Origin of the sequence: Streptomyces sp. NPDC004610, from assembly GCF_040609715.1 — a bacterium.
Taxonomy (GTDB): Bacteria; Actinomycetota; Actinomycetes; order Streptomycetales; family Streptomycetaceae; genus Streptomyces.
The window spans coordinates 168,994-216,891 of record NZ_JBEXLA010000003.1 but is presented as its reverse complement, the minus strand read 5'-3'; the positions used below and the strand labels follow the sequence as shown (position 1 = coordinate 216,891).

Here is a 47,898-nt window from a genome sequence, read left to right as displayed (position 1 = left end):
CCGGCTCGGCGGTCGCGACCGCCGTCGCCGGGTACCCACAGGCTCGTCGGCTCAGATCCCACCGGCCTCACCGACTTCACCGGGCTCACCGGGGTCACCAGCCACCCGGGCCCCCCTTCCCCCCAGGCCCCCATCCCCCCCTCCCCCACACCCCCTCTGACCGGCCCGTCCCGCCCGGCAGGGCCTAAGCTGGAACAGCCGTTCCCTCCGGGCGCCCCGTGGGACCGGCGCTTCGTCACCCGTCGAGGGAGAGGGAGGCCGCGATGGCCGGTACAGGGACCGGACCGGCGCCGGACGGTACGGCCGGTACGCCCCGCGCGGCGGCCGGGGACGGCACGGCCGGGACGCCCCCGCCCGGGGCGGACAACCGCTACGTACCGATCTCCGAGCACGGCCTGATCGGAGATCTCCGCAGTGTCGCCCTGGTCGGCACCGACGGCACCATCGACTGGTACTGCTGCCCCGCCTTCGACGCGCCCAGCGTCTTCGCCGCGATCCTGGACCGGGACCGGGGCGGCTGCTTCGAGCTGGCGGCGCTCGGCGCGACCCGTACCAAGCAGTTCTACTTCCCCGACACCAATGTCCTGATCACCCGCTTCTTCAGCGAGGACGGCGTGGGCGAGGTGCAGGACTTCATGCCGGTCGGCGGGGAACCGGCGGAGGCCGACCGGCACCGGCTGCTGCGGCGGGTGATCTGTGTACGGGGCACGGTCGCCTTCCGCACCCTGGTCGCCCCGCGCTTCGACTACGGGGCCCGCCCGCACACCCTGCGGATCGAGGACGGCACCGCGGTCTTCGCGTGCGAGCCCCTCTCCCTGGCGCTCACCTCCACCGTGCCGCTGGAGGAGGACGGCGTCGACGTACGCGCCGAGTTCAAGCTCGCCGAGGGCGAGTCGGCGGTGTTCGCGCTGGACCAGCTCGGCGCCGGGCTGCCGCCGAGGCACTGCGCGAGCAGCGAGGCCGAGGCGCAGTTCGAGACGACGGTGGCGTACTGGCGGCGCTGGCTGTCGGCGTCGAAGTACCGGGGCCGCTGGCGGGAGATGGTGCACCGCTCGGCGCTCACCCTGAAGCTGCTCACCTACGCCCCGACCGGCGCCATCGTGGCCGCCCCGACCACCAGCCTGCCCGAGCAGATCGGCGGCGAGCGCAACTGGGACTACCGCTATGTGTGGGTGCGGGACGCGGCGTTCTGCGTCTACGCGCTGCTGCGGCTGGGCTTCGCGGAGGAGGCGGGGGCGTTCATGGAGTTCGTCACCCGGCACATCTCCCCCGGTGACGGCCGCACCTCCGGCCCGCTCCAGATCCTGTACGGCATCGACGGCCGCACCGATCTCCCCGAGCGCGAACTCGGCCATCTGGAGGGCCATCGCGGCTCGGCGCCGGTCCGGATCGGCAACGCGGCGGCCGACCAGCTCCAGCTGGACATCTACGGGGCGCTCATCGACTCGATCTACCTCTACGACAAGTGGGCCACCCCGATCTCCAGCGACCAGTGGGACGATGTGTGCGCGCTGGTGGACTGGGTGTGCGCGCACTGGGACCAGCCCGACGAGGGCATCTGGGAGACCCGGGGTGGCCGCAAGAACTTCCTCTACTCCCGGCTGATGTGCTGGGTGGCGATCGAGCGGGCGATCCGGATGGCCACCAAGCGCGGGCTGCCCGCCGATCACGCCCGCTGGCAGGAGGTCCGGGACACCATCTACCGCCGGATCATGGAGCGCGGCTGGTCGGAGCGGCGGCAGGCGTTCGTGCAGCACGAGGGCGGGGAGGTGCTGGACGCGTCCGTGCTGATGATGCCGCTGGCCAAATTCATCGCCCCCACCGACCCCAAGTGGCTCTCCACCCTGGACGCCCTCACCCAGGACCTGGTCTCCGACTCCCTGGTCTACCGCTACGACCCGGTGGCCAGCCCCGACGGCATGCGCGGCGACGAGGGCACGTTCTCCATCTGCTCGTTCTGGTACGTGGAGGCGCTGGTGAAGGCCGGGCGGGTGGACGAGGCCCAGCTCGCCTTCGAGAAGATGCTGACCTACGCCAACCATCTCGGCCTGTACGCGGAGGAGATCAGCCACACCGGGGAGCAGCAGGGCAACTTCCCGCAGGCGTTCACCCACTTCGCCCTGATCAGTGCCGCGTTCAACCTCGACCGTGCCCTCGGCTGACCCGTCCCCGTACCGCTCACTCCCCCTGGAGCCTTCGTTGACGCGTTCCCTGACCCTCACCCATGTCCGGCTGGGCCCCGGCGGACCGCTCGGCGGACTGCGTGTCGAGGACGGCCGGATCACCGCGCTCGGCCCGGACGTCACCGGCGGGGGCGGCCCCGTACGGGATCTGGACGGGCGGACCGTGCTGCCGGGGCTGTGGGACGCGCATGTGCATCTGGGGCAGTGGGCGAGCGTGCGGCACCGGCTGGATCTGGCCGGGGCGGCGTCCGCGCGGGAGGTCGCCGACGCGGTGCGGACGTACGCGGCGACGGGAGCGGACCCGGTCGTCGGGTACGGGTTCCGGGACGGGCTGTGGCCCGACATCCCGGACAAGGCGCTGCTGGACGGGGTGTGCCCGGACCGGGCGGTGGTGCTGGTCAGCGGGGATCTGCATGCCGCGTGGTTCAACTCGGCGGGGCTGGCACTCGTCGGCCGGGCGGGGCATCCGACGGGGCTGCTGCGGGAGGGGGACGCGTTCGGGGCGGTGTCGGCGCTGCCCGACGCGCCCCCGGAGGTGCTGGACCGGTGGGTCGCCGACGCCTGCGAGGCCGCCGCCGCGCGCGGGGTGTGCGGGGTGGTGGACTTCCACATCGCCGACAACGTGGGCGACTGGACCCGGCGCGCGGCGCGGGGCCGCCCGGCGGTGCGGGTGGACACCGCCGTCTACCCGCCGTACCTGGACGAGGTCCTGGCGCGCGGGCTGCGCACCGGGGACGCCCTGCCCGGCACCGGGGGCCTGGTCCGGATCGGCCCGCTGAAACTGTTCACGGACGGTTCCCTGAACACCCGTACCGCCCTGTGCCGCGACCCCTACCCGGGGCTGGAGGGCACCCCGGAGGCGTACGGGGTGGAGGAGACGCCGTACGAGGAACTCGTGCGGCTGATGCGGCGGGCGGCGGAGAACGGGATCACGCCCGCCGTGCACGCGATCGGCGACCGGGCCAACACCCGGGCGCTGGACGCCTTCGCGGAGGTGGGCCGCGCGGGCCGGATCGAGCACGCGCAACTGCTGTCGGCGGACGATGTGGCGCGGTTCGCGGCGCTGGGGGTGACGGCCGGGGTGCAGCCGGCGCACGCCATGGACGACCGGGACGTGGCGGACCGGCACTGGGCGGGCCGCACCGGACGGGCCTTCGCCTACGGCGATCTGCTCGCGGCGGGCGCCCGGCTGGAGTTCGGCTCGGACGCGCCGGTGTCGCCGCTGGACCCGTGGATCGGGATCGCGGCGGCGGTGCACCGCACGGCCGACGGGCGCCCGGCCTGGCATCCGGAGCAGCGGGTGGCGGTGCGGGACGCGCTGACGGCGTCGGCCCGGGGGCGGTCGGCGCTCGCGGTGGGGGACGCGGCGGATCTGGTGGTGGTGGACGTGGACCCGCTGAAGGCGGACGCGGCGACCCTGCGGGCGATGCCGGTGCACGCGACGATGACGGACGGCCGGTTCACCCACGGCCCGAGGTGAACCGGCGCGGCCCCGACCGGGAGGCGGCCTCCCCCCGACCCCTCCCATACGGCTAAGGTAAGCCTTACCTTGGAATGTCGCACCGGCGTTCGCCGCGCCGGAGGGGAGAACACGTCATGCGTGTCGCCATGTTCGGGTACCAGACCTGGGGTCACCGCACCCTCCAGGCCCTGCTGGACTCCGACCACGAGACCGTCCTCGTCGTCACCCACCCCAAGAGCGAGCACGCCTACGAGAAGATCTGGGACGACTCGGTCGCCGAACTCGCCGAGAAGCACGGCATACCGGTGCTGCTGCGCAACCGCCCCGACGACCCCGAGCTGCTGGACGCGCTGCGCGCGGCCCGCCCGGACATCATCGTCGCCAACAACTGGCGCACCTATCTGCCCGAGGAGATCTTCGCCCTGCCGCCGCACGGCACCCTGAACGTCCATGACTCGCTGCTGCCGTCCTACGCCGGGTTCTCCCCGCTGATCTGGGCGCTGATCAACGGGGACGACCGGGTCGGGGTGACCGCGCACCGGATGAACGGCGAACTCGACGCCGGGGACATCCTGGTGCAGCGGTCGGTGCCGGTCGGACCGGCGGACACCGCCACCGATCTGTTCCACCGGACCGTCGATCTGATCGGCCCGCTGGTGCGCGAGTCCCTCGATCTGATCGCCTCCGGCCGGGACGCCGGGCACTGGGTGCCGCAGGACCGCAGCAAGGCCAGCTTCTTCCACAAGCGGTCCGCCGAGGACAGCCGGATCGACTGGACCTGGCCCGCCGAGCGGCTGGAGCGGCTGGTCCGCGCCCAGTCCGACCCCTACCCGAACGCCTACGCCTTCCACCGGGGCCAGCGGCTGCGGATCGTCTCGGCGGCGGTCTCCGAGGGCCGCTACGGCGGCACCCCGGGCCGGATCTTCATCCGGGAGGGCGACGGCGTGGTGATCGTCGCGGGCGCCGAGGCGTACTCCGGCCGACTGCCGGGCCTGCTGGTACGACGGGTGCGCACCGACGACGGCACGGAGTACGCGGCCGGCGACTACTTCCGCACGATGGGCGGGTACCTCACCTCCCGCCCCTGAAGCAGCACGGCGGACGCCGGACGCCGGGGCGCGGCGCGGATCCGGTCGGCGGGCGCGCGGGGCGCGGGCAGGGGCGGGGGCGGCCCGCGGGAGCCCCCCGGGACGCCGCCCGTCCGCGCCCCGCAGCCGTACGGCGGTCCGGGCGACCTGCTCCCGGACGGGCCGGTGGGTGTCGAAGGCGGCCCGCGCGTCCTGGAAGACGTACTGGACGGCGGCCAGTTGCGCCCGGTCGCGGTGGCGGAGGCCAGAGGGGAAGAGAGGGAAGGGAAGGCAGCCCGGAAAGCTACAGGCGTAGTACTCTGCCTGTAGTGATATAGAGCCGCCTGGTGGTCGCCGAACCGGTACCCGCTCGTCCGCGCCGGGGACCGCACGACTTCCGGAGTGCCCCTTGGTGCGCAGCAATCCCCAGCGACGCGCGGCTCTTGTCGATGCCGCGATCGAAGTACTGGCCCGCGAGGGGGCCCGGGGGCTGACCTTCCGGTCGGTGGACGCCGAGGCGGGCGTACCACCGGGCACCGCCTCCAACTACTTCGCCAATCGGGACGAGTTGCTCACCCAGGCCGGTGCCCGGGTCTACGAGCGGCTGGTGCCGGACGAGGAGACGATCGCCGAGCAGCGCGCCGCGGGCCGGGACCGGGAGACCTACGCCCGGCTGATGCGGGATCTGGTGGGCCGGGTCAGCGGGTTCCGCAGCGGCTATCTCGCGCTGCTGGAACTGCGCCTGGAGTCCACCCGGCGTCCGGCCCTGCGCAAGATCCTCACCGAGCGGGTGCGTGCCGACCTCGACGCCAATATCAGCTACCACCTGGAGTCCGGGCTGCCCGGCGACGCCACCTCCGTGGAACTGCTCTATCTCGCCCTGAACTGGCTGATCGTCGAACAGCTCACCCTGCCGGACGTCCTGTCCCCGGCGGAGCGCGAACGGCTGGTGACGGCGGCGGTGGAGCGGATCGTGCGGGAGTGAGCGGGACGGGTGCCGTCAGGCACTGTCACAGCGGGCGTTCATGGCCTCGCCGGTCCCGCCGGGGCGGCTGTACGCGGGGGCGCCCAGCAGGGCCACGGCGGCGGCCAGCAGCAGGGTGCCGGGCAGGGACCACTCCGCCGTCGCCCCGGCGACCGCCGCGCCCAGGGCGAAGCCGGTGAGCTTCAGGCTGGCGCCCGTGGTGAAGACCTGGCCGCGCAGCCGCTCCGGCGCCTCCCTGTACCGGATCGCGAACAGCGCCGTCAGCTGCGGCCCTTCGCCGACGCCGATCAGCAGGGCGGCGGTGATCAGCAGGGCCGGGTGACCGGTCGCGGCGAGGGCCAGCGCGAGGGCCTGGACCAGGGCGGCGGCCCGCACGAGGGTGTCGGGCGCGAGGGCGAGGGGCGCGCGGGCGAGGACGGCGTTGGCGGCGAGCGCGGACAGCGCGGTGCAGGCCAGCAGGAACGCCCCCTGCCCGGCCCCGCCGAACGCCCGCTCCCCGAGCAGGGGAACGCAGGCCGTCAGCATGCCCTGCGCGGCACAGCAGACGACGGAGGCGACCGTGGCACGGGCGAGCGCCGGGGTGCGCAGCACACAGCGGGCGCCCGCGACGAGGTCGGCGGCCAGCTGCGCACGGGCCGGGGGGCGGGAGCCCGGCCTCGCGGGCCGCGACCGCCAAAGCGGCGGACCCCCGGTCACCCCGGGCGCCTGCCCCCGATCCCGACCCTGACCCCAGCCCTGACCCCGACCCCGACCCTGACCCCGACCCCAGCCCTGACCCCGACCCGAACCCCGGCCCCGACCCCAGCCCCAGCCCCGGCCCCCCTCCGCCCCGCCCCTCACCCCGGACAGCCACCCCGCCCCGCCGCCCGCCGCAGGCAACCCCCACGCCACCGGTGCCGCCAGCGCGATCAGGGTCGCCGACACCACCACCGCCGTCGGCGCGTTCAGCGCTTCCGCCGTCAGACCGGCGAGGGCGGGGCCCGCGAGCGCCGCCGTGCCGAAGGTCATCGCGTCCAGGGCGTTGGCCCGGGGCAGGGCGGTGCCCGGGGCCACCCGGGGGAGTTGGGCGGTCCAGCCGCCGGAGAGAGCCGGGCCCAGCAGCCCGGCGGCGACGGCGATCAGTACGACGGCGGGCAGGGGCAGCCGGCCCAGCCCGGCCAGGACGAGCAGCAGCCCGGTGCCGTACAGGGCGAGCGCGCAGCCCAGCAGTCGGCCGGGGCGGGCGGCGCGGTCGAGGAGGGCGCCCAGGACGGGGCCTCCGACGGCGGCGGCGACGGTACTGCCCGCGAGCAGCAGCGACGCCTGCGACGAGGAGCCCGTGACGGCGAACGCGGCGAGCAGCAGTGCCGGGCCGGACATCTCGTCACCGGTCCTCGCGGTCACCGCGCCCGCGAGATAGCCCCCGAGGGCGTAACGCGATCTCATGCGCGAGACGTTACGGAGGTAACGGAAAACCTCGCAATATGCGTTACATTCGAGGGGTGCCCTCCCCCGCCGAGAACGTCCGTGACGCCGACTGGTCCACCCGGCACTCCGTACTGGCCATGGCCCGCCGCAGTGCCGCCCTGCTCAATGTCCTCGGCGTGCCCGCCGCCGAGCCGCCCGCCCCGGACGCGGTGGCCGCCGTGCTGCGCGGTCATGGCGAGGAAGAGACCCTCGCGCTGACGGCCGCCGATGTCGAGGGGATGCGGTCGGCCGCCGGGCTACTGCGGGAGGTGTTCGCGGCGCGGGACGTGGACGAGGGGGCGGCCGTGCTGAACCGGCTGCTGCGGGAGCACACCGGCCCGCTGCGGCTCACCTCGCACGGCGGGGACACGCCCTGGCATCCGCATCTCGACCGGGACGACGACGGGCCCTTCGGGGCCTGGCTGCTGGCCTCGTCCTGTCTGGCGCTGACCGTGCTGCTCTGGGACCACCAGCGGCTGCCCGGCCGGGTCTGCGCCTCGGCGGCCTGCACCGATGTCTTCATCACCCACGGCAGCGGCCCGGAACGCCGCTACTGCTCCCGCCGCTGCGCCACCCGCGAACGCGTCGCCGCCCACCGGCGGGCCCAGGCGGCCTCACCGTAGCGGGTCGTCACCCGCCTGGCAGCGTGCCTCCTGCGCCGCCATGACCGCGTCCCCGTGCTCGAACGCCCACTCCCCCACCGCCCCGATGGGGGCCAGCAGGGTCCGTCCGAGGTCGGTGAGGCGGTACTCGACGCGCGGCGGTGCCCCGCCCAGGGCGTGCCGGGTCACCAGGCCGTTGAACTCCAGGCGCCGCAGGGTCTCGGTGAGGACCTTGGGGCTGATGCCCCCGATCCGGGCGCGTAGCTCGACCGGGCGCCGCGGACCGTCCCGGAGCGCCCACAGCACCACGGCGTTCCAGGTGTTCGCGAGCAGGTCGAAGGCGAGCCGGGCACGGCAGTCGGCGAGAGGGGCGTCGCTCGTCACGCACCACATGGTGCCCGACGGCCCGCCTAGCGTCTCCTTCCGGAGCGTTGGATCGAGCGCGTACGGAGAGGTGTTCCACGATGAGGATCGGTGTTCTGGGCACGGGCGGTATGGCGCACGCCCTCGCCGCCCACTGGGTCCGGGCGGGTCATGAGGTGGTCGTCGGCGGCCGGGATCCGGACCGGGCGCAGCGGCTGGCGGCCCGGCTCGGGGGCGGTGCGCGGCCTGCGGGGCTGCGGGCGGCGGCCGGGTCCGGTGAGGTGGTGCTGGCGGCGCTGCCGTTCGGCGCGGGGGCCGGTGTCGTGGGGGAGCTGCGGGCGGAGCTGGCGGGGAGGGTGGTGGTGGACTGCTCGGAATCCGGTCGGGCCGGGGTTCCGGCTGCTGACGGGGGCGGGGCCGTCGGCGGCGGAGCGGCTGGCGTCGGCGGCGCCGGGGGCGCGGGTGGTGAAGGCGTTCAACCTCTGCCACGAGGGGGTGTGGCGGATGCGGCCACCGGTCTTCGACGGGCGCCCGCTGGCCGTTCCGGTCTGCGGGGACGACCCCGAGGCCCTGGGGCTGGTCGGGGAACTGGTGCGGGACACGGGGTGTGTGCCCGTCTCGGCGGGCGGGCTGGAGCGGGCGGGACTGCTGGAGGCGACCGCCGCGCTGTTCATCGGCCTGTGGGTCGGCGAGGGGGTGGACGTCCAGGCGATAGCGCCTCCGCATGCCTGTGCGAGCGGTCGGACATCCAGGCCGTAGCGCCCCGCGCCCCAACGGGCCGACGCCCAGGCCGGACCCCGACGGCGTCGGGTCACAGTGCCCGGCGGATCGCCTCGCCCAGGTCGGTGGCGGTCGTCAGGGTGATCCGGGGGCGGTCCACGAGCGCGGTGTCGATCACATCGGCCAGCCGGCGCGGCAGGGACGGCAGCCGCTCGCGGACCGGCACGGGCGGCCGGCGCAGCACGATGTCGACCGGGTCGGCGCCGGGCGGGAAGTCGCGCGGCGCGGACCCCGTGAGCATCCAGTACAGACAGGCCGTCACCGCCCACAGATCGGCGTCCGGGTGGGCGTACTTGAAGTCGATGGCCTGGCCGCGCGGCATGAACGCCAGGCTGCCGCCGAGCGCCCCGGTCAGGGTGTGGCCGGAGAGCCCGGCGGTGTCGAACGCCTTGGCGAGACCGAAGTCCGCGATCTTCACCCGCATCCGCGCCCGGTCCCCGGTGAGGAGCAGGTTCTGCGGTTTGATGTCCCGGTGCACCAGCCCCCGCCCGGTGGTGAGGGTGCCGTCGGCGAGCCGTACCGGCACGGGCGCGGTGTGGGCGTGGGCGAGGGCGCGCAGGGTGTGCAGGGTGATCCCCACCGCGTGCTCGACCGGGAGCCGGCCGCCGGAGCGGACGGTCCAGTCGGCGACGCTGCCCCAGCGGCAGTACTCGCAGGCGAAGTAGAAGGTGCTGCCGTGCGCGCCGCCCCCGTGGACACGCAGTACGTTCCGGTGGCGCAGGGCGCGGGTCACGGCGAACTCGCGCAGGAACTCGTCCCGGGCCGCCGCCCCGACCGGGCCGGGGACCTCCAGTGTCTTCAGCGCGACGAGTTCGCCGGTCCCCTCGCGGCGGGCGAGATGGACGACGCCCTGTCCGCCCCGGCCCAGTTCCTGGAGCAGTTCGTAGCCTCGGATCGCGGTGAGGTCGGTGTGGCCCGCCTCGGCGGCGGCCAGCAGGGTGTGCGCGGCGCCTACGGGGTCCTGACGGGTGTCGGCCCAGGTGGAGGCTTCGACGCCGGGGGCCGGGTCGGTGACCGAGATCCGCAGGACGGTGTCCCCGACGCGGATCTCGTCGCCGTCGGCGGGCTCTCCGGCGCTGTCGGCCAGCGGACGGCCGTTGAGGCGGGTGCCGTTGCGGCTGCCCAGGTCCCGGACGCGGAGGTTAGGCGGGTCGATGTCGAGGACGCAGTGGTGGCGGGAGACCTTCTTCTCGGCGCGGGCGACCCGGATGCCGCACTCCGCCGCGCGCCCGACCAGACAGGTCGTGCGGCGGGTGAAGGTGTGGACCTCGGGGGAGGTGCCGCCGGTGTGGACGGTGAGGGTCACGGACGGGGAGGACTGGGGTGGAGGGGGCACGCTAGCGGGGGCCTTCGACGGTGGTGGGGAGGTCGAAGTCCCAGCTGAGTTCCCAGCAGCGGACCAGGCCCGTGGGGTCGGCGGTGAGGAGCCGGTGGCCGTCGTCGCTGAGGGCCACGCGGTGGACGAGGGCGCGGTGTCCGGTCAGGGTGCGCGGGGTGCGGCCGGTGTCCAGGTCCCAGAGGCGGACCCGGTGGCCCGAGTCGCCGGTCACGGCGAACCGGCCGTCGGTGGTGAGGGTGAGCGCGGTGACCGTCCCGGCGTCCGGGATCGAGCGCAGGACGCGGCCGGTGGCGAGGTCGAAGACGATCAGGGTGTCATGGCCGGGGGTCACCCCGTGGCGGCCGTCGGCGGTGACCGCGAGCAGCCGGTCGTGGTTGACGCTCTCCAGGGTGTAGAGCGGTGCGCCGGTGCGGGTGTCGAAGGCGGTCAGGCCGAGCATGCCGTGGCTGAGCAGGGTGGTGCCGTCGGGGCTGAACGTCAGACGGCAGCCGTGGGGCCGGTCGGCGCGCTTCCACAGCAGCTCGCCCTCCACCACGTCCCACACGCACAGTTCGTCCGGGTGGTGGAAGCGCTCGGCCGGGTTCCCGCTGGTGGAGGCGCGGGACGCGGCGAACGCGCCGTCGAGGCTGAGCGCGACCTCGTCCACGGCCCGGTCATGGGCCCTGGCGGTGCCCCAGGAGGCGTCCACCCGCTGTTCCTCCCGGTGGAGCGAGACATCGCACCAGCGGACCTCGCCGCTGTCCTCGCCGGTGAGGACCCGGTCCCCGGACGGCGAGACGGCCACCGCGCCGACCCGGCCGCTGCTCGGCAGCGGGTAGGAGCGGTCGGAGACGAGGTCGAGGAGATGGGCGCTGCCGTGGTGGTCGTCGTGGAGGACGGCCGCCCCGCCGTCGGCGGTGAGCAGGAGGCTGCTCGCCGTGCCCATGGCCCCGTCGAACGCGCCGAGTTGGCGGCCGTCGGTGGCGTCCCAGGCCATGACGGTCCCGCCGAGGCGGACCGCGGCGAAGTAGCCGCCGTCGCGGCTGAGCGCCAGGGTGGGCGGGGTCGGGAAGGTGCGCGACCCGTCGAGTTCGAGTTGGCGCCAGGCCCCGCGCAGCCCCGTCCGGCGGCCCCTGCGGCCCACGAACCGCCAGAGGTCGCGCAGTTCGGGATGGCGCTCGAAGCCGGGGACGGCCTCGGCGTCCCGCATCAGCGCGGCGCTGCGCGCGAGGCTCCCCCGGCAGGCGAGGTCCAGGGCCTGTTCCAGCAGGGCGCGGAACCGCTCGCCGTGGCCGGTCAGTTCACCAGCGTCCCGGGGGCGGGCGTACACCCAGGGGGCTCGGTAGCCGGTCGAGGGCATCGGCTGCACCCGGACCGCCTGGTAGAGACCGAGCACCGCGGTACGGCCGTCCGCGCTCACGGCGGCGGACCGGGCGCCGTTGGTGTCGTCCGTGCGGTCGGGGTCCCGGGAGGCGAGGGTGTGCAGACAGCGCCCGGTGAGCGGCTCCACGACCCGGACGCCGCCGCTGACCCCGACGAGGGCGAGGGCACCGCCGGGGGCGAGGGCGCTCAGGGAGACATGCCGCAGGCCGTGCCGCACCTGGGCGAGGACCCGGCCGGTTGCCGCGTCCCACAGGACCATGGGGCCCTCGGTCCAGATCTGGAGGGCGTACCGGGCGTCGGGCGCGGGCGCGGTGCCGAAGTGGGACGGGCTCCAGCTTCCGTCGGCGGGCGGGACCAGTTCGGTATGGCTCCGGCAGCGGGGGACGTCCCAGGCGCGGGCGGTGAGGTCCCGGGCCAGCTCCGCCGAGCCGGACAGCGCCCGGGTTCCGTCGGCGCCGAGCGCCAGGGAGTCGACGGACGAGGTGTGCCCCTGCCCCTGGCAGAGGACCGCGCCGGTGGCGAGGTCCCAGAAGCGCAGGGTGCCCTCCGCGTGCCCGGTGGCGCCGATCCTGCCGTCACCGCTCAGCGCTACGGCGGTGGCCGGGGGTGCCGCGAGGGGCTCGGGCAGCGGCAGGCGCTCGCCGCCGGTCAGGTCCCAGCGTTCCAGGGGGCCGTCCCGCCGGGCCACCAGAGCGGTGCGGGCCCCGGCGTCGACGGCCACCGCGGCGACCGGGGCGCCCTCGGCGGTCAGTTCGCGCAGCAGCCGTTCGCCGTCCACCGCCCACATCCGCAGGCGTCCGTCGTAGTCGCCGGAGAGCACCCGGCTCCCGTCGGCGGAGACGGCCACGGCGGTGACGCTGCTGCCGTGCCCGGTGAGGATCACCGGGCGGGTGTCCGGGCGGCTCTCGGCCTCGGCCAGGGCCTCGGCGGTCTCCGCCGACCCGGGGTCCGCGCGGGCCGCCTCGCGCAGCAGGGCGACGGCCTGGGCGCGGTCGTCGCGCTCCAGGTGGACCAGTCCGAGGAACCGGTCGATCCGCCGGGGGTCGCCGCCCGCGCTCCGGGCCGCCTCCAGATCGGCGATCAGCTCCAGGTCGCCGCGGTGGCCCCGGCGCCACTCGAACAGGCCGCGGTTGTAGACCACGACCGGATGGTTGGGGTCGGCCGCCGCCGCCCGCCGCCACAGTTCCTCGGCCTCCTCGACCCGCTCCAGGTCGAGCAGCGACAGCGCGTGGTTGGACAGCCCCTCGGCCAGCAGCTCCACCGCCCGCGGCGCCCGGCGCGGATACGGGGCGCCCGTGAGGGAGGCGTACACCTCGGTGAGGACGGTGGCGGCCTCGCCCGGCGCCGGGCGCCCGGCCGGGTCGGGGGTGAAGCAGCGCCGCAGCAGGGCCACGACCGGCGGGGGCGGGGCGGGCACCCGGCGGGGGGCGGCTCCGGCGGGTCCCGTCGGAGCGGCCGGTCCATCGGTGAGGAGGACGTCCAGCGCCTCGGCGGCGGCCTGGCCGTGGGGGGTGGGGCGGGCGCCGTTGAAGAGTTCCAGGACGGTCAGCCCCCAGGACCACATGTCGGTGGCGGGTGTCATCCGGATCTCCCGCCGCCCGGCCGCCGCGAGGGCCTGCTCCGGGGAGCAGTAGGGGCGGGTCAGCCCGCCGAAGGTGACCCCGGGGGCCGGGTCCCGCCCGGTCTCACCGGGGGCGGTGGCGCGGGTACCGGCGAGACCGAAGTCGGTGACCTTGGCGGTCCCGTCGGGCTCCAGCATCACATTGGCCGGTTTGACGTCTTGGTGGACCAGCCCGGCGGCATGCGCGTGCTCCAGGCCCCACGCCATCTGCACGGCGATGTCCAGGATCCGGCGCAGGGCCGCGTCCGGGCCGTCCGTGTAGAGCGTGCCGCCCTTGACGGCGTCGGCGAGGCTGCCCCCGTCGACCCACTCGGCGAAGACCCGGGGCAGTCCGCCGATGGTGCGGACATAGGAGCAGTTGACGGTGTGGGGATGCAGGCCCAGGTTCACCCAGGTGCCCGCCTCCGCCTCGAACCGGCGTCTGCCCTCGGCGGAGGCGACGCGTTCGGGGCGGGGGGTCTTCACCGCGAGGTCGATGTTCCAGCCGAGGTGCCGGACCCGGTGGACGACCCCCATCCCACCGCTGTGCACCGCGTCCACGACCTCGTACAGACCGAGGATCACCTCACCGGGCCGCCAGGCCGTCACCGTCATGGGTCCCCCACCCCTGAAATCGTCAGCGCGTCGATCCGTCCGTACGTCGGTTGTCCGGTTCGTCAGTCGGTCAGTCGGTCAGTCCGTCAGGGCCACATAGAGCGGGCTGCCCAGCAGGACCCGCATGTGGGGGTGGGGGTCGGCCTCCGGGTAGGGGCTCGCCCCCTCGACCAGTCGCCGGGCGACGAACTCCACGGACTGCGCCGGGCCGCGCAGCACCCGCCCGGCGGAGTGCACCCAGGCCAGCGCCGAGGGGTCGGTGGGCGCCTCGACACCGTCGGCGGCGAAGGTGGCGGCGAGGCCGTCGATCAGCGCCGGGGTGGAGGAGGGCGCGAACACGGTCTCCTGCGGGGCGCTCCCGCCGATCACATGGGCACCCGCGCCGCCGAGCCCGACGATCGTGCGCGGGGTGCGCCCGCCGAAGTACACGGAACCCGCGCCGTTCCCCCCGCGCAGGGGTCCCCATTGCATCGGCAGCGAGTCGCTGAAGTACGGGCCGGGTTGGTCGGCCGTGCCCATCGGCTCGTGCTCGCGCAGATGGGCGAGCACCCGCTCCAGCCGGGCCACCCGGTCGGGCACGGCGGCCTCGACACTGCGTCTGAAGCTCAGGAACTTCACACTCATGCCCGCTTCGGTGGTCCGCCGTCCGCCGAAGGCGGGGTCGATCTGCGCGAGCAGCATGTCGACCTTGGCATCACTGATGTAGAGGTAGTAGCGCACTGACACACGGTCAGGCTAACGCGGCCCTCTGACAGTCGGGCGATCCGCGCGCACTTCCGCACGCTCTCTCCTCTCACACCGCTCCCCCTCATGTGCCGCATACGACGACGATCGTGCCGTCCGCGCCCGTGCGCCCGCCGTTCCCGCTCCCCCTCACGCGCCGAGCACGACGACGATCGTGCCGTCCGCGCCCGTGCGGTCCAGGGTCTGGAGGGCGCCCCGGAGTCCCTGGGCGGTGTGCGGGAGGGTGAGGTCGGCGACCGCGGCGGCGGTCCGCACCCCGGTGCCCGGCCGTGCCACCACGGCGAGCCGGGTGTCCGAACCCGCGCGCAGATAGCGCCCCACGCCCGCCGCCACGGCGCCGTCGCGCATCACGATCCACGCCGCCGGTGTCTGGGCCAGGATCTCCGCGCCGAGCCCGTAGGGGCCGGACCAGTCCAGCGCGTCGGGGAGCCGGTGGCGGTGGTCCAGGAAGTGGCCGCCCGCCCGCTCGGCCAGTTCCTTCGCCGACTCCCGCGCCCCGAAGGCCGCCCCGGGCGTACGGCAGTGCCCGCCGCGCCGCTCGATCGCCCGCACCTCGGCCGGGTCGGCCGGGGCCCGGAGGACGGCGGTGCAGTCGAGGCCGAGCAGCCGGGCGAAGTACGCCTGCGCGACCGCCATCCCGCCGTCGGCCGCGTCGAAGAGCGGGGTGTCCCGGTCGATCCGGCCCTCGCGCAGGGCGTCCAGCAGCAGATCGCGGGCGGAGCCGTGCGCGGCGCTGCCGCTGGGGCGGCGGGACTCGTCCTTCAGCCGGATCCGTACGTCCGGCCGCCCCCGCAGGGGGCCGTGGTCCGGTCCCCGCAGGGGGACGTGGTCCGGTCCCCGCAGGGGGACGTGGTCCGGTCCCCGCAGGGGGACGTGGTCCGGTCCCCGCAGGGGGACGTGGTCCAGGGGTGTGGGTGGTTCGCAGGCCCGGTCGGCCAGCAGCAGGTCGATCGCCCGGCGTGCCCAGGCGCCCGTTGACTTCTCACCGTGTTCATGTCCCATTCCCGATCCCTTCATCCGGCTCCCGATGCTAAAGGGAGGAAAGGGGGTAATCGCCGGGATTCACTGGGAAGTTGGGCGTTCAAGGATGAACTGACGCACAGATATCCGGAGGGTCGTCGGCCCGGAGGCGCTCCGGCGGCGGGCTCAGAGCAGCGGCACCCTCGCGAACCGGGCCGCGATGTGCAGGTCCGACTCGATGGCGGTGGCCGTCTCGCGGAGTGCGGGGAGGAGGTCGGTGACGCACTGGGCGGGGGTGCGGCGGCTGCTGTGGGTGGTGATGCCGATCGCGGCGAGGGCGGTGCCGTGCCGGTCGCGCAGAGGGACCGCCAGGGAGCGCAGGCCCTCCTCCAGTTCCTCGTCGACCAGGGCGAATCCCCCGGCGCGGGTGCGGTCGAGGACGGCGGCGAGATCGTCCGCGCGGGTGATCGTGCGGGCGGTGAGGGGGTCGTGGGCGGCCGGGCCGAGCCGGGCGGCGCGTTCGCCGGGCGGCAGGGCGGCGAGCAGGACCCGGCCGGTGGCGGTGGCGTGGGCGGGCAGCCGGGAGCCGACCGCGATGTCGACGTCCATGATCCGTCCGGTGGTGACCCAGGCGGTGTACTGGACCTCGTCGCCGGTGAGCACGGCGAGGGCGGTGGAGTCCTGGACGCTGCGGGCGAGCGCGGCGAGATGGGGGCGGGCGACCCGGGTGACGGTGGTCTTCGACAGGGGCGGGAAGCCCAGGGCGAGGACACGCGGGGTGAGGCGGAAGCCTCGGCCGTGCGCGGTGATGTAGCCGAGGTGGTCCAGGGTGATCAGGGCGCGGCGGGCGGTGGCGCGGGCCAGGCCGGTGGCCTCGGCGACGGCGGTGAGGGTGAGTTCGGGGCGGCCCTCGCCGAAGGCGGTGACGACGGTGAGGCCGCGGGCCAGCGATTCCACGAACTCCCGGCCGAGTTCCTGCTTGGAGGCGCTGGTCCACCCGGCGAGCCCGGACGGGCGGTCGGCGGGCTCGGCGGGCGGGGCGGTGGCGAGGGTCCGCTCCATCGCGGCGACGGCGGTGCGCAACCGGGGCAGCAGGGCGGTGCGCAGGGAGTCGGCGCTGTGCCGGCTGGTGTGGCTGACGACGCTGGCCACACAGGCGATCCGCCCGTCCGCGCCGCGCACGGGCACCGACAGGGCGACCAGGCCGGGCTCGATGAGCTGGTCGTCCAGCGCCCATCCGTCGGTGCGGGCCCGCTCGACGGCGGCCTCGAAGTCGGCGCCGGGCAGGGCGCCCGAGCGGGGCGGTACGGCGGGGAAGGCCCGGTCGGCGGGGTCGGCGGCGCGGCGCCGGTGCCAGCGCTCCCAGTCCCCGGCGCTCCAGTCGGTGGCGAGCAGCGGGCCGGGCGCGGTGCGTTCGGCGGGGAGCAGATCGCCGATGCGGAAGCTGAGGGAGAGGGCGCGGCGCCGGGTGGCCTGGTGGAGGAAGCGGATGCCGTCGCCGTCGGCCACCGCCAGGGACACCGATTCGTCGAGGGTGTCGGCGAGGGCGTCGGCGTGTCCGGCGAGCAGGGCGGGCAGGCGCAGGGCGGCGAGATAGGCGTTGCCGAGTTCCATCAGCCGCGGGGCGAGCACCACGTCGCGGCCGTCCAGCCGTACGTATCCCATCCGGGCGAGGGTGGCGACGACGCGGTCGACGGTGGAGCGGGCGAGGCCGGTGGCGCGTTCCAGGTCGCCGAGGGCCGCCGTGCCGTCGGTGTCGGTGAGGCGGCGCAGGACGGCGATGCCCCGGACGAGGGGGGTGACGGCCTCCGGCGGGGGCGCGGTGTCCGGCGCGGGCGCCGGGGGCGGGGGGAGGGGGCGGCTGGTCGTCATGGGCTTCGGGGCTCTTTCGTGGGGGATGTCCGGGCCGCCGCGGTCGGCGGATCCGGGTGCGGTGGGCTCAGGGACCGTTGACAGAGCCGGAGGCCGGGCGCACACTCGTTCCGAAATATTGTGAACTAATTTTCACCAGACGAACATACTAGCTGACCGGGACAGATCGCCGGACGAGCAGAGAGGGCGGCGGGGCCGCGCGCCCGGGGCGACGGCGGCGGCCCGGCCCGCTGTTCGACGACGAGGAGACGCTCATGCACACCACCGTCGGGATCATCGGCGGCGGCCCCTCGGGGCTGCTGCTCGCCCGTCTGCTGCACAACGCCGGTATCGACAGCGTGGTCCTGGAGCGCCGCGACCGGGCCTATGTCGAGCAACGGCAGCGGGCCGGCATCCTGGAGCAGGCCACGGCGGACGTACTGATCTCGGCCGGGGCCGGGGCCCGGCTCCAGCGGGAGGGCATACCGCACGACGGCATCGAACTGCGCTTCGGCCGACGCGCCCACCGCCTCGACTTCCCCGCCCTCACCGGCGGCCGGCGGGTCTGGGTGTACGCGCAGACCGAGGTGGTCAAGGACCTCGTCGCCCTGCATCTGACCGAGGGCGGACCGCTGCTGTTCGAGGCCGAGGTGCACGCGGTGGAGGGCGCCGACACCGAGCGCCCGCTGATCCGCTACACCCACGAGGGCCGGGAGCAGACCCTGACCTGCGACTACGTCATCGGCTGCGACGGCTACCACGGAGTGGCCCGCACCGCCCTGCCCGAGCGGGTCCGCACCACGTACGAGCGGGTCTACCCCTACTCCTGGCTGGGCATCCTCGCCGAGGCCGCGCCGGTCTACGACGAGCTGATCTACGCCCACTCCGAGCGCGGCTTCGCGCTGGCCAGCATGCGCTCCCCCACGGTCAGCCGGCTCTACCTCCAGGTGCCCAACGGCACCGACCCGGCCGACTGGCCCGACGAGCGGATCTGGGACGAGCTGGACACCCGGTTCGCGATCGACGCGGAGCCGGGCTGGCGGCTGAAGCGGGGGCCGGTCACCGGCAAGTCGGTGCTGCCGATGCGCAGTTCGGTGACCGAGCCGATGTGCCACGGACGGCTGTTCCTGGCCGGGGACGCGGCGCACATAGTGCCGCCGACCGGCGCCAAGGGGCTGAACCTGGCCGCGACCGATGTGATCGTGCTGGCCCGCGCCTTCGCCCACCTCAAGGAGACGGGCTCGACGGCACTGCTGGAGGCGTACTCCGACACCTGTCTGCGGCGGGTGTGGCGGGCCGAGCACTTCTCCTGGTTCATGACGACGACCCTGCACACCGACCCTGGGCAGAGCCCGTTCGAGACCCGGCTCCAGCTGTCCCAGCTCGACCGGGTGGCGTCGTCACCGCACGCCGCCGCGGAACTCGCCGAGAACTACACGGGGTTGCCGCTGGACCCCGCCCCGGCGTCCGCGTAGCCGTCCCCTCGCCATCCGCCCGGTGCCGGGCCCGGCACCGGGCGCCTGAGAGGATGGCCGCCGACCGCTCCCGGGGGCCCGACCGCGCCCCCGGCCAGAAGGGGGAACCCCATGGTGATACTCGTCCTGTCCGTGCTCGTCGTCCTCGCCGTCGCCGGGTGCGCGTGCGTCGTCTGGGCCTCGCGCGGCGGCCCGCGCTGGGTACGCGGCGTGGCCTCGGCGACGCTGGGCGCGGGCGAGCTGGTACGCAAGTCGAACCGCGGCCGGAACCAGTCGGGGAACTCGGGGAACTCCGGGAGCGCGGACGGCGGATGACCGTTGGACGACCCGGTGGAGGGGATGACCCGGCGGAGGCGCCGGAGGGGAGGCGCCGGGTGCCGCACTCCCCTCTCACCTCAGGTCAGGGTCCCCGGGTCGCAGCAGCCCTCCCGTCGCATCAGGTCGCTGACCTCCAGCCAGTCCGTGGCGGCCCGTGCTCCCGCGTCGCCGTCCCGGCTGAACTCCGCCACCAGATCGTCCTGTTCGAAGACCGTCCCGCCGCGCAGCACGGCGACCGTCCGGACCAGGGTGGTGAAGTCGGTGAACGGGTCGCCGTCGACGATCGTCAGATCCGCGAGCTTGCCCTCCTCCAGGCTGCCCAGGTCGGCGTCGGCGCCGAAGACCCGGGCGGGCAGCAGGGTCGCGGTGCGCAGCGCCTCGGCCGGGGACAGCCCCGCCCGGTGCAGGGCGCGCAGCCCCAGATGGAGGCTGAGGCCCACCGCGACGAGCGGCTGGTCCGTGCCGAGGGCGACCAGGCCGCCCGCGTCGAGGACCCGCCGGTAGACCCCCGTCTCGCGGCTCAGCGTGGCGAGCTGGTCCGGCGTCGGCGGGGCCCCGGCCTGCTGCCGGACCAGGGCGATGTCCCACGGCGGCATCAGCGCGGTGACGCGCGGATCGTCCGCGAGCGCCGGGTCGGCGCCGAGCAGCGGCGCGGCGGCGAACGGGGTGGCGACCAGGTGGAAGGCCGTACCGGAGTAGATCTCGGTGACGTCCTGGTAGGCGTGGCCGCCCGCCGAGGTGGCATGGCCGAACTCCAGCCGCTGGGTGGCCTGGAGATGGGTCGTCAGATCCTGGCCCAGCTGGACGCCGGGGCTGCACAGATGGCTGCCGCTGCGTACCCCGAGCTTCTCGTGCCCGAAGGCGGCGGCCTCCCGCATCAGCCAGCCGGGGGCCCGTACATAGGTCTTGACGAAGTCCCAGTCCAGGGCCTGGGCGCGGGTCAGGGTGCGCTGGAGGCCCTCGCGGGTGCGGTGGGCGCGGCCCATGCTGTAGGCGACGCGGGACCCGTCGAGGAGTTCGCCGGTGGTGAGGAGCCGGGGTCCGGTGAGGGCACCGGCGGCGACCGCCTCGCGCAGCCGGGCCTGTTCATAGGCGAAGCCGCCCAGGGAGACGGCGGTGGTGATGCCGTACGCGATCTGGAGGGCGGTCTGACGGCCGCCGTAGGTGGACTGCCAGGGGTGGGTGTGGGCGTCCCACAGTCCCGGGATCACGGTCCGGGCGCTCGCGTCGACCCGGTGGTCGGCGGCGCGGTCGGCCCGGTGCGGGGCGATCTCGGCGATCCGGCCGCCCCGGATCACCACATCGACGTCCTCGCGGACCTCGTCCCCGGTGCCGTCCCAGAAGCGGCCCGCGTGGACGACGGTGTCGGCGGGGCGGGGGCGGCGGTAGTCGAGCGGGACCCGGACGGTACGGGCCTTGCCGGTGCCGAGGTCGAGCAGGCGCAGCCGGGCCGCGGAGAGATAGAGCAGGCTGCGGCCGTCGGCGGACCAGGAGGGGTGGTCGGCGGCCTCGGAGGTGAGGCGGCGCGGCTCGCCGTCCGGGGTGCCGTCGGCGCGGACCGGGAGCAGCCACAGCGCGGACTCGGCGATCACGGCCATCCAGCGGCCGTCCGGCGACCACACCGGCCCGGAGTCGTAGCGGTCGGAGAGGGAGGTGTGCGGGGCGAGGGCGTGCAGGGTGGCGGTGCCGTCGGTGGTGTCGACGACCCGGATGAGGTTGTAGCCCTCGCGGAAGCGCCGGTTGAGCCGGTTGCGGTCGCAGAGGGCCACGTACCGGCCGTCCGGGGACCAGCTCGGCCGCCCGGGGAGACCGCCGGTGCCGAGCGGGCCGGCGAGGACGCGTTCGGCGCCGTCGGGCAGCTCGCGGACGACCAGGTTGCCGGCCATGTCGAGGCAGGCCAGCCGGGTGCCGTCCGGCGCGAGGGCGGGAAAGACCCGGCCGCCCGCGGCCAGTACGGTCTCGTCGCCGGTGGCGAGATCGCGGCGGCGTACGGCGAACAGTCCGTCGCGGTCGTCGGCGAAGACCAGCCCCTTGCCGTCGGGCGTCCAGACCGGCGCCAGCACATAGCGGGTGGCGGGAACCTGAAGGACCTTGCGGACCTTGTTGCTGCTACTGACGCCCTGGGATGCCCGGCCGCCCTCGGTCCCGGTGGTCCACAGCGCGTTGAGCGCGGCGAACGCGACCGACCGGCCGTCCGGCGAGAGCGCGGGCAGATGCAGCGCCCGCACCGGGCGGACGCCGGTGCCCTCGAAGTCGTACCTCTTGGTCCGGTAGCGGGGCCTCTCGACCGGGAGCGGGGCGGTGAACGCGATGTCCTCCGGCCGGTCGCCGGGCGTGTCCGGGTCGATCAGGCGGAACCGGCCGTCGACGGTGAGCAGCAGCCGCTCGCCGTCGCTCCAGCGGGGCGGGGCGGGCAGTACGTCGCCGTCGACGGCGACCGGGCGGCCGTCCACCACCAGGGCGCAGGACGCGGTGGGCGCGGCGGTGGTCCGCAGATAGGCCAGGCGTCCGGCGGGTGAGACGGCGGGGGTCATCAGCTGGGCGCCGGAGCCGTCGAGGTGCTCGGCGGTGACCGGTCCGGAGCCGTCGGCGGCCACGGCGGCGACGGTGTCGGCGCGCAGGGCGCCGGTCGCGGTGACGGCGGCGCGGACGAACAGCACGCGGGAGCCGTCGGGCGACCAGGTGGGGTCGTAGTCCTCCCACTCGCCGCCCTGCGCCGGGCCGTCCTGACCGGGCCGCCCGGTGAGCCGGGTCAGCACCCCGGTGCGCACATCGACGGTCCAGACGCGGTACGGGGAGCCGGTGACCGGGTCGCCGCCGCGCTCGGAGGCGAACGCGATACGGGTGCCGTCCGGCGACCAGGCGGGCCCGCGGTCGTCGTGGGGGCCGTCGGTGAGCCGGCGCAGCTCAGAGCCGTCGGGGCGCAGGGTCCACAGGTGGTATCCGCCGCCGTGGTAGGCGCAGACGACGAGGGTCTCGCCGTCGGGCGCGAACTGCGGGCGGGTCGGTTCGAGCCCGGCCGGGGTGAGCGGTACGGCGGTGCCGCCCGCGCGGGGCACCGACCACAGCACGCTCTGGATCTCGGCGATCAGCCGGTCCCCGGCGGGCGCGAGGGTGGCGGAGCCACCGGTGGCGCGGGTGAAGGTGAGGGTGGTGGGGGCGGTTGGTTCGGCGGCCGACGCCGGGGTGCCGAGGGCGACGGGGCCGCCCGCGCCGGCCAGTGCGGTGGCGGCGGCGGTGACCTGGAGGAATCTACGGCGGGAGAGGGACCACGGGACGAGCGGATGGGCGAGCGAATGGGCGAGTGGGTGGGCCACCGGTTGGGCGAGCGGGTGGGCCGCCGGTTGGGCGAGCGGGTCGGGGCCGGTGGACGGGCTGATGTCCGAGCGGGCTGCGAAGTCCAAGAGTGCTCCTGATGCACGGGGTCGAGGTGCCGGAGAAGAGCCACTGGGGGAAACGTACGGGGGTGGGGGCGGTCACGGGTGGAGGGGTGGTGGTTCTCGGCCGATGTTCGGGGGCCTGCGGGGGTTCCGGGGGGCCTGCGCGGGCTTCGGGGGCCTTGGGGTCGGGCGAGCCGCAGGGCGGGCGGCAGCAGGGGGTGGAGGGACGTCGTTCCACGGCCATTCACGGCCGCATCACCTCGGGGCGGTTGCACCCGCCCACGACCGAAATACGGTCAGGGGGTCCCCCTGACTTCGCCGCTCCCCGATTGAGGTGCCGATGTCCGCACGACGAGTCCTGACCGGTCTGGCCCTGGCGCCGGTGTTCCTGATGTCCGCCCTGCCCACCACCGCGCAGGCGGCGGACAACCGGAACGGCGACCGCGGCCACCACGCCGGAGTGCCGCCCCGCAAGACCCCCTTCGACCTCCAGGCGCACCGCGGCGGCCTGGGCCTGACGACGGAGTCGACCCTCGCGGGTTTCGCCAAGGCGCTGCGGCTCGGGGTCTCCACCCTGGAACTCGACACCCAGGTCACCAAGGACCAGAAGGTCGTCGTCACGCACGACCGCCAGGTCAGCGCCACGAAGTGCCGGGACACCGGCCCGGTGACGGCGGGCGACCCGCAGTACCCGTACGTCGGCAAGTACATCAAGGATCTGACGCTGGCCCAGATCAGGACGATGGACTGCGGCTACCGGCAGTTGCCGGGCCACCCGGACCAGGAGGTCGTCGGCGGTGCCCGGATGGCCGAGCTGAAGGACGTACTGAACCTGGTCAAGAGCTACCGGGCGCACCAGGTCACGCTGAACATCGAGACGAAGGTCGAGGCGGGCGCCCCCGAACAGACCGCGCCGCGCGCGCTGTTCGTGCGCCGGGTGTACGAGGAGATCCGCAGGTCCGGCGTCCAGGACCAGGTCACGATCCAGTCCTTCGACTGGGGCGCGCTGAAGGCGATGCACGAGCTGGCCCCGAAGTGGCCGCTGGTCGCCCTCACCAATTACGACTTCCTCCAGGTCGGCAAGCCCGGCGCCTCCCCGTGGCTGGGCGGGACAGACGCCGACGACCACGACGGCGACTTCGTGAAGGCGGCCTCCACCATCAAGGGCGTCAAGGCCCTCTCCCCCAACTACGGCTTCCCGCAGAACGGCAGGATCGGCGACCCGGGCTTCCGGTTCTACCCGGACGAACGGATGATCGCCGACGCCCACGCCAAGGGCCTGAAGGTCATCCCGTGGACCTGCGACGACCCGGCGACCATCGAGGCGCTGATGGACCTGGGCGTCGACGGCATCATCACCGACTACCCGGACCGGGTCCGCGAGATCATGGCCGAGCGCGGGATGCGACTGCCGAAGTCCTACGGACCGCGCCGGGCGTGACCGACCGGTCCGTCCTCGCCGGATGACCGATTCGTTCAAGACCGGGCCGGTGAGCGGCGGCTAGCGTCCCCTTCATGGCACCGGCACAGACACCCTGGCAGTCCCCCGAGAACCCGCACAGTGTGCACCTCAGCACCCGGATCGACCGCTCCGCGGCGGACGTCTACGCCTTCGCCTCGGCCCCGTCCAACGTGCCTGCCTGGGCCGCGGGACTGGGCCGTGCGATGGAGCACGCCGACGGCCGCTGGATCGCCGACTCCCCCATGGGCCGCGTCGAGGTCGCCTTCGTCCCGGTGAACGACTACGGCGTCCTCGACCATGACGTCATCCTGCCGTCCGGCGAGGTGGTCCACAACCCGGTCCGGGTGATCCCGGACGGCCCCGGCGCGTCCGAGGTGATCTTCACACTGCGCCGCCGCGACGGCATGACGGAGGAGCAGTTCCGTCAGGACGCGGCGGCGGTACGGCGCGATCTGGCGACGCTGAAGGGGGTGATGGAGGGGGAGGTCGGGTGAGGGCGGGAGGACGGGGGGAGGGTGCGGATCTACCGACTCTGCGGGTCTACCGACGTCGCGGGTCTACCGACTCTGCGTGCCTACCGACGTTGTGGGTCTACCGGCGCTGCGGATCCTCCCTGATCCTGCCGCACCGGCGCGCTGCTGCGCCCTCGCCGACGGCCGCTCAGTTCGGCGTCCAGCGTCTCCTGGGCCACGCGCATGCCCTCGGCGTAGACGGGCTCCTGGAGCCGCTGCCACATCTCGTCCTCGGTGAGTTCCCGGACCGGCGCGCTGACCCACCAGATGCTGCCGAACGGGTCCTTGATCCGGCCCCCGCGCCACCCGAAGGCATCGTCCGCGACCTCGGTGACGACCCGCCCACCGGCGGCGAGGGCCCGCTCGACGACCGCGTCGGCGTCCGGGACGTACACATTGAGCAGACTGGGCAGCTCGGGCCAGTCGGCGCGGCGGTCGAAGGCGAGCACCACCGTGTCGCCGATCCGGATCTCGGCATGGCCGATCATGCCGTCCTCGGTGGCGACCCGCCCCAGTTCCACTCCCTCGAACACCCGGGTGACGAAGTCGAGGAAGGCGCCGGTGTCGTCGGTGACGACCCAGGGGGAGACGGTGGTGCGGTCGGGCGGGGTCGCGGGGGCGGTCTGCTCGGTCATGGCTCGTCCTTCGGGTGGGCCGGTGTCGGCGACGGGCACGGACGAGGAGGACGGTAGGGGGGATGTAGGTCGGATACCGACCTAGCAGAGGCCGCCGCCGTCGAGCCGGTGGCTCGGAGCGCCACGGGGCCCTGGACGCGGGCACCGCGCAGGTCGGCCGTTCGGCGGCCACCTGTCGGGCCTTGCGGGGTCAGTCGCTCCTTGCGGGGTCAGTCGCTCCTTGCGGGGTCAGGGTCGGGATGCCGGGACAGGAAGTGCTGGCGGCTGTCGGCCCCGGGCTCGGGCGGGGCGCCGTGCACATACGCCACGCCCGCGTCCCGCAGCGTCGTGTGCGCTTCGCGGCTCAGTTCCTTGGCGGCCTCCAGCCGGGCCTCGACGTCACCGGCGAACCGGCCGCCGTCGACCGGCCCGAGTTCGATCTCGCTCAGCTCGATCGCGGACCAGGAGACATCCCGGGCCGCGTGGGTGAGGCCGGGGTCGTTGGTGAGGAGGACCAGGGCGTCCCGGGCGTTGGTCAGCTCCGAGCGGGCGCGGTACAGGGCCGCTCGCTCGCTGCTCGTCCCGGGCTCGCCCTCGCGCAGGGCGGCGATGCGGAGCCAGAAGTGCTCCCGGTAGGCGATGGCGGCGGCGAGCAACTCCCGGACGGCGGCGACGACGTCCTGACGGTGCTGTCGGCGGTGCTCCTCGACACGGTCCCGACGGGCCGTGAAGTGCTGTATGCCACCGCCCAGCGCGGCACCGGCGAGTGCGCCCAGTACGGCGACGATGGTGGGCCACATGCGGTCTCCGTCCCGTCAGCGCGCGGTGCGGGCGGGGAGCGCCCGTCCGTCGGCACAGGCCCTGCCGGGCGCGGCGGCCATGACCATGGTGGCGCTGCCGGTGCCGTCCGAAGCGGGCGCGGCCTCCATCACCATCGAGGCGCTGTCGTCGTCTCCGGCGTACTCGGCCGGGTCATGGAGGCCGCCGGGGGCCTCCGTGACCGCTCGGTTGTACGGGGCGTGCGGCATCATCAGCCTGGACATCGGATTCCCCCTGCGTCGGTGTCTGCTGGGAGCGAGCGTACGGCGTGGCTCTGACAGCCGGTCAGCGGCGCCCTCGCGCCGGGAGGGTGGCCTCGAACGACCTCCGCCCGGCTACGCGGGTCTCCGCGTCGCCCGCGGGTGGCGCACGACGGGTGGTGCACCGCGGGTGGTGCACGGCAGGCCAGGGCGTCGCCCGGTGGCCGCTCAGAGCGCGGCGGGCGCCCGGGTGCGTGCCGGTGTCCCGTCGAAGGGGACTTCGCAGCTCAGTCGCCAGGGCTTGTGGCCGGACGCCTCGCAGGTCGCCCACAGCCGCAGGGGGCTGCCCGCGTACTCGGCCCGCCAGCGCCGTTCGCCGTCGGCGCCCTCGTACCATTCGGGCCTCATGCTGGGGTCGATCGCCAACCGGATCCGGTCGTCGGCGTCGAAGGTGACCGGACCGGCATCCCGGCCGTGCCGGAACTGGAACGGACCCCAGATCACCCTGTCCCGGGCCTCGCGCGTATGACCCACCGCCAGGACCGGATCCTGGGAGCGGTCGAGGTCGTCGCGGACTCTCAGTCGCACCTGGAGGGGGCCCAGTTCGGCGGGGCCGAGGAACCGGGTGTGGAGGATCTGGTTGTCCGGGTCGACCCGGAACTCCAGCCGGGGGGTCAACTCCCGGCGCCAGCGGTCCCGTTCGATCTGCGCGACGGAGTCCGCGGTCCGGTTGGCGTGCCGCGCGGAGCGCCAGGACGCGACGGCCGCGGCGCCGCTGAGGGCCGCCGCGACGGCCGCTATGGAGGTGTCTGCGATGCCCATACCGGACTGTAGCGGGGCGGGCGGGCCCGGCGGGGCCCGGCGGGCTCGATGGCGGGCGGGCGGGGCGCCGGGGTGCCGATGACGGCGCGGCGGAGGAGGTGTTGTTCGGCGGGGAGAGCCGCGCGGGTGAAGCCCCTGGACCGGGGGGGTGAGCCTGTCGGGCCCGCAGGGGAGGGCAGGGCAGCGCGCGCCGGTGGATCGTCCGGGTCCTCCGGCCGGGTGTGCCGGGGGCGGGTCCGTCCGCTCACGCCTTGGGCCTCCCCTTCCGGGACAGCGCGCGGCGGGTCCCCGGGCCGCCCCGGGTGATGTGCCAGACCCTCGGGTCGTCCGGACACCGGTAGACCTTGCCCTCGATGGCGGGCAGACCCCGCCGGTACAGGTTCTTGATCTGGAGGTTCGTACGGACGACCTTGGCCCAACTGTCGGTCGGATAACCGCCCTTCGGACAGTGGCAGCGCTTCTCGACCCGCCGCTGCTGAGCGCCCGGCGGCAGCATCCGGTGCGCGAGGAAGTACTCCACGTGGCCGGGCGAGGCGAGCCGCCACCTGGGTACGCCCTTGGCTCCGGGCTCCAGCACATAGGCGTGGAGCGCCTTCCTGTCGACGCGCGCGGTCACCATGACGGCGGCACGCGAGGGATGGAACGCTTCCACACGGGCCTGCGCGGCGTCGCCGGTGAAGCGGAGTCTCCACCCCGCGCGATCCACGAGGGACTGATATGGGACCAGCCGCTCGCGCGGGGTGAGCACGGGCCCCTCAGAGGGCTGCGGACACGGCACCGCACGGGCTGCGGCGACGACCTCCGCCTTCGCCGCCTCCTCCTCCGCGTTGAGGCGCGCGTCCCGGGCTATCGCGCGCCAGGGACCAGGAGGCTGCGGCTTGGGCACGTTCATCGGCGTGTTCCTCACTCCCGGCAGTGCGCGTACTGTCCGGCCAGGCCCGCCCACGATCGGCTCCATGGCCGACGGGTTCTCGCTGACCACCACCCTCACCAACGCCCTCAGTGACGCCTTCACCAGCGCCCTCCCCGACGCCCTCGCCAACACCCTCGCCAACGCCCTCACCAGCGGCGCGGTCCTCCCGTGCCGGAGCGGCTCGCGAACGGACGGGGCAGGATGACGCGGCGCAGGTGTCTCGCAGGGTGCCCCCTGACCCCGCTCAACCCACCCCGTACACCCCCTACACCCCGCTCAGCCCGCCCCGTCCACCAGCACCCCGCGAGCGATCAGCCGGGTGAGCGCCTCGACCGCGGCGTCCTCGTCGGCGCCGATGTCACCCCGCCCACCGGGACGCGCCTCCGCAACCGAACCCGCACCACCCGGCGCCACCCCACCCGCGTCCCCACCACCCCGCACCACCGGCACCGCGATCTGGCAGAAGCGCTCCACCATCGCGACGATCGCCAGCGCGGTAAGTTCCGTCTCCCGGTCGGGCGCCGGGAGGCGGCGCGCCTCGGCGACATGGGCCGTCCAGATCTCCACCTGCCGGTCGCGCACCCGCTCCCAGTACCCGGCGAACTCCGCGCTGACCAGCGACGCCTCGAAGATGCCGGTCATCTCGGCGTGATGGTCGCGGCACAGTTCCCAGTAGACCCGGACATGGCGGCGGATGTCGTCGACGCCGTCGAGGGTGTGGGCGTGCCCGGAGGTCTCGGCGATCCGTTCGCGCAGGGTCGTGGTGAAGTCGTCGGCGACCGAGCGGAGCAGATCCTCCTTGTCGGTGAAGTAGCGGTAGAAGACGCCCGCGGACTTGCCCGCCTCGGTGGTGATGTCGGCGACCTTGGCCGCGAGATAGCCCTGCCGGGCGATCACCCGCAGGGCCGCGGCCTTCAGTTCGGCGGCGGACCGCTGGCCCTTGGTCGTCACGGCGTCGGACACGGGCCCGCTCCCTCCCTCACGGCGGAAAAGTGAAGAGCGCTTCACTTTCCTGGGCGCTTTATTTTCTTGACGCGGGCCATCGACGTCAAACCCCCATGCCCACCACCGGACCGACAGCGCCCCTCCCCGGCCCTTGACACCCGCCCCCGGTGCTTGACACCCCCTCCCCCATAAGTGAAGCTGAATTCATCTTCACTTACTGACCTTGGCGGCATCGTCGCAGCACCGACCACCGACACCGACCGGGAGGCACCCATGCCCTCGCAGCCCCAGCAGTCCCTCCGCTCGGCGGGCGGCACCGCGCACACGGCCGCGTACACGGCCCCCGGCCGGTCCAGCCCGGAACTGGTGGACCTGTTCACCACCTACACCGCCGCCCCCGACAGCATCGGCGCCCGGCTGACCGCCGTAGCGGCACGGGAGCGGGCGGACGATCCGCTGATCGTGGCCACCGCGCGGGACTTCGCCCTCTACCCGGGCGGCGGCCGGCCGCCCATGGTCGAGGGCTTCCGCCTCACCACCCGCGGCTTCAAGGAGATCGCCGGGATCTCCCATCTGGGCCCCGCCCTGGCCACCCTCGTCGAGCTCGCCGAGAAGTACGGCGACAGCGCCTGGCGCCCGGCCGCCGAACGGCTGCTCGCCCAGGTCGAGGCCGCCCGCGCCGCCAACGGCGTCGAACTGTGGCGGGACGTCATCGCCGTGGAGGCGTTCGAGGGCCGGGAAGCGGCCATCGCCGCGATGACGGACTACTCCTGCGCCGTGACCGCCCGCTATCTGCGCACCGCGCTCGCCGACCCGGCCTACCTCAGCGGCCACACCCTGCGCGGCGACTATCTGGAGGGCGGCGGCACCGCACCCCTGCCGGTGCCGGTCAACCGGATGATGATCGCCACGTTCTTCCTGGCCGGACTGGACATCGCCCACCGTGTCCTGCGCTGGTTCGGCGAGCAGCGGATCGACTGGTCCCGCGCCATGGTCCTGGTCGCCGGCCAGCAGGGCCGCCCCACCGCCGGAGTCACCTGGAACACCTCCAGCGTGGCCGCGATGCTGCTCGGCGCCTCCCGCTACGAACTCCCCCTGGAACGCCTCTACATGGCACCCCACGCCCCCACCTTCGCCACCCCCACCGACGGCGACCTCACGGAGGTGGCGGCGCTGGAGGAACCACTGCGCCGCGTCTGGAGCAACACCCGGGCCACGGTGGAGCTGGGCGAGCTGATGTTCACCGGCCACCCCCGCTTCTCCCCCGGCGGCGCCGCGAGCGCCCCCGACCTGACCGCCGCCACCGGTCTCACCGAGGTGGGCGAGATGCCCGCCATCCACGGCCCGGACGACTGGCGGTCCCTGGTGACCCGGCTGCGCGTGGTCCTGGAGGACCCGCGCCAGTTGCTGTCCGGCTGCGTCACCGACTACGCCGTCGGGCAGCTCGTGGCCGCGGGCAACCACACCGCCAAGGTCGTCGTCCCCGGCCTGGACGGCGTGCACTACCCCACCGGTCTCTAGCCGAACCGCCCCCGCCCCGACCCACCTCTACGGACTCCCACCCCGAGCCACCTCTACGGACTCCCGCCCCGGCCCCCGTACGGACTCCCGCCCCACCACCCCGTCCGGCAGACTCCCCCCCATGGACACCACCCGCTTCCTCACCACCCTCGACGACGAAGGCGAGAGCCTGGCCGTGGCGGCCGAACGGGCCGGGACCGACGCCCCGGTTCCGACCTGCCCGGACTGGCGAGTGCGGGATCTGCTGCTGCACGCCGGCACGGTCCACCGCTGGGCGGCCCGGTTCGTCGCCGAGGGCATCCGCGAGCCGCGCCGACCCTCCGCCCCTCCCGAGCTGGACGGTACGGACCTGGTGGCCTGGTTCCGGGACGGCCACCGCACACTGGTCGGGACGCTGACCCGGGCCGCGCCGGACACCGACTGCTGGGCGTTTCTGCCCGCGCCCTCGCCGCTGGCGTTCTGGCGACGGCGTCAGGCGCACGAGACGACCGTGCACCGGTTCGACGCCGAGTCGGCGCTGGGCGCCACGCCCTCCCCCATCGACACGGACTTCGCGGTCGACGGCATCGACGAGCTGCTGCGCGGTTTCCACGCCCGCAAGCGCAGCCGGGTACGTACGCCCGAACCCCGGGTGCTGCGCATCCGCGCCACGGACGCCGACGCCGTCTGGACCGTACGGCTGTCGCAGGAACCGCCGGTGGCGACGCGGGGCGAGGGGGCCGGGGGGAGCGCGGAGAGCGCCGGGAGCGGCAGAGCGGCGGAGTGCGAGTTGTCGGGGCCCGCGGCCCGGCTGTATCTGGCGCTGTGGAACCGGGTGCCGGTACCGGCGATCTCCGGTGACACCGCACTGGCGCGGCTGTGGCGGGAGACATCCGGGATCTGACCGAGCGGGAGGCCAAGGGGCAAGGGGAACACGGCGGCCACAGAAAGGCCCCGGGAGGAAGAGGAAGGGGAGCGAGGGGAACACGGGGAGCACGGAGAAGGAACGGACAGCCAGGTCCCCGGCCGGAACCCTCACCCCCCGTTCAGCATCCGCGCCAGCACCCCCCGCTGCACCGGCAGCACCGCCGCGTGCAGATCGCGGCCCTTGTCCGTGAGGACGACCCGGACGCCCCGCCGGTCCTCGGGGCACATCGCGCGCTCCACCAGGCCGTCCCGTTCCAGACGGGCGATCAGCCGGGACAGGGCGCTCTGGCTGAGGTGGACGCGATCCGAGATCTCCTGGACGCGGAAGGAGCACTCGACGTCCGGGGTGGCCGCGTCGGCGAGGACATCGAGCACCTCGAAGTCGCTGGCGCCCAGGCCGTGGGTGTGCAGGACGCGGTCCAGTTCGCACTGGGTGCGCGCGTGCAGGGCGAGCAGGTCGCGCCACCGCCCGACGAGGATCCGCTCGTCCACGGCCGTCCCGGGACCGCTACCGGCACCGGGACCGCCACCGCCACCGCCACCGGCACCGGCACCGGCACCGGCACCGATATCGGCACCCGCACCCCCACCCGGATGGTTCCCCGTCTCGCCCCGCACCCCGTCGCTCGTCACCGGCATGGGCGGCACCGTAGCAGAGAAACGGGTTTTGTTGCACCTGAATTAAATGAGCTTGCAATCAATGCATGCGCATGTAGTGTCTCTGCCCATGACCTCTCCGCTCGCCAGTTCCGCGTCCCAGGGACGCTGGACTCCCCGCCTGTGGGGCACCCTGCTGGTGCTCTGCGCCGCGATGTTCCTCGACGCGCTGGATGTGTCGATGGTCGGCGTCGCCCTGCCGTCCATCGGCGCCGACCTCGGCCTGTCCACCTCGACCCTGCAATGGATCGTCAGCGGTTACATCCTCGGCTACGGCGGTCTCCTGCTGCTCGGCGGACGCGCCGCCGACCTGCTCGGCCGCCGTCAGGTCTTCCTGATCGCGCTCGGCGTCTTCGCCGTCGCCTCGCTGCTCGGCGGGCTGGTCGACTCCGGTCCGCTGCTGATCGCCAGCCGCTTCATCAAGGGCCTGAGCGCCGCGTTCACCGCGCCCGCCGGACTGTCGATCATCACGACCACCTTCCCCGAGGGCCCGCTGCGCAACCGGGCCCTGTCCATCTACACCACCTGCGCCGCCACCGGCTTCTCCATGGGCCTGGTGCTGTCCGGACTGCTCACCGAGGCCAGTTGGCGGCTGACCATGCTGCTCCCCGCCCCCATCGCCCTGATCGCGCTGATCGCGGGCCTGAAACTGCTCCCGCGCAGCCCCCGTGAACGCGACCACCAGGGCTACGACATCCCCGGCGCCGTCCTCGGCACCGCGTCGATGCTGCTGCTGGTCTTCACCGTCGTCCAGGCCCCCGAGGCCGGCTGGGCGTCGGCCCGCACCCTGCTGTCCTTCGCCGCCGTCGCCGTCCTGCTGACCGCGTTCATCACCGTCGAACGCCGCTCGCCCAGCCCCCTGATCCGGCTGGGGGTGCTGCGCTCCGGCCACCAACTGCGCGCCCAGTTCGGGGCGATGACGCTGTTCGGCTCCTACATCGGGTTCCAGTTCCTCGTCACGCTCTATATGCAGGACCTGCTCGGCTGGTCGGCCCTGCACACCGCGCTGGCGTTCCTGCCGTCCGGCGCCGTCGTGGCGCTCTCGGCGACCAAGGTGGGGTCGATCGTCGACCGGTTCGGCACCGCGCGGCTGCTCGTGGTCGGCTTCGCGCTGATGGCCACCGGCTACGCCCTGTTCCTCGGTATCGACCTCGATCCCGTCTACGCCGCCGCGATCCTGCCCAGCATGCTGCTGATCGGTTCCGCCTTCGCCCTGGCCTTCCCCTCCCTGAACATCCAGGCCACCAACGGTGTCGACGACCACGAACAGGGCATGGTCTCCGGCCTGCTCAACACCTCCGTCCAGGTCGGCGGCGCGATCTTCCTCGCCGTGGTGACCGCGGTGGTGACCGCCGGTGCCCCCGACAACCCCGAGAACGCCACCCCGCAGGCCATCCTCGACAGCTACCGCCCGGGGCTGTACGTCGTCACCGGCATCGCGCTCGCCGGACTCCTGCTGTCCCTGCCCGGCCTGAGGACCCGCCGCCGCGGCGAGTCCCTCGTGGTCGCCAAGTCCACCACCCAGGAGGCGGAAGCGGAGCGCATCGCGGTCCGCGACTGAGGACGGGGGACCGCCTCCAGGTGTGCCCGGCGGGATCGCTTCTCCCGCCGGGCACACACCTGTGCTCCCCCCTGTGCGAAACTGCCGCAATGAGCGGGCACGGGGACGGACACCACTCACTGAGCGACCGGGACGCGATCACCGTAGAGATCGGATACGCGCTGGTCAGCGCGGTGTTCGTGGCGGCGCTGCTGTTCGGCGCGGTGGCCGGTCCGACGCTGCTGTTCGACCTCCCCGGCCCACTGGAACGACTGCTGCGGCTCACGGGGACGGTCCTGGCGCCGGTGGTGTTCCTGGTGCGGGTGGCGAGTGTGCTGTACGGCTTCCGGCGGAGCAGGGGCGGCCCGGCGTCCTGACCCGGACACCCGGAGCCCGATACCCAGAACCCGATACCCGGAACCCGATATCCGGGGCGCCCGGAACCCGGAACCCAGTACCCGGCGCCCAGTACCCGCGCCCGGCGCCCGGCATTCAGCAGTACCCCGTCCGATGCCCGGCCCGGCGTTCGGTCCTCCGCTCTCCGCTCTCAGCCCTCCGCTCACCCCAGCCAGCCCGGCCGGACCAGCCCCGACTCGTACGCCAGCACCACCAGTTGCGCCCGGTCCCGGACGCCGAGCTTGACCATCGTGCGGCTGACGTGCGTCTTCGCGGTGAGCGGGCTGACGACCAGCCGGCGGGCGATCTCGTCGTTGGACAGTCCGATGCCGACCAGCGCCATCACCTCCCGCTCCCGCTCGGTCAGCTCCCCGAGGCCACCGGCCGCCGCCGGTTCCTTGGAGCGGGCGGCGAACTCGGCGATCAGCCGCCGGGTCACCCCGGGCGACAGCAGCGCGTCACCGGCCACCACCGCCCGGACCGCGCGCACCAGTTCCTCCGGTTCGGTGTCCTTCACCAGGAAGCCCGAGGCGCCGGAACGGATCGCCTCGAAGACGTACTCGTCGAGTTCGAAGGTGGTCAGCATGACCACCCGCACCTCCCCCAGTTCCTCGTCCCCGGTGATCCGGCGGGTCGCGGCGAGCCCGTCGAGGACCGGCATACGGATGTCCATCAGGACCACGTCCGGGCGCAGTTCGCGCACCGCGCGCACCGCCTCCTCGCCGTTGGACGCCTCCGCCGCCACCTCGATGTCCGGCTGCGCGTCCAGCAGGGCGCGGAACCCGGCCCGTACCAGCGACTGGTCGTCGGCGAGCAGTACCCGGATCACCGGTCCGCCTCCCTCTCGTTCGGTCCGTCCGGCCCGGGGGCCGTCAGGGGCAGTTCGGCCAGGACCCGGAAGCCGCCGTCGGGGCGTGGGCCCGCCTCGATGGTGCCACCGAGCGCGGCGGCCCGCTCCCGCATCCCGGCGAGCCCGTTGCCGCTGCCTCCGGCGTCGGCGCCGGTCGCGGGCCCGTCGTCGTCGATCCGCAGCCGCAGCGTGGACCCGCCGTGCGCGAGCCGCACCCGCGCGTACCGGGAACCCGAGTGCCGTACGACGTTGGTGAGCGCCTCCTGCACGATCCGGAACGCCGCGAGATCGGTACCGGGCGGCAGCCGGGGCGGGTCTCCCTCGACCTGGACGGTGAGCCCGGCGGAGGCCGCCTGCTCCACCAGCTCGGGGAGCCGGTCGAGGCCGGGCGCGGGGGCGCGGGGCGCGTCACCGGGGGTGCGCAGGGTGTCGAGGACCTGGCGGACCTCGCCGAGCGCCTCCTTGCTGGCCGACTTGATGGTGGTCAGCGCGGCACGGGCCTGCTCGGGGTCGGAGTCCAGCAGGGCGAGTCCCACCCCGGCCTGGACATTGATCACGGAGATGCTGTGGGCGAGGACGTCGTGCAGTTCCTGGGCGATGCGCAGCCGCTCCCGGTCGGCGCGGCGCCGGGCGGCCTGGGCGCGCTCGGCCCGTTCCTTGTCCCACTGCTCGCGCCGCACCCGGGTCAGTTCGGCCACCGCGACGATCGCCGCCACCCAGGCCGCGATGACCAGTTCCTGACCCCAGGGCGCCGATGCGTCCCCGGACGGCGGCAGCCAGCGGTACAGCCAGTGCGCGACCAGGACATGCCCGCCCCACAGCAGCAGTACGGCCGCCCAGGCCGCCCGGCGCCGGCCGACGGCCAGCGCGCTGAAGAACCCCAGCGCGACGACGAGGAACACCGGTCCGTACGGGTACCCGGCGCCCAGATAGACCATCGCGGCCAGCGCCGTACCGAAGGCGACCAGGACCGGGTGGCGCCTGCGCAGGAGCAGCAGGGCGCAGCCGGTGAGCAGCAGGGCACGGGCGAAGGGGTCCAGCGGGGCGCGCTCGCCCTCCTGCGCCTGCGCGGCGAAGGTCGAGCCGACCATCACGACGACGGTCACCAGGAGGGTGGAGCGCCACGGCCAGCGGCGGGTGTCGGCCGCCTCGTCCCAGCGGTCCCACCAGGACGGCCCGTGCCGCCACCAGGTCGGGGGGCCCGCCCGGCGCGCGCGCTGTCCGTCCCTGCCCGGCACGTCCCTGCCCACCACGTCCATGTCCGCCACGCTAGACGCGGTCGGCCACCCGTGCCGTCAGCCGGACGGGGTGATCGCTCGTACTCCCCGGGAAGTACGGGGCGGGGGTGGCTCGGCGGTGAGGCGGGGCCGGGTGGCGGAGCCGGGGACTGGCATGGCGGGGGCGGGGACTGGCGTGGCGGGTCCGGAGACTGGCGTGGCGGAGGCGGCGTGGCGGGTCCGGGGACTGGAGTGGCGGGTCCGGCATGGCGGGGCGGCATGGCGGGGCCGGGGACTGGCATGCCGGAGGCCGCGTGATGAGGCGAGGCCAGCGTGATGAGGCGAGGTCGGCGTGATGAGGCCGCACGAGCACTGTTCGGGCAGACTGCTGTTGAGTTCGTTTGATCGCTTTTGAGTGTGTTGTGCGCATGAACAGCCCGAGGAGTCATCATGTCCCCGCATGTGCAGCAGCCCGGCTGGTTCACCGTCCATGTCCTCAACCGGGCCGTCGCCTGGCTGACCGCGCGCGGGGTGAGTGTCTGGGGTTCGCGGGTGCTGGCGGTGCGGGGCCGCACGAGCGGCGAGTGGCGCACCACGCCGGTGAATCTGCTGACCCTCGACGGGCGTTTCTACCTGGTCGCCCCGCGCGGTCATGTGCAGTGGACGCGGAACATGCGGGCGGCGGGCGGCGGCGAGCTGCGGCTCGGCCGGAACACGGACCGGTTCACCGCGACCGAGGTCCCCGACGACGACAAGCCGCCGGTGCTGCGGGCGTATCTCAGGCGCTGGAAGTCGGAGGTAGGGGCGTTCTTCCATGGCGTCGGCCCCGAGTCATCGGACTTCGAGCTGCGCCGGATCGCTCCTGATCATCCGGTCTTCCGGATCACTTTTGTGCGGTGACGTACGTGATCCCTGGGATCCCGTCAGGGCTGATCCAGCAGCGTCCGGCGCCGGACCAGCCCTGCGCGCAGGCAGAACCCGGACATCAGCCGCCCGGCTGCTCCTCCGCCGCTCCCGGATCGGCGTCCGGCTTCGTGCCCGGCTTCGGATCCGTCTCCTTCGCCTCCGCCTTCTCCCTCTCCGGCTCCGACTTCGGCTCAGGCTCCGACTTCGGCTCCGGCGGCATCCGGCGGTCCAGCATGGCCAGCGCGCGCTGGGCGATCGGGCGGCTGCGGACCAGTTCCCCCAGCGAGGTCGCGCCCCGGGTGATGTCCATGAACGCCTTCCAGGCCGGGCGGACGCCCGTCAGCGCCGCGTGGAACAGCCCCGGACGCCGCTCGAAGATCCGCAGCATCCGCTTGCCGACGGCCATCTCCACGCCCAGCCCGGCCTTGATCGCGAAGGCGTAGTTGAGGGCCTGGCGGCGGGTGTCCACCGCGTCGTGCGCCTCCGCGATCCGGACAGCCCACTCGCCCGCGAGGCGCCCGGAGCGCAGGGCGAAGGAGATGCCCTCGCGCGTCCACGGCTCCAGCAGACCGGCCGCGTCGCCGCAGACCAGCACCCGCCCGCGCGAGAGCGGCGAGTCGTCGGCGCGGCAGCGGGTCAAGTGCCCGGAGGAGATGCTCGGTTCGAACCCGGCGAGGCCGAGCCGCCCGACGAAGTCCTCCAAGTAGCGCTTGGTGGCGGCGCCTTCGCCGCGCGCGGAGATCACCCCGACCGTGAGCGTGTCGCCCTTGGGGAAGACCCAGCCGTAACTGCCGGGCATCGGGCCCCAGTCGATGAGAACCCGGCCCTTCCAGTCCTCCGCCACGGTCTCGGGGACCGGGATCTCCGCTTCCAGCCCCAGGTCCACCTGGTCCAGCTTGACGCCGACGTGGGCTCCTATGCGGCTCGCGCTGCCGTCCGCGCCGACCACCGCGCGCGCGAGCAGGGTCTCGCCGCCCTGGAGGACGACGGCGACCGTCCGCCGGTCCGGGACGGCGGAGCCGTGCTGCTCGACCCGCGACACCGTGGCCCCGGTCCGCAGCTCTGCACCCGCCTTCTGGGCGTGCTCGACCAGTTGCTGATCGAAATCCGGTCGATTGATCAGACCGAACAGCATCTGCTTGGACCGGCGCGTCCGCGTGTAGCGCCCGTTGTGGGAGAAGGTGACCGCGTGCACCCGGTCGCGCAGCGGCAGTTCGAAGCCGGGTGGCAGCGCGTCGCGCGAGGGGCCGATGATGCCTCCTCCGCACGTCTTGTACCGGGGCAGATCGGCTTTCTCCAGCACCAGCACGCGGCGCCCGGCGACCGCCGCCGCATACGCGGCCGAGGCGCCCGCCGGCCCCGCGCCCACCACGACGACGTCCCACACCTGCCGCACGTCGTCCGCCGAAGAGTTCTCGCTGCTCACGATGGTCTACTGCTCCCGATCCGCCGCCTGCCGACTGTCTCCCGCATCCTAGGCCGTGCCGCCGCAGGCCACTGTGGGAGGATCTGCTGCGTATGCGCCCCGTACAAAGGCGCGCCTACACTCGCGCGGTCACCGGTCGCCCAGGAGCGCCGCCTGTCCGCGCGCGCGAGCGTGCAGAACCAGCAGCCAGTGCTTCCGGGCGTCCGCCGACCGCGCAGACCCGTTCACCGAAGTACAACGTCGCACCTACGAGGAGCGTGCCCATGTCGTCGAATCCGGTCGCCGAGACCGTCGCCTCGCTGATGCCCAGGGCGAAGGCGGAGCTCACCGAGCTGGTGGCCTTCAAGTCGGTGGCGGACTTCGACCAGTTCCCGAGGAGCGAGAGCGAGGGCGCCGCCCGCTGGGTCGCCGACGCGCTGACCGCCGAGGGCTTCGAGAACGTCGCCCTGCTCGACACGCCGGACGGCACCCAGTCGGTCTACGGCCATCTGCCCGGCCCCGAGGGCGCCCGCACCGTGCTGCTGTACGCGCACTACGACGTACAGCCGCCGCTGGACGAGGCCGCCTGGACCACCCCGCCGTTCGAGCTGACCGAGCGCGACGGACGCTGGTACGGGCGCGGTGCCGCCGACTGCAAGGGCGGTGTGATCATGCACCTGCTGGCGCTGCGGGCGCTCAAGGCGAACGGCGGCGTCCCGGTGCACATCAAGGTGATCGCCGAGGGCTCGGAGGAGATGGGCACGGGCGGCCTGGAGCGGTACGCCGAGGCGCACCCCGGACTGCTCACCGCCGACACGATCGTCATCGGCGACGCCGGGAACTTCCGGGTCGGCCTGCCGACGGTCACCACCACCCTGCGCGGTATGACCATGGTCCGGGTCTCGGTGGACACCCTCGAAGGCAATCTGCACTCCGGCCAGTTCGGCGGCGCCGCCCCGGACGCGCTGGCCGCGCTGATCCGCGTCCTCGACTCGCTGCGCGCCGAGGACGGCTCGACCACGGTCGACGGCCTGCCCACCGGCCCCGGCTGGGAGGGCCTCCAGTACGACGAGTCCCAGTTCCGTACGGACGCCAAGGTGCTGGACGGCGTGGAGCTGATCGGCTCGGGCACGGTCGCCGACCGGATCTGGGCGCGCCCGGCGGTGACCGTCCTCGGCATCGACTGCCCGCCGGTCGTCGGCGCCACCCCGTCGGTGCAGGCGGGCGCCCGCGCGCTGGTGAGCCTGCGGGTGCCGCCGGGTGTGGACGCGGCCGAGGCGACGAAGCTGCTCCAGGCCCACCTGGAGGCGCACACGCCGTGGGGCGCCCGGGTGACCACCGCGCAGGTCGGGCAGGGCCAGCCGTTCCGCGCCGACCCGACCAGCCCGGCGTACCAGGCCATGGCGGAGGCGATGGCCGTCGCCTACCCGGGCCAGGAGATGCAGTACGCGGGTCAGGGCGGCTCGATCCCGCTGTGCAACACCCTGGCCGCGCTCTATCCGCAGGCCGAGATCCTGCTCATCGGCCTGAGCGAGCCGGAGGCCCAGATCCACGCGGTCGACGAGAGCGTGTCCCCCGAGGAACTGGAGCGGCTCTCGGTCGCCGAGGCCCTGTTCCTGCGCAACTACGCGGCGAGCTGAGGCGGGTCGGGGGCCGGGTCAGGTGGCCGGGTCGGGGCCCGGGACGCCAGGACGGTAATCCGGGCCCGTCGGGACGGGGCACCCGGGTGCCCCGTTCGCGGGGCGGCCGTCCGAGTACTCGGCACCTCGCCCGCAGGGGGGCGGCACCGAATCCCCCGGCACCTTGCTCGCCGCTCGCCGCCGGGTTGCACGTGGGTTCGTACGACCGGTCACAGGGACCCTGGTAAGTCACCGGGGTCCCTCCTCACCGCGATCCCTTCACCGGGGTCCCTTGAGCAGTTTCCGCGGCGCGCGGGCTCCGCTCCTATGCGGCGCCCGGGGTCGGCGTTCCGGGCCCCGGTGCTGCACCCTGACCCGGCCCCCTCAGCCCCCGTCCCCCTCCTGCCCGTCCCCTCCCACCGGCACCCCCGCCTCCAGGTACAGCGCCGCGCCCCGCTCGCGGGCGCGCAGGGCCCACCTGAGGCGTTGGTAGCGCACGGGCGGCAGCAGCCGCGCGGCCTCGGTCTCGGTGACGAAGCGGCAGTCACGGAGTTCGGGGCCGGGCAGCAGCAGCCGCGCGGCCCGGCCGGAGTCGAGCCGACCGCCGTCGAAGAGCAGGCGCAGTCCGCCGTAACCGGGCGGCGCCGGGGGTTCCCAGTCGACCACGAGCAGCCGCGGTACCTCGTCGAGCCGGACGCCGGTCTCCTCGGTGACCTCGCGCATCCCGGCGCGGGCGGGGGCCTCGCCGGGTTCCACGACACCGCCGGGGAACTCCCAGCCGGGCTTGTAGGTCGGGTCGACCAGCAGGACCCGGTCCCGCTCGTCGAAGAGGAGCACCCCGGAGGCGACCGTCTCGGCGGTGGGTTCCGGGGTCTGCACGATGTCGCACGGCGGCACGTCCCCCGCGCCGACCGCGTCGGCGATCCGGGCGGCGGTCTGCCGGGGAGTGAGCGAACCGTTGTCGATCGGATGCGCGTCCCCGCCGAGCCATGAGCCGAAAGCGGTCTTGAACGGTTCTATCTGATCGAACGACCATTGCCGGATGCGTATCTCGCCGTCCGGGAGGTCGGGCGGGACCTCGCGGTGGGCGATCCGGTCGCGCAGGATCGTTTCGGCCGGGCTGAGCACCAGATGGCGGACGGCGATCCGGCGGGCGGCGAGTCCACCGAAGATCTCGTCGCGGTAGTCCTGGCGCAGCAGCGTCATGGGCACCACGAGCGTTCCGCCGAGTTCGGCGAGCATCGCGGCGGCGCTGTCGATCACCAGACGGCGCCAAATCGGCAGGTCCTGGAAGTCGCCGGCCTCGGCGAGGTGTTTGGCCGGCAGCAGCTGTGCGAGTGCGGCGCCGATGACCTCGGGGTCGAAGAGCGTGCAGTTCGGGATCAGCTCGATCAGTTCCCGTGCGGTGGTGGTCTTTCCCGCACCGAACGCACCGTTGATCCAGACGACGGTCACGTTTCCCCCTCTTCTGTTGGCCCCAGTGGCTTGCCCGCTCCACCCTGCCACGGAAACCAGCCCCAGTTGAGGGCGGGTGACAGCGAGGGGGAACGGCGGGGGAAACACCATGGCGCCGGACCCCGCCGTACGGGGTCCGGCGCCATGGCGCGGGGGCTACGGGCCGCCGGTCACTCCTGGTGGCCGCCACCACCCAGGGCGTTCTCGTCCACGGCCAGGCTGTCGCTGGCGATGGTGCGGTCGACGGCGCTCAGGGTGCCGTTCACATCGATGTCGGTCAGCGCGTCGCCGAGTCCGTGGGACGGGGTCACGGCGGCGACGACGAATCCGGTGGCGAGGGAGGCGATGGCCAGCATGCTGCGCTTCTTCATGCCCCCCTCAACTCCCGGAGCCGTACCCGGGTCACGGCCATGGGCCGGACGGGTGCAGAGCGCGACGCACGGCACGGCGCACGGCAGGGCACACGGCGCGGCGCACGGCGCGGCTCCAGCGGCCCGGTCACCTCCCCCACACCTGAGCCACTCAACAAAATCGAACACCCCCTGCCGCGCATCTTCCAACACACTTCGACACGTCCTACCGTGAACGCACGGATGACATGGGCATGCAATCATCGCATCTTTCGTATGCCGGGAGGAACGTCATGATGCGTCACCTTCACCACCGCACAGCCCGCCGCAGTGCCGCCGCACTGCTCACGGCCGGAGCGCTGTGCACGGCGGGACTCGCCGCACCGCCCGCCCTGGCGGCCACCGGTACCGCCGCCGCACCGGCCCCGGTCACCGAATCGGGCACCCAGGAGGCCGACAACCGGACCGGACAGCCGACCGGACAACCGACCGCCCCCGCCCTGGACGACGGTCTGGCCCCGACCCCTCCGATGGGTTTCAACAACTGGAACTCCACCCACTGCCGCGCCGAGTTCGACGAGGCGATGGTCAAGGGGATCGCCGACATCTTCGTCGAGAAGGGCCTCAAGGACGCCGGGTACGAGTACGTCAATCTGGACGACTGCTGGGCGCTGCCCGCGCGGGACGCCGACGGCCGACTCGTCCCCGACCCGGTGCGCTTCCCGAACGGCATCGAGGCCGTCGCGGACTATGTGCACGCGCGCGGGCTCAAGCTCGGCATCTACACCAGCGCGGGCACCAAGACCTGCAACTCCGCCGGTTTCCCCGGCGCGCTCGGCCATGAGTACAGCGACGCCCGGCAGTTCGCGGACTGGGGCGTGGATTACCTCAAGTACGACAACTGCAACAACCAGGGCGTGGACGCGATCCAGCGCTACACCACGATGCGGGACGCGCTCCGGGCCGCCACGGAGGAGACCGGGCGCCCCATCGTCTACAGCATCTGCGAGTGGGGCGAGAACAGGCCCTGGGAGTGGGCCGAGGGCGTCGGCCAGCTGTGGCGCACCACCGGGGACATCAGCGACGAATGGGGCTCGATGCTCTCCATCATGAAGCGCAATCTGCCGCTCGCCGAGTACGCCGGGCCCGGCCACTGGAACGACCCGGACATGCTGGAGGTAGGCAACGGCGGTATGACCGACACCGAGTACCGCACCCACTTCTCGATGTGGTCGATCATGGCCGCGCCGCTGCTCATCGGCAGCGATCTGCGGGAGGCGTCCGACGCCACCTTCGAGATCCTCGGCAACCGCGAGGTCATCGCCGTCGACCAGGACCCGCTCGGCAAGCAGGGCAGGGTCGTCTCGTCCGAGGGCGGGCGCTGGGTGGTCGCCAAGGAGATGCGGGACGGCAGCCGCGCGGTGGCCCTGTTCAACGAGTCCAACAGCCCGCAGCGCGTCGCCACGACCGCGCGTGCCGTCGGTCTGCCCGCCGCCTCCGGGTACACCAGCCGGGATCTGTGGGAGCACCGCACCTACAACACGGCGGGCACCCTCGCCGCGACCGTCCCCGCCCACGGCACCGTGCTGCTGCGGGTCCGGGCCGATTCCCGCTGGGCCCAGTACCCGCCCGCCGTCGAGTACGGCCCGGTCAGCCGCTCCCTGGTCGAGGCCGGCCGCCCCGCCCCGCTCGACACCCACCTCACGACGCTCGGCCGCACCCCGGCCCAGCACGTCTCCGTCACCCTGAACGGCCCCCGGGGCTGGACCGTCCGCGCCACCTCCCCGACCACCGCCCGCTCCCTCCCCACCGGCCGCACCCTCAGGACCGGCTGGCAGATCACCCCACCCGCGAACGCCGAGCCCGGTGCGTACGACCTCACCCTGCGCGCCGACTACCGCGCCCCGAACGGACAACGGGTGCGGACCGAAAGGCCGGTGACCACGACCGTGGCCGTCGCCCCGCCCCCGGGCGCCCCATATCTGAGCGATCTGCCCTGGCTGATGTCCGCCAACGGCTGGGGACCGGTCGAACGCGACACCAGCAACGGCGAGCACGAGGCGGGCGACGGCACCCCGATCACCATCGAGGGCACGGTGTACGAGAAGGGCCTCGGCGTGCACGCCGAGAGCGCGATCGAGTACTACACCGGCGGCCACTGCACCGCCGTCACCACCGAGGTCGGCGTCGACGACGAGGAAGGCGCCTGGGGCACGGTCGCGTTCCAGATCTGGGCGGACGACCGCCTCGCCGCCGCCACCGGGGTCCTCACCACCTCGGCCCCCGCGCAGCCGCTCCGCGCGGACGTGACCGGCGCGAGCACCGTCCGCCTGGTCGTCACCGACGGCGGCGACGGCATCACTTCGGACCACGGAGACTGGGCGGACGCCCGCCTGAGCTGCTGAACGGGAACCCGTCGCACCGGTCACCAGGGGGCCGGTAAGCCACGGCAGCGGCACCTGGTCCATGGGTGAGCGATCGATCTCGCTGAGATCGATCGCTCACCCATGGACCGAACAAGCACTCACCGACCCAAACACACACCCACAGACCGAACAAGCACCCATGGACCGAACAAGCACCTCCTGAGCGAACCAAGCACCCACCGACCGAACAAGCACCCGTCAGCCGGAATCGCCCACCCGCTCCAACTCCCCCACCCCTTAGCCCCTCACCACAAGCCCCTCACCCCCACCACCGCCTACACCCCCGCCACCGTAGGGTCCGACCGCCGTGCCAGGACCGCCGCTGCCGCCCCCACGAGCCCCGCGTCCGTCCCCATCTGCGCCGGAACCACGGTCAGCCGCTGGACGAAGGACAGCGTGGCGTACGTGGCGAGCGCCCTGCGCAGCGGATCGAACAGGACCGGCCCCGCCTTGCCGACCCCGCCGCCGACCACGGCGATGTCGATCTCGACCAGGGTCGCGGTGGCCGCGATCCCGGCGGCGAGGGCCTGCGCGGCCCGCTCGAAGGACGCGACGGCCACCGGATCGCCCGCACGGGCGGCGGCGGCCACCGCGGCGGCGGACATGTCGCCGTCCGGGCCGGGCCGCCAGCCGCCCTCCCGTGCCCGCCGGGCGATGTTCGGACCGCTCGCGATGCGCTCGACGCATCCGCGCGAACCGCACGGGCAGGGATCGCCGTCGAGTTCGACGCTGATGTGGCCGATGTGCCCGGCGTTGCCGGTGGGTCCCGGATGCAGCCGCCCGCCCAGCACCAGACCGCCGCCGACACCGGTGGAGACGACCATGCACAGGGCGTTGTCATGGCCCCGCGCGGCGCCCTGCCAGTGTTCGGCGGCGGTGATCGCCACGCCGTCGCCGATCAGTTCGACCGGCAGTCCGCCGACCGCTTCCCGGACGCGGTGGACCAGGGGATAGTCACGCCAGCCGGGAACGTTCACCGGGCTCACGGTCCCCGCGGTGGCGTCCACCGGGCCCGCGCTGCCGATGCCGAGGGCGTCCGCGCGGACCCAGTGGGGCGAGGCGGTGAGGTCCCGGAGCACCTCCTCCACGGCTCCCATCACCGTGTCGCCGTTCTCCTGCGCGGGTGTCGCGCGCTGGGCCCGCGTCACGATCGTGCCGTGGCCGTCCACCAGCGCCCCGGCGATCTTGGTACCGCCGATGTCGAGAGCTGCCACGAGGTCGGTGTGCATCAGAGTGGGATCTCCCCGTCAACCAAGGTCGGTCTCCCCGCGGGGCTGCGGGGAATGGGCAGGCCGGTCCAGCGGTGGGGCGCGCGGGCCGAAGATTGCGGTGGACAGTCTCTCGCGCCTCTGACAACGTTGTCCAGGCCCTATGCTCGACGCCACATCCTCATTTGCCCCGATGCTCCGACGCATCACCGCGGACCACAGGAACAGGACACCACATCGTGCCCGACACGCACCGCCGAGCAGACGGCCTCCCGACGACCCGTTACGGCAATCGGCCGACCATGAAGGACGTGGCCGCACGAGCCGGGGTCGGTCTGAAGACGGTCTCGCGGGTCGTCAACGGGGAGCCGGGGGTCACACCGGAGACCGAGCGGCGGGTGCAGGAGGCGATCGACGCGCTGGGGTTCCGGCGCAACGACAGCGCGCGGGTGCTGCGCAAGGGCCGTACCGCGAGCATCGGGCTGGTCCTGGAGGATCTCGCCGACCCGTTCTACGGTCCGCTGAGCCGGGCGGTGGAGGAGGTGGCCCGCGCGCACGGGGCGCTGCTCATCAACGGTTCCAGCGCGGAGGACCCCGAGCGCGAGCAGGAACTCGCGCTGGCCCTGTGCGCCCGCCGGGTGGACGGCCTCGTGGTGATCCCGGCCGGGGACGACCACCGCTATCTGGAGCCGGAGATCCGCGCGGGGGTGGCCACGGTGTTCGTGGACCGTCCGGCCGGGCGGATCGACGCCGACGCGGTGCTCTCGGACAGCTTCGGCGGGGCCCGGGACGGGGTGGCGCATCTCATCGCGGGCGGTCACCGCCGGATCGGCTTCATCGGCGACCGGCCCCGGATCCACACCGCCGCCGAGCGGCTGCGCGGCTACCGCGCCGCCATGGAGGACGCCGGTACGGAGGTCGCCGACGCCTGGATATCCCTCGGGGTGACGGACCCGCAGCGGGTGCGGCGGGCGGCCGAGGAGATGCTCACCGGCCCCGATCCGGTCACCGCGATCTTCGCGGGCAACAACCGGGTGACGGTCACCGTGATCCGGGTCCTGGCCGAGCAGCGGCGCCGGGTGGCCCTGGTCGGCTTCGACGACATCGAGCTGGGCGATCTGCTCCAGCCGGGGGTCACGGTGATCGCCCAGGACGCGGCGGCCCTCGGCCGGACGGCCGCCGAGCGGCTGTTCCGGCAACTCGACGGCACACTGATCACACCGGAACGGATCGAACTGCCGACCCGGCTGATCAAGCGCGGCTCGGGCGAGTTGCCACCGCAGGACTGAGGAACGGCACGATGGACGAGGCGACGGACGGCGACGGCGGGGGCGGCGAGGCACACCCGGGGCCTCCGGCCACCGCTCCCGGCCCTCTCGGGGCCGACCCCGACGGCCCCTCCCCCGGACTCCCCGGCCCCACCCTGGAGGCCCTGGGCCTGGCCGTGGTCCCCCGCGACCACCCGCTGACCTACCCGGGCGCCTGGCCACCCGACTCCGCGCTCCTCACCGGCGACCGGCTGCTGCCGCTGACCCGGCTGGTCCACGAGGACCGCGTACCGGTGCTGGCCGTGGGCTCCAACGCCAGTCCCGCCCAGCTCCGCGCGAAGCTCGCCGAGTTCGCGATCACGACGCCGCTCCCCCTGGTCAAGGCGCGGGTCACCGGGATCGGCATCGGCGTGTCGGCGCACATCAGCCGGATGGGATACATCAGCGCGTCCCCCTTCGCCGCGCCGGGCACGGCACGGGAGCTGTTCCTCACCTGGCTCGACGCCGGTCAACTCGCCGCGGTCGACGCCAGCGAGGGCGTACCGCTGCCGGACGGCAACTACCGGCGGGCCTGGCTGCCCGCGCCGGACGTCCGGATCGACCTGGCGGACGGACGGACCCTCCCGGGCGCGTACGCCTACGTCAATCGCCGGGGCGTGCTGCGCGACGGCGGCGGCTCGCGTCTGCGCCACGGCGACCAGCGGACCCTGCTCACCGGGCTGCTGGCCGCGCTGCCTGGGCTGCGGGAGCTGTGCGGGGCGACTCCGGAGGAGTTCTGCGCGCGGGTGCGCGCCGATCCGGCGGTCGGCGCCCGCGGCACCGAACTGTTCGCGGAACAGGGTCTGGTCATGGCCTCCGGCCTGGAGAGGTTCGTACGGCGGGGTCGGGCGGCCGGGAGTCCGGGCGCCGGGGAGTCGTGGGCATCGCTGTGATCGTCCACAGCCTACGGACCGGCACTGACAGCGGCCGTCCGCGCCTGGACGGCCGTACCGGACCCGCTGCCGCACGGCCAGCACCGGACTCGCGGACCCACCGCCGCACGGACACCCGCCCTCACCGGAGGTACCGGCGCTGCGATCGGATGATCAGGCGGACGTCGTCAGATCCCCCCGCCGGGGTGTCGCGAAACCCTCCAGGTCGGTGCGGGACAGCCCGGTCAGGCCGGTGACCTCGGCGCTGTCGAGGGCGCCGCAGTCCAGGCCGCGCAGCAGATAGCCGCTGAGGGCCTTGGCGGTGGCGGGTTCGTCCATGACGTCCCCGGCGGTGTGTCCGGCATAGCGGGCGAGGCGGGCGGCGGCGGCCTCGAAGCCCTCGCGGTAGAAGGCGAAAACGGCGGCGTAGCGGGTGGGGAGGTG

General features: G+C 73.9%; 41 protein-coding genes and 1 pseudogene (1 of these 42 only partly in view). 20 read left to right on the top strand and 22 right to left on the bottom strand.

Features of this window, described 5'->3' with window-relative positions; translation table 11 throughout:
• Positions 1 to 263: 263 nt before the first annotated feature.
• The 4 genes from ABZX40_RS05050 to ABZX40_RS05035 all read left to right on the top strand — a co-directional run bounded on the left by ABZX40_RS05050 (position 264) and on the right by ABZX40_RS05035 (position 5,697).
• Positions 264 to 2,162: a glycoside hydrolase family 15 protein gene (locus tag ABZX40_RS05050; RefSeq protein ID WP_355737336.1), complete on the top strand. Its 1,899-nt coding sequence runs from the start codon at positions 264 to 266 to the stop codon at positions 2,160 to 2,162.
• A 37-nt stretch (positions 2,163 to 2,199) separates the two neighbouring features.
• Positions 2,200 to 3,663: an amidohydrolase gene (locus ABZX40_RS05045; protein WP_355737333.1), complete on the top strand. Its 1,464-nt coding sequence runs from the start codon at positions 2,200 to 2,202 to the stop codon at positions 3,661 to 3,663.
• A gap of 116 nt (positions 3,664 to 3,779) precedes the next feature.
• Complete coding sequence (locus ABZX40_RS05040; protein ID WP_355737330.1) at positions 3,780 to 4,733, top strand: methionyl-tRNA formyltransferase; 954 nt, start codon at positions 3,780 to 3,782, stop codon at positions 4,731 to 4,733.
• Positions 4,734 to 5,121: 388 nt separating this feature from the next.
• Entirely contained in the window at positions 5,122 to 5,697 is a 576-nt protein-coding gene (locus tag ABZX40_RS05035; RefSeq protein ID WP_355737328.1) for a TetR family transcriptional regulator, read from the top strand.
• A 15-nt stretch (positions 5,698 to 5,712) separates the two neighbouring features.
• Here the strand turns inward: ABZX40_RS05035 and ABZX40_RS05030 are convergent, their stop codons facing one another.
• Positions 5,713 to 7,122 carry an MFS transporter gene (locus ABZX40_RS05030; RefSeq protein ID WP_355737325.1) on the bottom strand — a complete coding sequence of 470 codons (1,410 nt, stop codon included), beginning with the start codon at positions 7,120 to 7,122 and terminating at the stop codon, positions 5,713 to 5,715.
• A 38-nt stretch (positions 7,123 to 7,160) separates the two neighbouring features.
• Between ABZX40_RS05030 and ABZX40_RS05025 the strand changes: the two genes are divergently transcribed.
• Positions 7,161 to 7,766, top strand: coding sequence for a CGNR zinc finger domain-containing protein (locus tag ABZX40_RS05025; RefSeq protein WP_355737322.1), 606 nt, complete (start codon positions 7,161 to 7,163; stop codon positions 7,764 to 7,766).
• Here ABZX40_RS05025 and ABZX40_RS05020 read toward each other — a convergent pair.
• Positions 7,758 to 8,129: a helix-turn-helix domain-containing protein gene (locus tag ABZX40_RS05020; RefSeq protein WP_355737319.1), complete on the bottom strand. Its 372-nt coding sequence runs from the start codon at positions 8,127 to 8,129 to the stop codon at positions 7,758 to 7,760. The two genes, ABZX40_RS05025 and ABZX40_RS05020, sit on opposite strands and share 9 nt — an antisense overlap.
• Before the next feature lie 80 nt (positions 8,130 to 8,209).
• Between ABZX40_RS05020 and ABZX40_RS05015 the strand changes: the two are divergent.
• A pseudogene (locus ABZX40_RS05015) lies at positions 8,210 to 8,867 on the top strand (NAD(P)-binding domain-containing protein).
• 52 nt (positions 8,868 to 8,919) lie between these two features.
• Here ABZX40_RS05015 and ABZX40_RS05010 read toward each other — a convergent pair.
• The 5 genes from ABZX40_RS05010 to ABZX40_RS04990 all read right to left on the bottom strand — a co-directional run bounded on the left by ABZX40_RS05010 (position 8,920) and on the right by ABZX40_RS04990 (position 17,380).
• On the bottom strand, positions 8,920 to 10,194 hold the full coding sequence (locus tag ABZX40_RS05010) for an FHA domain-containing serine/threonine-protein kinase (RefSeq protein WP_355737316.1): 1,275 nt from the start codon (positions 10,192 to 10,194) through the stop codon (positions 8,920 to 8,922).
• A gap of 31 nt (positions 10,195 to 10,225) precedes the next feature.
• Positions 10,226 to 13,804 (bottom strand): protein kinase, encoded by a 3,579-nt coding sequence (locus ABZX40_RS05005; protein ID WP_355737313.1) that lies wholly within the window; start codon positions 13,802 to 13,804, stop codon positions 10,226 to 10,228.
• A 78-nt stretch (positions 13,805 to 13,882) separates the two neighbouring features.
• A complete protein-coding gene (locus tag ABZX40_RS05000) occupies positions 13,883 to 14,530 on the bottom strand; it encodes an SAVMC3_10250 family protein (protein ID WP_355737310.1) in 648 nt (215 codons plus the stop codon).
• Between the two features lie 147 nt (positions 14,531 to 14,677).
• Positions 14,678 to 15,550: a pyridoxal-phosphate dependent enzyme gene (locus tag ABZX40_RS04995; protein WP_355737307.1), complete on the bottom strand. Its 873-nt coding sequence runs from the start codon at positions 15,548 to 15,550 to the stop codon at positions 14,678 to 14,680.
• A 144-nt stretch (positions 15,551 to 15,694) separates the two neighbouring features.
• Positions 15,695 to 17,380, bottom strand: a complete 1,686-nt coding sequence (locus tag ABZX40_RS04990) for an IclR family transcriptional regulator C-terminal domain-containing protein (RefSeq protein WP_355737304.1) — start codon at positions 17,378 to 17,380, stop codon at positions 15,695 to 15,697.
• Positions 17,381 to 17,634: 254 nt separating this feature from the next.
• On the opposite strand from ABZX40_RS04990, the gene ABZX40_RS04985 reads away from it, so the two are divergent.
• Together ABZX40_RS04985 and ABZX40_RS04980 are read left to right on the top strand one after the other, a co-directional pair.
• The gene (locus tag ABZX40_RS04985; RefSeq protein ID WP_355737301.1) at positions 17,635 to 18,834 is read left to right on the top strand and encodes a 4-hydroxybenzoate 3-monooxygenase; all 1,200 of its coding nucleotides are present in this window, start codon (positions 17,635 to 17,637) and stop codon (positions 18,832 to 18,834) included.
• Positions 18,835 to 18,945: 111 nt separating this feature from the next.
• Positions 18,946 to 19,149: a hypothetical protein gene (locus ABZX40_RS04980; protein ID WP_355737299.1), complete on the top strand. Its 204-nt coding sequence runs from the start codon at positions 18,946 to 18,948 to the stop codon at positions 19,147 to 19,149.
• Positions 19,150 to 19,229: 80 nt separating this feature from the next.
• Here the strand turns inward: ABZX40_RS04980 and ABZX40_RS04975 are convergent, their stop codons facing one another.
• Complete coding sequence (locus ABZX40_RS04975) at positions 19,230 to 22,469, bottom strand: amidohydrolase family protein (protein WP_355737365.1); 3,240 nt, start codon at positions 22,467 to 22,469, stop codon at positions 19,230 to 19,232.
• Positions 22,470 to 22,872: 403 nt separating this feature from the next.
• On the opposite strand from ABZX40_RS04975, the gene ABZX40_RS04970 reads away from it, so the two are divergent.
• The gene (locus ABZX40_RS04970) at positions 22,873 to 23,973 is read left to right on the top strand and encodes a glycerophosphodiester phosphodiesterase family protein (protein ID WP_355737296.1); all 1,101 of its coding nucleotides are present in this window, start codon (positions 22,873 to 22,875) and stop codon (positions 23,971 to 23,973) included.
• A gap of 74 nt (positions 23,974 to 24,047) precedes the next feature.
• Entirely contained in the window at positions 24,048 to 24,488 is a 441-nt protein-coding gene (locus ABZX40_RS04965; RefSeq protein ID WP_355737293.1) for an SRPBCC family protein, read from the top strand.
• Between the two features lie 80 nt (positions 24,489 to 24,568).
• Here the strand turns inward: ABZX40_RS04965 and ABZX40_RS04960 are convergent, their stop codons facing one another.
• From ABZX40_RS04960 to ABZX40_RS04940, 5 genes are all read right to left on the bottom strand, one after another.
• Complete coding sequence (locus ABZX40_RS04960) at positions 24,569 to 25,141, bottom strand: VOC family protein (protein WP_355737290.1); 573 nt, start codon at positions 25,139 to 25,141, stop codon at positions 24,569 to 24,571.
• A gap of 209 nt (positions 25,142 to 25,350) precedes the next feature.
• Positions 25,351 to 25,920, bottom strand: coding sequence for a hypothetical protein (locus ABZX40_RS04955; protein ID WP_355737287.1), 570 nt, complete (start codon positions 25,918 to 25,920; stop codon positions 25,351 to 25,353).
• 15 nt (positions 25,921 to 25,935) lie between these two features.
• Positions 25,936 to 26,163 (bottom strand): hypothetical protein, encoded by a 228-nt coding sequence (locus ABZX40_RS04950; RefSeq protein ID WP_355737285.1) that lies wholly within the window; start codon positions 26,161 to 26,163, stop codon positions 25,936 to 25,938.
• A 204-nt stretch (positions 26,164 to 26,367) separates the two neighbouring features.
• Positions 26,368 to 26,961: a hypothetical protein gene (locus tag ABZX40_RS04945; protein ID WP_355737282.1), complete on the bottom strand. Its 594-nt coding sequence runs from the start codon at positions 26,959 to 26,961 to the stop codon at positions 26,368 to 26,370.
• A gap of 244 nt (positions 26,962 to 27,205) precedes the next feature.
• Positions 27,206 to 27,853 carry a hypothetical protein gene (locus ABZX40_RS04940; protein ID WP_355737279.1) on the bottom strand — a complete coding sequence of 216 codons (648 nt, stop codon included), beginning with the start codon at positions 27,851 to 27,853 and terminating at the stop codon, positions 27,206 to 27,208.
• Positions 27,854 to 27,917: 64 nt separating this feature from the next.
• On the opposite strand from ABZX40_RS04940, the gene ABZX40_RS04935 reads away from it, so the two are divergent.
• The gene (locus ABZX40_RS04935; RefSeq protein WP_355737276.1) at positions 27,918 to 28,079 is read left to right on the top strand and encodes a hypothetical protein; all 162 of its coding nucleotides are present in this window, start codon (positions 27,918 to 27,920) and stop codon (positions 28,077 to 28,079) included.
• 71 nt (positions 28,080 to 28,150) lie between these two features.
• On the opposite strand, the gene ABZX40_RS04930 is transcribed toward ABZX40_RS04935, so the two are convergent.
• Positions 28,151 to 28,837 carry a TetR/AcrR family transcriptional regulator gene (locus ABZX40_RS04930; RefSeq protein ID WP_355737274.1) on the bottom strand — a complete coding sequence of 229 codons (687 nt, stop codon included), beginning with the start codon at positions 28,835 to 28,837 and terminating at the stop codon, positions 28,151 to 28,153.
• A gap of 255 nt (positions 28,838 to 29,092) precedes the next feature.
• Here ABZX40_RS04930 and ABZX40_RS04925 point away from each other — a divergent pair, with 255 nt between their 5' ends.
• Positions 29,093 to 30,340 (top strand): DUF5624 domain-containing protein, encoded by a 1,248-nt coding sequence (locus ABZX40_RS04925; protein ID WP_355737271.1) that lies wholly within the window; start codon positions 29,093 to 29,095, stop codon positions 30,338 to 30,340.
• Positions 30,341 to 30,461: 121 nt separating this feature from the next.
• Positions 30,462 to 31,223 (top strand): maleylpyruvate isomerase family mycothiol-dependent enzyme, encoded by a 762-nt coding sequence (locus ABZX40_RS04920; protein ID WP_355737268.1) that lies wholly within the window; start codon positions 30,462 to 30,464, stop codon positions 31,221 to 31,223.
• A 131-nt stretch (positions 31,224 to 31,354) separates the two neighbouring features.
• On the opposite strand, the gene ABZX40_RS04915 is transcribed toward ABZX40_RS04920, so the two are convergent.
• Positions 31,355 to 31,738 carry a MarR family transcriptional regulator gene (locus ABZX40_RS04915; RefSeq protein WP_355737362.1) on the bottom strand — a complete coding sequence of 128 codons (384 nt, stop codon included), beginning with the start codon at positions 31,736 to 31,738 and terminating at the stop codon, positions 31,355 to 31,357.
• 235 nt (positions 31,739 to 31,973) lie between these two features.
• On the opposite strand from ABZX40_RS04915, the gene ABZX40_RS04910 reads away from it, so the two are divergent.
• Entirely contained in the window at positions 31,974 to 33,464 is a 1,491-nt protein-coding gene (locus ABZX40_RS04910) for an MFS transporter (RefSeq protein WP_355737265.1), read from the top strand.
• Between the two features lie 89 nt (positions 33,465 to 33,553).
• Positions 33,554 to 33,820 carry a DUF6332 family protein gene (locus tag ABZX40_RS04905; protein ID WP_355737262.1) on the top strand — a complete coding sequence of 89 codons (267 nt, stop codon included), beginning with the start codon at positions 33,554 to 33,556 and terminating at the stop codon, positions 33,818 to 33,820.
• A 182-nt stretch (positions 33,821 to 34,002) separates the two neighbouring features.
• Here ABZX40_RS04905 and ABZX40_RS04900 read toward each other — a convergent pair whose 3' ends face one another.
• Together ABZX40_RS04900 and ABZX40_RS04895 are read right to left on the bottom strand one after the other, a co-directional pair.
• A complete protein-coding gene (locus tag ABZX40_RS04900; protein ID WP_355737259.1) occupies positions 34,003 to 34,668 on the bottom strand; it encodes a response regulator transcription factor in 666 nt (221 codons plus the stop codon).
• Complete coding sequence (locus ABZX40_RS04895) at positions 34,665 to 35,948, bottom strand: sensor histidine kinase (protein ID WP_355737256.1); 1,284 nt, start codon at positions 35,946 to 35,948, stop codon at positions 34,665 to 34,667. The genes ABZX40_RS04900 and ABZX40_RS04895 overlap by 4 nt, the downstream gene beginning before the upstream one ends.
• Positions 35,949 to 36,356: 408 nt before the next feature.
• Between ABZX40_RS04895 and ABZX40_RS04890 the strand changes: the two genes are divergently transcribed.
• Positions 36,357 to 36,806 carry a nitroreductase family deazaflavin-dependent oxidoreductase gene (locus ABZX40_RS04890; RefSeq protein ID WP_355737253.1) on the top strand — a complete coding sequence of 150 codons (450 nt, stop codon included), beginning with the start codon at positions 36,357 to 36,359 and terminating at the stop codon, positions 36,804 to 36,806.
• Positions 36,807 to 36,891: 85 nt separating this feature from the next.
• Here ABZX40_RS04890 and ABZX40_RS04885 read toward each other — a convergent pair whose 3' ends face one another.
• Positions 36,892 to 38,238, bottom strand: a complete 1,347-nt coding sequence (locus ABZX40_RS04885; RefSeq protein WP_355737250.1) for a geranylgeranyl reductase family protein — start codon at positions 38,236 to 38,238, stop codon at positions 36,892 to 36,894.
• A 263-nt stretch (positions 38,239 to 38,501) separates the two neighbouring features.
• Here ABZX40_RS04885 and ABZX40_RS04880 point away from each other — a divergent pair, with 263 nt between their 5' ends.
• Positions 38,502 to 39,857 (top strand): dipeptidase, encoded by a 1,356-nt coding sequence (locus ABZX40_RS04880; RefSeq protein WP_355737248.1) that lies wholly within the window; start codon positions 38,502 to 38,504, stop codon positions 39,855 to 39,857.
• 363 nt (positions 39,858 to 40,220) lie between these two features.
• On the opposite strand, the gene ABZX40_RS04875 is transcribed toward ABZX40_RS04880, so the two are convergent.
• Positions 40,221 to 41,291: an NUDIX domain-containing protein gene (locus ABZX40_RS04875; RefSeq protein WP_355737245.1), complete on the bottom strand. Its 1,071-nt coding sequence runs from the start codon at positions 41,289 to 41,291 to the stop codon at positions 40,221 to 40,223.
• A gap of 170 nt (positions 41,292 to 41,461) precedes the next feature.
• On the bottom strand, positions 41,462 to 41,662 hold the full coding sequence (locus ABZX40_RS04870) for a hypothetical protein (protein ID WP_355737242.1): 201 nt from the start codon (positions 41,660 to 41,662) through the stop codon (positions 41,462 to 41,464).
• 275 nt (positions 41,663 to 41,937) lie between these two features.
• On the opposite strand from ABZX40_RS04870, the gene ABZX40_RS04865 reads away from it, so the two are divergent.
• The gene (locus tag ABZX40_RS04865) at positions 41,938 to 44,046 is read left to right on the top strand and encodes an NPCBM/NEW2 domain-containing protein (RefSeq protein WP_355737359.1); all 2,109 of its coding nucleotides are present in this window, start codon (positions 41,938 to 41,940) and stop codon (positions 44,044 to 44,046) included.
• Between the two features lie 296 nt (positions 44,047 to 44,342).
• Here the strand turns inward: ABZX40_RS04865 and ABZX40_RS04860 are convergent, their stop codons facing one another.
• Entirely contained in the window at positions 44,343 to 45,296 is a 954-nt protein-coding gene (locus ABZX40_RS04860) for an ROK family protein (RefSeq protein WP_355737239.1), read from the bottom strand.
• A gap of 218 nt (positions 45,297 to 45,514) precedes the next feature.
• Between ABZX40_RS04860 and ABZX40_RS04855 the strand changes: the two genes are divergently transcribed.
• Both ABZX40_RS04855 and ABZX40_RS04850 read left to right on the top strand, forming a co-directional pair.
• A complete protein-coding gene (locus ABZX40_RS04855) occupies positions 45,515 to 46,564 on the top strand; it encodes a LacI family DNA-binding transcriptional regulator (RefSeq protein ID WP_355737236.1) in 1,050 nt (349 codons plus the stop codon).
• 11 nt (positions 46,565 to 46,575) lie between these two features.
• Positions 46,576 to 47,475 (top strand): hypothetical protein, encoded by a 900-nt coding sequence (locus ABZX40_RS04850; protein WP_355737233.1) that lies wholly within the window; start codon positions 46,576 to 46,578, stop codon positions 47,473 to 47,475.
• 153 nt (positions 47,476 to 47,628) lie between these two features.
• Here ABZX40_RS04850 and ABZX40_RS04845 read toward each other — a convergent pair whose 3' ends face one another.
• A protein-coding gene (locus ABZX40_RS04845; RefSeq protein WP_355737230.1) for an aldolase/citrate lyase family protein crosses the window boundary here: on the bottom strand, positions 47,629 to 47,898 show its 3' end. The gene runs 1,032 nt beyond the window's last position; only the last 270 of its 1,302 coding nucleotides appear in the window; the start codon falls outside the window, past its right edge; it ends in the stop codon at positions 47,629 to 47,631.

What these genes read in the sequence shown, in the direction of transcription:
- ABZX40_RS05050 (WP_355737336.1), top strand. Translation starts at nt 264, where the DNA reads ATGGCCGGTACAGGGACCGGACCGGCGCCGGACGGTACGGCCGGTACG.
- ABZX40_RS05040 (WP_355737330.1), top strand. Translation starts at nt 3,780, where the DNA reads ATGCGTGTCGCCATGTTCGGGTACCAGACCTGGGGTCACCGCACCCTC.
- ABZX40_RS05030 (WP_355737325.1), bottom strand. Translation starts at nt 7,122, where the DNA reads ATGAGATCGCGTTACGCCCTCGGGGGCTATCTCGCGGGCGCGGTGACC.
- ABZX40_RS05025 (WP_355737322.1), top strand. Translation starts at nt 7,161, where the DNA reads ATGCGTTACATTCGAGGGGTGCCCTCCCCCGCCGAGAACGTCCGTGAC.
- ABZX40_RS05005 (WP_355737313.1), bottom strand. Translation starts at nt 13,804, where the DNA reads ATGACGGTGACGGCCTGGCGGCCCGGTGAGGTGATCCTCGGTCTGTAC.
- ABZX40_RS04995 (WP_355737307.1), bottom strand. Translation starts at nt 15,550, where the DNA reads ATGGGACATGAACACGGTGAGAAGTCAACGGGCGCCTGGGCACGCCGG.
- ABZX40_RS04990 (WP_355737304.1), bottom strand. Translation starts at nt 17,380, where the DNA reads ATGACGACCAGCCGCCCCCTCCCCCCGCCCCCGGCGCCCGCGCCGGAC.
- ABZX40_RS04985 (WP_355737301.1), top strand. Translation starts at nt 17,635, where the DNA reads ATGCACACCACCGTCGGGATCATCGGCGGCGGCCCCTCGGGGCTGCTG.
- ABZX40_RS04980 (WP_355737299.1), top strand. Translation starts at nt 18,946, where the DNA reads ATGGTGATACTCGTCCTGTCCGTGCTCGTCGTCCTCGCCGTCGCCGGG.
- ABZX40_RS04970 (WP_355737296.1), top strand. Translation starts at nt 22,873, where the DNA reads ATGTCCGCACGACGAGTCCTGACCGGTCTGGCCCTGGCGCCGGTGTTC.
- ABZX40_RS04965 (WP_355737293.1), top strand. Translation starts at nt 24,048, where the DNA reads ATGGCACCGGCACAGACACCCTGGCAGTCCCCCGAGAACCCGCACAGT.
- ABZX40_RS04960 (WP_355737290.1), bottom strand. Translation starts at nt 25,141, where the DNA reads ATGACCGAGCAGACCGCCCCCGCGACCCCGCCCGACCGCACCACCGTC.
- ABZX40_RS04955 (WP_355737287.1), bottom strand. Translation starts at nt 25,920, where the DNA reads ATGTGGCCCACCATCGTCGCCGTACTGGGCGCACTCGCCGGTGCCGCG.
- ABZX40_RS04950 (WP_355737285.1), bottom strand. Translation starts at nt 26,163, where the DNA reads ATGTCCAGGCTGATGATGCCGCACGCCCCGTACAACCGAGCGGTCACG.
- ABZX40_RS04945 (WP_355737282.1), bottom strand. Translation starts at nt 26,961, where the DNA reads ATGGGCATCGCAGACACCTCCATAGCGGCCGTCGCGGCGGCCCTCAGC.
- ABZX40_RS04940 (WP_355737279.1), bottom strand. Translation starts at nt 27,853, where the DNA reads ATGAACGTGCCCAAGCCGCAGCCTCCTGGTCCCTGGCGCGCGATAGCC.
- ABZX40_RS04935 (WP_355737276.1), top strand. Translation starts at nt 27,918, where the DNA reads ATGGCCGACGGGTTCTCGCTGACCACCACCCTCACCAACGCCCTCAGT.
- ABZX40_RS04925 (WP_355737271.1), top strand. Translation starts at nt 29,093, where the DNA reads ATGCCCTCGCAGCCCCAGCAGTCCCTCCGCTCGGCGGGCGGCACCGCG.
- ABZX40_RS04920 (WP_355737268.1), top strand. Translation starts at nt 30,462, where the DNA reads ATGGACACCACCCGCTTCCTCACCACCCTCGACGACGAAGGCGAGAGC.
- ABZX40_RS04910 (WP_355737265.1), top strand. Translation starts at nt 31,974, where the DNA reads ATGACCTCTCCGCTCGCCAGTTCCGCGTCCCAGGGACGCTGGACTCCC.
- ABZX40_RS04905 (WP_355737262.1), top strand. Translation starts at nt 33,554, where the DNA reads ATGAGCGGGCACGGGGACGGACACCACTCACTGAGCGACCGGGACGCG.
- ABZX40_RS04895 (WP_355737256.1), bottom strand. Translation starts at nt 35,948, where the DNA reads ATGGACGTGGTGGGCAGGGACGTGCCGGGCAGGGACGGACAGCGCGCG.
- ABZX40_RS04890 (WP_355737253.1), top strand. Translation starts at nt 36,357, where the DNA reads ATGTCCCCGCATGTGCAGCAGCCCGGCTGGTTCACCGTCCATGTCCTC.
- ABZX40_RS04880 (WP_355737248.1), top strand. Translation starts at nt 38,502, where the DNA reads ATGTCGTCGAATCCGGTCGCCGAGACCGTCGCCTCGCTGATGCCCAGG.
- ABZX40_RS04870 (WP_355737242.1), bottom strand. Translation starts at nt 41,662, where the DNA reads ATGAAGAAGCGCAGCATGCTGGCCATCGCCTCCCTCGCCACCGGATTC.
- ABZX40_RS04865 (WP_355737359.1), top strand. Translation starts at nt 41,938, where the DNA reads ATGCGTCACCTTCACCACCGCACAGCCCGCCGCAGTGCCGCCGCACTG.
- ABZX40_RS04860 (WP_355737239.1), bottom strand. Translation starts at nt 45,296, where the DNA reads ATGCACACCGACCTCGTGGCAGCTCTCGACATCGGCGGTACCAAGATC.
- ABZX40_RS04850 (WP_355737233.1), top strand. Translation starts at nt 46,576, where the DNA reads ATGGACGAGGCGACGGACGGCGACGGCGGGGGCGGCGAGGCACACCCG.